Here is a 56,842-nt window from a genome sequence, read left to right on the forward strand (position 1 = left end):
GACACCTTTTACAGAAAGGGTCGTACAGTGTAAGCCAGAGACGGCACACACTGTACGACCCTTTCGCTTTTTATAGACATCTCAACAGCGCTGATTCTCGGAGGCACCTTATGAATGAACGACCCGATCGGAACGACTCCTCGGATCGTGGCCCCCGTAATCAGCGTGGTGAAGGTCGCCGTGATTCCGGTGACCGCCGCCCGCAGCGCGACGGTGATCGTCAGCGTCCGCAGTACGGGAACCGTGACGATCGGGGTTCGCAGCGCCCGCAGCGTGATGGCGATCGGCAGCGGCCTCAATACGGCAATCGTGATGATCGTGCGCCCCGCCGCGATTTCGGTGATCGGGACGATCGTCGCCCGCAGCGCGATGGGGATCGTCAGCGTCCGCAGTACGGGAACCGCGATGATCGTGGTTCGCAGCGGCCGCAGTACGGCAACCGCGATGATCGGGCACCCCGCCGCGACGATCGGGGAGATCGTGCTCCTCGCCGTGACTTCGGTGATCGGGACGATCGCCGCCCGCAGCGCGACGGCGATCGTCAGCGCCCGCAGTACGGAAACCGTGACGATCGTGGTTCGCAGCGTCCGCAGTACGGGAACCGCGATGATCGTGGTTCGCAGCGTCCGCAGTACGGGAACCGCGATGATCGTGGTTCGCAGCGTCCGCAGTACGGGAACCGTGACGATCGTGGTTCGCAGCGGCCTCAGCGTGACGGGGATCGTCAGCGTCCGCAGTACGGCAATCGTGATGATCGTACTCCTCGCCGCGATTTCGGTGATCGGGACGATCGTCGCCCGCAGCGCGATGGGGATCGTCAGCGTCCGCAGTACGGGAACCGCGATGATCGTGGTTCGCAGCGTCCGCAGTACGGCAACCGCGATGATCGGGCACCCCGCCGCGACGATCGGGGGGATCGTGCTCCTCGCCGTGACTTCGGGAATCGCGACGACCGTCGCCCGCAGCGCGATGATCGGGGGGATCGCGCACCGCGCCGCGAGTTCGGTGACCGCGACGACCGTGCGCCCCGCCGTGACTTCGGTGATCGCAACGACCGCGGGGACCGCGGAGATCGTCGTCCGCAGCGCGATGATCGCGCTCCGCGGCGCGATTTCGGAGAACGTGATGCACGCCGCCCTCAGCGGGACGACCGGAGCGATCGCGCTCCGCGGCGCGATTTCGGCGGCCGCGATGAGCGTGCGCAGCGCGATGACGCCCCCGGGTACGGACGCGGCGGAACCCGAGGCGCCGGCCGCAGTGACCGCGGTGGTCGCGAGCGTGTGTTCACCGAGGCCGAGCGCCTGCAGCATGAACTCCGACCGGTCCGGTCCGATCACCGGGACCCGGTGCTTCCCGACGAGGTCGAGCCGAAGGACTTGCACCCGTCGGCGCGCAATGAGCTGAAGACGCTGCAGGCGGACGTGCAGGAGCGTGTGGCCCGTCACCTAGCCATGGTGGCCTTCCTCATCGACGATGACGCGGAACTCGCGCACCAGCACGCTCTCTCGGCGAACCGCCGAGCCGGCCGCATCCCCGTAGCTCGCGAAACCTTGGCGATCACCGCCTACCGAACAGGTGACTATGCGCTCGCACTGCGGGAGCTGCGAACGTATCGGCGGTTGAGCGGCCTGGATGGCCACGTCGCACTGATGGTCGATTGCGAGCGCGGCTTGGGGCGCCCCGATAAGGCGATCGAAACCGGACTCGAAGCGGACACCTCGCGCCTGGACACCGAGCAGCGGGTGCACCTCGCGATCGCGATGTCGGGTGCTCGCCTGGACCTCGGGCAGACGCAGCAGGCGCTGTTCGAGCTCGAGATTCCTGAGCTGAACCCGACGAAGGCGTTCTCGTGGAGCCCCGATCTCTTCGCCGCATACTCCGCGGTGCTCGAGGATCTCGGTCGTTCTGCTGAGGCCGCGAAATGGTTGGAGCGAGCGGAGCAGGCAGCACGAGCACTGCAGGCGCACCATGGATCGCTCGACGAGCTCGAGGTCTTCGAGGTCTATGAGGATGCCATCGAAGAGGAGCGTGACGCCGAGCTCGAGAACGAGGCGGCCGAAGAGATGATCGGCGAGTTCGCAGGCGTGGACGAGGCAGCCGACGAGTCCGACCCTTCGGACGATGCGGATCGCTCCGATGAGACCGATGCCGATATCGAGGCGGATCGCGAGATCGTGGAGTCGGTCGAAGAGGAGCCGGCCGAAGAAGAGCCGGCCGACGAGGAGCCGGCTGGTCAGATCGGAGACGAGCGGACCGAAGCTGAAGCGCCCGAGGCGGCGCTGCCCGAGGCGGAGATGTCGATCGAGGACGAGGTGGACGAATTGCTCGCTGCCGCGGGCATCACCGGCCTCGCTTCCGGCGTCGACACGGCGTCCGAGCCCGACGACGGTTCGGAGCCGCTCGCCGAGTCGGACGACCCGACCGACGTCGGCGACGAAGCCGAAGAGCGGACGGAGCAGCGCGACTGATGGGGCTGTTCGGGAAACGTGCCACTGCGCTCGGCGCAGCCCCGCTCGAGGGCCGCGAACTGTTGCTCGCGGATCTCGACGGGGTGATCTACCGCGGGCCCGACGCGATCCCGCAGGCGGTCGAGCAGCTCAATCGGGCTGCGCGCGCCGTACGCATCGGGTACGTGACGAACAATGCCTCCCGCACCGATGCGTCGGTGGCGGAGCACCTCCGCGAGCTGGGCCTCGACACCGAAGCCGCAGAGATCGTCACGTCCCCGCAAGCGGCCGTCTCGTTGCTCCGACAGACGGTCGCCGCCGGTTCCCGCGTGCTGGTCGTCGGCGGCGACGGGCTGGTCGACGAGCTCGGGAAAGCGGGCTTCGAAGTGACTCGCAGTGCCGAGGACGATCCCGCTGCCGTCGTGCAGGGCTTCGCGCCCGATGTCGGATGGGCGCACCTCGCGGAGGCCGCATTCGCGCTCGCGGAGGAGCCGGGGCGAGATCCGCTCCCGTGGATCGCGACGAACACCGACTGGACGATCCCGGTGGCACGCGGTCTGGCTCCGGGCAATGGAACACTCGTTTCAGCGGTGCATACGGCGGTGCAGCGGCTCCCGGTGTTCGCGGGGAAGCCGGAGACGCCGATCTTCGAGGCGGCGTTCGCGCGCTTCGGCACACGCAATGCGCTGATGATCGGCGACCGACTCGACACCGATATCAAAGGCGCGCTCGCTGCGGGGATCCCCTCACTGCACGTGCTGACCGGTGTCGATCGACCGAAGCAGCTCGTCGCGGCGTCTCAAGACATGCGTCCGGACTACATCGTGGCGACGCTCGCCGAACTCCACGAGCCGTACCCGACGACGGAACGCCTGAAAGACGGCACCGTCCAGGTGGGCACGGCGAAGGTGCGCATGGACGGCCACATCGCGTCGGTCGTCGCCGAAGGCGATTCGGCGATCAACCTGCTGCGGGCGGGATGCGCGGCGATCTGGGCCTCGGGTCTCGCCATCTACGGGCTGAAGGTGCCGGAGATTCTGTACGAGGATCACTGGCACTGAGCCACGGGTACGTGTCCGACGTCCTCGCTAGTCTTGACGTATGAGCGAAACCGAGAATCGCGAGGAGCGGACGAGCCCTGAGGCGGGTGGCTCCTTCGACCTCGGCACGGGCGAGGCCGACGACGGCCTGCTCAGCCGGATCGAACTCATCGAGTCCCAGCCGCTCTCGCACCGTGCGCAGAAATTCGAGCAGGTGCACGACGAACTGCTCGCCGAGTTGCAGCGAGGCGATCATGGCGCCGTCTGAGGGCGGCGAGCCGGAGACGCATCGTGGTGAGACGCGGGATGGCGCGGCGACCGTGAGCGCGGAGCTCCAGGCGACTTGGGGCGGCACCGCCGAGCGCCTCGATCGGGTGGTGCCGCTACTCGGCCTCGCCCGCTCGCGCAGCCGCGCGACAGAACTCATCGGCGCCGGTCAGGTCGTGGTCAACGGGGCCGTGGCCGTCAAGCCGGGTGCGAAAGTCGTCGCGGGCGATCTGGTGACGGTGGACGGGGCCGACCACTACGTGGGCCGTGCAGCGCACAAGCTGCTCGCGGCGCTCGAGGCCTTCGCCATCGATCCTTCGGGGCGCGTCGCCCTGGATCTCGGAGCCTCGACGGGCGGCTTCACGCAAGTCCTCCTCGAGCGCGGCGCGCGCATCGTGCAGGCGATCGATGTCGGCCACGATCAGCTCGCCCAGCAACTGCGGGATGACGATCGCGTGAAGCTCGTCGAGGGGCGCAATGCGCGAGCACTCACGCCGGCCAATCTCGCCGCCGATACCGGGGTCGCCGACGCCCCGACGCTGGTCGTCGCCGATCTGTCGTTCATCTCGCTCCGGCTCGTCTTTCCGGCGATCGCGGCGTGCGCGGCACCTGCAGCTGAGCTCGTGCTGCTCATCAAGCCGCAGTTCGAAGTGGGTCGCGTGAAAGACGGCGTGGTCACCTCGCCCGCGCAGTGGGGCGACGCGGTCCGCACCGTGCTCCAGGCCGCTGCCGAGCACGGGTTCGCACTGCGCGACCTCGCAGCTTCACCGGTGATCGGGGCGCACGGAAACCGGGAGTTCCTCGGGTATTTCGTGCGCGCTGCAGATGCGCTTCCGACAGAATGGGAGGCGCGCATCGCCGAGCTCACAGGGGCTCCCGAAGCGCGGCCGAGCATCGATACAGCACGAGCGGACGAAGGACGATGAGCATGCAGGTCGACGAACCACGGCGGATCCTGATCGTGTCGCACACGCATCGCGATGAGGCGGTCGCCGCGACAGTCGAAGCCGTGACCGCGCTGCTCGCCGCCGACGTGGTTCCCGTGCTCGACGCGCAAGACCGGGACGACTTCTCTCCGCACCTCGAAGTCGAGCGCATCGCACTGCTCGGCGCGGACGTGGCGGTGACGGAGCTCGAAGCCGCCATCGTGCTCGGCGGCGACGGCACGATCCTGCGGGCGGCCGAGCTGCTCCGAGGCTCGGAGTGCCCCATCGTGGGAGTGAATCTCGGCCATGTCGGATTCTTGGCCGAGATGGAGAGCTTCGATCTCACGACGACCATCGATCGGGTGCTGCAGCGCGATTACACGGTCGAGGAACGCCTGACCGTCGATGTTCGCGCGAGCCTGGACGGACGGTTGATCGCAGACACCTGGGCGCTCAACGAGGCCAGCGTCGAGAAGCAGCGGCGCATGCTCGAGGTCGAAATCGGGGTCGACGGTCGGCCGATCTCGACGTTCGCGTGCGACGGCGTCGTGCTCGCGACCCCCACTGGCTCGACCGCCTATGCCTTCTCCGCGGGCGGCCCGATCGTCTGGCCGACGGTGCAGGCGATGCTCATCGTTCCGATCGCCGCTCACGCGTTGTTCAACCGTCCGCTGGTCACCGGCACCGACTCTGAGCTGCGCGTGCGCATTCTCCCCGAGAACATCGGGCCGGGGGTCCTGTGGTGCGACGGGCGCAGACGCACGGAGCTCCCGGCTGGATCCATCGTGACGGTCAGCCGATCCGCGCAGTCGGTGCGGCTCGCTCGGTTGAACGCCGGGGTCTTCTCGGATCGACTGGTGCGTAAATTCCACCTGCCGACCTCAGGATGGCGCGGCAGTCGTCGCGGAGGTGAGGTCGCATGATCGAAGAGCTCAGGATCAGGGATCTCGGGGTCATCGTCGACTCGACCGTGCCGCTCGGCGCGGGGTTCACGGCCATCACCGGCGAGACCGGCGCCGGCAAGACCATGGTCGTCAGCGCGCTCGGGCTCCTCATGGGGGAGCGCAGTGACGCCGGTGCCGTGCGCGCCGGCGCAACTCAGGCGCGCGTGCACGGCATCGTGCGCACCTCCGATCCGATCGTCGCCGACATCGTCGACGAGCTGGGCGGCGAGATCGAAGACGATGAGCTCGTGCTCAGCCGAACCGTGAGCGCGGAAGGACGCAGTCGCGCGGGTGTCGGCGGAGCCAGCGCCCCTGTGGGAAGTCTCGGGAGGCTCGCAGATCGCCTGTTCGCGGTGCACGGGCAGTCGGAGCAGTTGCGCCTGAAATCGACTGCGGCGCAGCGCGAGACGCTCGATCGCTTCGGGGGAGAGGAGCTGTCTCGCACGCTCGCCGAGTATCGGTTCAGCCACCAGGAGCGTCAGCAGCTGAGCGCGCGCGTGCAGGAGTTGACGGAAACACGCGACGAACGAACCGCGGAAGCCGAGCGCCTGCGCGCCGAGTTGGAGGAGATCGCCGCCGTCGACCCGCAGGCGGGCGAGGAGATCGAGCTCGCCGGCCGCATCGAGCTGCTGAGCAACGTCGAGGCACTGCGCGCCGCGACTTCGGCCGCGCACGAGGCGTTGGCGAGCGAATCCGACGAACCGCTCGTGAGAGACGCTGGCGGACTGGTCGACGACGCTGTGCGCGAGCTCGAGCGGGTCGCCGAGTTCGACCCTCGGCTCGCGGCCGTGCTCGAAACGCTGCGGGGCGTCAGCTTCCAGATCGCGGATGCGGCAACCGAGCTCGCCGCCTACGCCGGCGATCTCGACGAGGAAGGCCCCGGCGAGCTCGCGCGCGCGAACGATCGCCTTGCGGCGCTGAACGGGCTCTTCCGGCTCTACGGGGCCGACAGCGCCGCGGTGATCGCCACCGCCGAGACCGCTGCTGAGCGTCTGTCGGAGCTCGACGGCGACGGCGGCCTGGTCGACGAGCTGTCGGAGCGCTTGGAAGCCGAGACGGAGCGCGAGCGCGACCTTGCTGCGCGGTTGACAGAGCAGCGGACAGCGGCGGCCGTGCGGTTGTCAGAGCTCGTCACGGCAGAGCTGCGGCAGCTCGCGCTCCCCGACGCCGAGTTCGTCGTCGAGGTGTCGCCGGCGGCGACGCTCGGCGGATCAGGGGGCGACGACGTGCAGCTGCTGCTGAGTCCGCATCCCGGCGCGGCCCCCCGGCCGGTCGCGAAGACCGCCTCCGGGGGAGAGCTGTCGCGCGTGATGCTCGCGCTCGAGGTCGTCGTCGCCGGGGTCGATCCGGTGCCTACCTTCGTGTTCGACGAGGTCGACGCGGGCGTCGGAGGTGCCGCAGCGATCGAGATCGGTCGGCGTCTCGCGCGCCTCGCGCGCACGTCTCAGGTCATCGTGGTGACGCACCTGGCGCAGGTCGCGGCCTTCGCGTCGAACCATCTGAAGGTCGTCAAAGACTCGGCGGGTGGGTTCACAGAGAGCAGCTGCCGGCGTCTGGACGGAGACGCACGACTCGCCGAGATGGCGCGTCTGCTCTCCGGCCTCAGCGACTCCGGGAGCGCACTCGAGCACGCCGCCGAACTCCTGGCATTGCGCGAATCAATCTGAGTGCGCGCAGCACGCGTCACCGCGCCAGGCTTGAACGCCTTCGCGCACCGCGAGAGCCGCGATGACCAGGGCGGCGATCGAGTCCGCCCACGCCCACCCGAGCGTGCTGTTCAGCACCAAACCGAGCAGGAGCGCTGCCGAAAGGTAGCTGCAGATCAGGGTCTGCCGCGAATCTGCGACGGCGGATGCCGAACCGAGCTCTCTGCCGGTGCGGCGTTCGAACCAGCTCAGCGCCGGCATCACGGCGAGGCTGACCGCTGCGAGCACGATTCCCACGGTCGAGTGCTCGGGCTCGCGGAAACCGGTGAGTGACAGCACCGCATCGACCGACACGTAGGCGGCGAGAGCGAAGAACGAGACGGCGATGATGCGCAGGGCGGCGCGTTCGCGGCGCTCGGGATCGCTCCCCGAGAACTGCCACGCCACCGCCGCAGCCGAGAGCACCTCGACGATCGAGTCGAGGCCGAAGCCGATGAGTGCGGCCGAGGAGGCAATGCCTCCGGCGATGAGCGCGATCACGGCTTCGACGATGTTCCAGGCGATCGTGCACGCCACGACGATGCGGATGCGGCGCCGGAGCACACCGGCCCTGGCCGGGGCTGGCGGTGCCGGTCGCGCTGCGACGGCCACGGGCGCTTCGGAGCCGGTGGTCATGAGCTCGTCTCCGCACCGACGGCGCCGCAGCATCCCGCGACGGTACAGGCGGCGTCGCCGCAGGGTGCGCCGCCGTCGACGGCGAGTGTGACTTGCAGCAGTTCGGCCAGCGCCGCGGTCAGATGGGGATCGGCGATCTCGTAACGGGTGCGTCGCCCTTCCGGTTCTGCGACGACGAGTCCGCACCCCCGCAGACACGCGAGATGGTTCGACACGTTGGTGCGGGAGAGCCCCAACGAGTCTGCGAGCGAGGCGGGATAGTCGGGCGACTCGAGCAGTGCCAGCAGTATTCGCGCCCGCGACGGGTCCGACATCGCGCGCCCCAGTCGCAACATGGCGTCGAGGCGAGAAGTAGTGTTCAGCATGCACTGACTATACATCGGATGCTGACCAATGGGCAGGGTGGCCCGAGCTCGGAAGCCGAGGCCCGCCCGGGCGAGCTCGGCGGGCCTCGCGCGGCGTCCGCGCTCGCGGCGCAGCGATGTCCGCGGTGACTGCTACGCTCCCCACATGGTGAAGTTGTTCGGCCGGTTCGGCGCTCAGGGCCCGAGGAAACCGGATATCAGCGACGATGCGGCGACGAAGGCTGCGTATCTGGATTCGCATCCAGACGTGAAGCACGCCGACATGGAGCAGATGGACTCCGACACGCGTGAGATGTACCGCGACGCCCGTGAGGCCGCGGTCGACGCCCGTGAAGAACGGGCGAAAGCTCACACGCGGGAGTTCGTGATCCGGGGGCCGTTCCAGCTCGGCTTCACCATCACACTCGGCGTGCTCGTGGCACTGGTGTTCGGCGGGATGGTCGAGCAGGTCACGACGATCCTCATGTACGTCGCCTCTGCGCTGTTCGTCGCGCTCAGCCTGGATCCGCTGGTGCGCGCGTTGCACCGGCGCGGAGTGAAGCGTCCCATCGGCATCGGCATCGTATTCAGCGGCTTCGTGCTGATCATCGCGGGGCTGCTCGCCATCATCATCCCGATGATCGCGAACCAGATCACCCTGCTGGTGCGCAGCGCTCCGTGGCTCGTCCGAGACGTGATGCGGCAACCGTGGTTCCTCGATCTCAACGAGCGCTTCGGTCAATTCATCGATTTCGACAAGCTGCTCGGGATCGGTCAGGATTTCGTCAGCAATCCTGAGAACTGGGCGCAGGTCGCCGGCGGTGTGTGGCAAGCCGGCATCGGCATCGCCAACGGGGTGACCGCCGGGCTCATCGTACTGATTCTGTCGCTGTACTTCCTCGCCTCGCTGCAATCGATGAAGCGCGCCTTCTACTCGCTGGTGCCGAGATCGGGCCGCGCGAAGGTGATAGACATCACCGAGCAGGTGACCAAGTCCGTCGGCGGATACGTCAACGGAATGGTCATCCTGGCGTTCATCAATGCGGTGCTCGGATTCGTGATGATGTCCATCGTCGGCGTGCCCTTCCCCGGCCTCGTCGCTGTCGGCGTGTTCCTCCTCGCTCTCATCCCGCTGATCGGATCGGTCGTCGCCACCGTGCTGGTCACGATCGTCGCGCTGTTCGACGAGCCGACGACCGCAATCATCGCTGCGATCTACTACCTGATCTACATGCAGATCGAGTCGTATCTGCTGACGCCGCGCGTCATGAACCGCGTCGTCTCAGCGCCGGGGGCCCTCGTGGTCATCGGTGCGCTCGCCGGCGGCACGCTTCTCGGCCTGCTGGGCGCCCTCATCGCGATCCCCGTCACAGCGGCGGTGCTGATGATCGTCAAGCAGGTCTGGGTGCCGCGGCAAGAGCTGCGCTAGATCCGTCGCCATTTGTCCGAGTTGAACTGATAAGATTGAAGCCCGTGGGAACAGAGCAGAGCGCGGACCAGGCCGGAATCACCAAACACATCTTCGTGACCGGAGGTGTCGTCTCCTCGCTGGGAAAGGGCCTTACGGCTGCGAGTCTCGGAAATCTGTTGACGGCGCGCGGATTGCACGTCGTCATGCAGAAGCTCGATCCATATCTGAATGTGGATCCGGGCACGATGAACCCCTTCCAGCACGGCGAAGTCTTCGTGACTGACGACGGTGCGGAAACGGACCTCGACATCGGTCACTACGAGCGGTTCCTGGGAATCAATCTCTCCCAGGCCGCCAACGTCACGACGGGTCAGATCTACTCGACCGTCATCGCCAAGGAGCGTCGCGGCGAGTACCTGGGCGATACGGTCCAGGTCATCCCGCACATCACCAACGAGATCAAGCGCCGCATGCGGCTGCAGGCCTCCGAGACGCCGCGGCCCGACGTGATCATCACCGAGGTCGGCGGCACGGTCGGCGACATCGAATCGCAGCCGTTCCTCGAAGCCGCGCGCCAGGTGCGGCACGAGCTCGGGCGCAAGAACGTGTTCTTCGTGCACGTCTCGCTCGTGCCGTTCATGGGCGCCTCAGGCGAGCAGAAGACGAAGCCCACGCAGCACTCCGTTGCCGCACTGCGCTCCATCGGAATCCAGCCCGACGCGCTCGTGCTCCGCAGCGACCGCCCGGTCACCGATGACAACCTGCGCAAGATCGCGCTCATGTGCGATGTCGACGAGGAAGCCGTCGTGAACGCCATCGACGTTCCGAGCATCTACGATCTGCCGCAGCTGCTCAACGATCAGAGCCTCGACAGCATCATCGTCGAGAACCTGGGCCTCTCCGATCGGTCGAACGACGTCGACTGGTCGGGCTGGCAGCCGGTGCTCGACGCCGTGCACCACCCCAAGGGCGAAGTCACGCTCGCGCTCGTCGGCAAGTACATCGACCTCCCCGACGCCTACCTCTCGGTCACCGAGGCGCTGCGCGCCGGCGGGTTCGCGCACTCGACCAAGGTCAACATCCGCTGGGTGCCGTCCGACAGCTGCCAGACCCCCGAGGGCGCACTCGAGGCGCTCGGCGACGTCGACGGCATCTGCGTACCCGGAGGCTTCGGCATTCGCGGCATCGAGGGCAAGCTCGGGGCACTGCGCTTCGCCCGCGAGAACCACATTCCGACGCTTGGCCTGTGCCTCGGCCTCCAGTGCATGGTGATCGAGTACGCGCGCAACGTGACCGGACTCGAGGGCGCATCGTCCACGGAGTTCGATCCTGAGACGCCGGTTCCCGTGATCGCGACGATGGCCGAACAGGTCGACATCATCGACGGGGGCGACCTCGGAGGCACGATGCGCCTCGGACTCTACGAGGCCGCGCTCGCCGAGGGCTCCCTCGCGGCGTCGCTCTACGGGGCGCCGACGGCCACGGAGCGTCACCGCCACCGCTACGAGGTGAGCAACCGGTATCGCGACGAGATCGGCGCATCCGGTCTCTCGTTCTCCGGGACGAGCCCGGACGGTGCGCTCGTCGAATACGTCGAGCTGCCGACCGACGTGCACCCGTACTACATCGCCACTCAGGCGCACCCCGAGCTGCGCTCCCGCCCAGGGACGCCCCACCCGCTGTTCGCCGGGCTCGTCGAAGCGGCGATCCATCGCCGGGACGCCGCGCAGCTCTTCGAGGTCGACAACGGTGAGTGACGCCGTCGGCGCGGCCGCGAGCGAAGGGCCTGACGCGTTCGGTCCCCTCGCAGACGAGCGCGCCGACGACGTCCGCGTCGCCGAGAGCACCGTGCTCGCGCACGGAGCGCTGTGGGACATGCGGCGCGATCGCGTCGCGTTCGGGGGAGCCGAACTGGCGCGGGAGTACCTCGACCACACGGGCGCCGTCTCCGTGCTGGCCATGGACGACGAGGATCGCGTGCTCCTCATCAAGCAGTACCGGCACTCGACAGGGCACCGGCTCTGGGAGATTCCAGCCGGACTCATGGACGTCCCCGGCGAATCCGCCCTCACGGGAGCCCGACGCGAGCTGGCCGAGGAGGTGGACCTTCAGGCCGAGATCTGGCATCTGCTGCTCGACCTGTTCCTGGCGCCCGGCAGCTCCACAGAGGCGATGCGCGTCTTCCTCGCACGCGGGCTCTCGCCTGTTGCGCACGACTACGTGCGCTCGGAGGAGGAGGCCGAACTGCGCCCGCAGTGGGTGCCGCTCGACGACGTGGTGGACGCGGTGCTCGACGGTCGCGTGCAGAACACGGTCACCGCGAATGCCGTGCTCGCCGCCGCTGCCGCTCGCGCACGGGGTTGGCGTCCGCTGCGCGACCCCGAGCTCCCCTGGACGGGGCGCGACGCCGTGCGGGGAGAGCGTTCGCGCTGATGCCGCTCAGCGTGGAAGAAGGTGCGGAGCGGTACCTGCGACACGTTGCGCTCGAGCTCGGACTCTCCGCGAACAGTCGCTCGGCGTATCGACGCGACCTCGTCGCGTACGGAGCGTGGCTCGCCGAGCGGGGCGTGCCCGATCTGACGCGCGTGACCCCGGAGACCCTGTCGGAGTACGTGGCCGACCTTGCGAGTCCGCACGGGACACCCGACGGCGAGATCCGGCCGCCACTCGCGGCAGCATCGATCACGCGGCGGCTCTCGACGGTGCGCGGCATGCATCGGTTTCTCTTCGAGGAAGGCCTGCTCGACGCTCACGCGGGCAGCGGCGTGCGCACACCGAAGCGCGCCCAGCGATTGCCGAAGGCGCTGCCCCTCGCAGACATCGAGGCACTGCTGCAGGCCGTGGGCGGCGACGACCCGGTGGGCCTGCGAGATCGTGCCCTGCTCGAACTGCTCTACGCGAGCGGGGCACGGGTGAGCGAGGTCACGGCGCTCGACGTCGACGACCTGCTGGCCGCGCCCGGCACGGCCGACGCGGTGGAGGATCCCGACACCGCTCTGGGGTCCGGCGGGTTCGTGCAGGTGACGGGCAAGGGATCGAAGCAGCGGATCGTGCCCTACGGCAGCTACGCCGGCCGAGCGCTCGCCGCCTACCTCGTGCGCGCACGCCCCGCGATGGCGGCGCGCGGTGCGGGCACGCCGGCGCTGTTCGTCGGGCCCCGGGGAGCGCGGCTCTCGCGGCAGAGCGCGTGGCTCGTGATCAAGGCCGCCGCCGAACGCGCAGAGCTCAGCCAAGAGGTCTCCCCGCACACGCTGCGCCACTCCTTCGCCACGCACCTGCTGGCGGGCGGCGCCGATGTGCGCACGGTGCAGGAGCTGCTCGGGCACGCCTCGGTGACGACGACGCAGATCTACACGCAGGTGACCGCCGATACCCTCCGCGAGCACTACCTGCTGGCGCACCCGCGCGCGAAATAGGAGCGCTCGCGAATGAACGGCAGATGGCCGGACGGGAAAGGTTCGGTGCTCGGCGCCGAAATCTCCGCATTCGGGTAACGCGCCGCGGGTCTCAGGTGACATATTCGAAGCAGACCGTCCGCGCTGCCCGAGCATCGGCACCCTGCGGCCACGATGCGACCAGCGAAAAGATACCGTCTCTTGAATGCCACGCCGAGCGAGCACACACAGGTTCCGCTGACCCGCGCGACCCGCGCCGCACCCGAGCGCACGCTCATCGACATCCTCAGGGCGACCGCCGTGACGCATCCCGACGCGTCCGCGATCGACGCGGGGGCGGGGGTGCTCAGCTACCGCGAGCTCGTCGTCGCGGTCGAGGCTCGCGCCGCGGGGCTGCGCGCATCGGGTGTCGGCCGCGGCGACCGCGTCGGTGTGCGCATCGATTCCGGATCGCAGGAGCTGTACATCGCGATTCTCGCCATCATGATGGCGGGCGCCGCGTACGTTCCCGTCGACGCCGACGACACCGACGAACGAGCGCGCCTCGTGTTCGGAGAGGCTCAGGTCGTCGGGATCGTCGGAAACGATGGGTTCGTGCACCGCGCAGGGCGCGAACCACGAGAACTCGATCCACGAGAACCCGATCCACGAGAACCCGATCCACGAGAACCCGATCCACGAGCGCCGGAGCCGGAGCAGGCCGCCGTCGACCCGACCCCCGATGACGACGCCTGGATCATCTTCACGTCTGGCTCGACGGGGGTGCCGAAGGGCGTCGCCGTGTCCCACCGCTCGGCCGCCGCGTTCGTCGACGCCGAGGCGCGCATGTTCCTGCAGCAGGATCCGCTGGGCCCCGGCGATCGGGTGCTCGCCGGCCTCTCCGTCGCTTTCGACGCCTCGTGCGAGGAGATGTGGCTCGCCTGGAGGCACGGGGCCTGCCTCGTGCCCGCGCCGCGAGCGATCGTGCGAGCCGGAGAGGACCTCGCCCAGTGGTTGGTGCGCCAGAACATCAGCGTGATCTCCACCGTGCCGACGCTCGCCGCGATGTGGCCGCGCGAGTCGATCGAACACGTGCGGCTGCTGATCTTCGGCGGCGAGGCGTGCCCGCCCGAACTCGCGGCCGGGCTCGTCGAGGCCGGGCGCGAGGTGTGGAACACGTACGGTCCGACCGAGGCCACCGTCGTCGCCTGCGGGTGCCCGCTCGACGGCGCCTCGCCGATCAGCATCGGGCTGCCCCTCGACGGCTGGGACCTCGCGGTGGTCGACGCTGCGGGGCGCCGGGTCGCACCGGGGGAGTCCGGAGAGCTCATCATCGGGGGCGTCGGCCTGGCTCGGTACCTCGACCCCGCGAAGGACGCCGAGAAGTACGCGCCGATGCCCGAGCTCGGTTGGGAGCGCGCCTACCGCTCGGGGGATCTCGTGCGCTACGAGCCGACCGGGCTCGTATTCCTGGGACGCGCCGATGACCAGGTCAAGGTCGGCGGCCGCCGCATCGAGCTCGGCGAGGTCGAGAACGCCCTGCAAGAGCTGCCCGGGGTCACCGCAGCTGCTGCCGCGGTGCGTTCGAGCGAAGCGGGCGTTCCGGTACTCGTCGGGTACCTCGTGGTCGAGAGCGACGAACCGCTCGACCGGGCGCTCGCCCGGGAGCATCTGTCGGAGCGGCTCGCCGCCGGGGTGATGCCGCTGCTCGCCGTCGTCGACTCGCTGCCCATGCGCACCTCCGGCAAGGTCGACCGGGCGGCCCTGCCCTGGCCGCTGCCCGGCGTGCACGCTCCGGCGGCGACGGGCCTGACCGAGAGCGAGCAGTGGCTGGCGGCGCAGTGGCAGGCTGTGCTCGGGGTGGCCGTGCCCGGTTCGGATGTCGACTTCTTCGACCTCGGCGGCGGCTCGCTCGCGGCGGCGCAGCTCGTGTCCCGCATCCGGGCCCGCGTGCCGGAATTCACGGTCGCCGACATCTACGATGTGCCGCGGCTCGGGGCGATGGCGAGAGCGATCTCGGCAGTCGCGGAGGCGCACGACGACGGCGGGTTCCACGAGCCGGCGCCCACGCCGCGCCGCACGCAGTGGCTGCAGACCCTCGCAGGGGCGCCGCTCTTCATCGCGAGCGGCCTGCGGTGGCTCGTGATTCTGCTCACGGCCGGAACCGCCCTCAACCTCACGACCGGGTTCGACGTGCTGCCGAGCGCGCCGATCTGGGTGGTACTGCTGGCGATCCTCGTGCTCACGACACCCTTCGGCAAGATGGCGATCGCGGCGGCAGTCGCGCGCGTGCTGCTCGCCCGGGTGCGGCCCGGTGACTACCCGCGCGGCGGAGCGGTGCACCTGCGGTTGTGGCTCGCCGAGCAGTTCGCCCAGCAGATCGATGCGGTGGGTCTCGCGGGTGCGCCGTGGATCACCGTCTACGCGCGCGCCCTGGGCGCGAAGATCGCCGCAGACGTGAGCCTGCACACCCTGCCCCCGATCACCGGCATGCTCGCGGTCGGGGCCCGCGCGGCGATCGAACCGGAGGTCGATCTGACCGGGTACTGGATCGACGGCGATCTGCTGCGCATCGGGGCGGTCAGGATCGGCAGCGACGTGACCGTGGGTGCGCGCAGCACGCTCGCACCGGGCACCCGCATCGATGACGGGGCCGAGATCGCCCCCGGATCCGCCGTCTTCGGCCGGGTGAAGGCGCAGCAGACCTGGGCGGGGTCGCCGGCGGTGCGCATCGGCGCGAGTCGCGCTGATCAGTGGCCGGAGAGCCGCCCACCGCATCGGCCAGCGTGGCGCGCAGCCTACGGGCTCTCGTCGGTGGTGCTCGCGCTGCTGCCGTTCGCCTCGTTCGCCGCTGGCGGGCTCGTCATCGCGGCGGGCTTGCGCGGGGCCGACAGCCTCGGGGTCGCCCTCGTCGCCGCGTTCGCGTGGCTCGTGCCCGCGGCGCTCGTCACGGGGGCGGTGTACGCGGGTGCCGTGCTGGTGTTCGTGCGTCTGCTCGCGATCGGGCTCGTCGAGGGAACCTTCCCGGTGCACAGCCGCGTCGGGTGGCAGAGCTGGAGCACCGAGCGGCTGCTCGACGCGGCCCGCGGTTTCCTGTTCCCGATCTACTCGAGCCTCATCACCCCCGTGTGGCTGCGGCTGCTCGGCGCACGCGTCGGGCGCAACGTCGAGGCGTCGACCGTGCTGCTGATCCCCGCGATGACTCGGATCGATGACGGGGCCTTCCTCGCCGACGACACGATGGTCGCCTCGTACCAACTGCATCGCGGATGGATGCGGATCGGGCCGGTGCGCATCGGCAAACGCGCGTTCCTCGGCAACTCGGGTATGGCGGGTCCGGGTCACCGCGTGCCGAAGGACTCGCTCGTCGCCGTGCTCTCAGTCGCGCCCAGCAAGGCGAAAGCCGGCTCGTCCTGGCTCGGGTCACCGCCGGTGCGACTGCGACGCCTCGCCCAGGGCGGCGACGACAGTCGCACGTACCATCCGGGCGCCGGCCTCCGCGTCGCCCGCGCGCTCTGGGAGCTCGGGCGCATGGCCGCGGTCTTCGTCACGGTCGCCCTCGGCATCGCGGTGCTGTTCGCGTTCGCCTGGCTCTGGGCAGCGGTGGGGCCGGTCTGGACGATCTTGCTCTCGGGGATCGTGATGCTCGCCGCCGGGGCGGTGGCCGCCGGGGTGACGACGCTGGCGAAGTGGACGATCGTCGGGCCGATTCGTGCAGGCGAGGCGCCGCTCTGGTCGAGCTTCGTCTGGCGCACCGAGGTGAGCGACACCTTCACGGAGATGCTCGCCGCCCCCTGGTTCGCGCGCGCCGCGACCGGCACCCCGGCGCTCGCCGTCTGGTTGCGCTCGCTCGGAGCGAAGGTCGGCTCCGGGGTCTGGTGCGAGTCGTATTGGCTGCCCGAGCCCGATCTCGTCACTTTGGGCGACGGATCCACGGTCAACCGGGGCTGCGTCGTGCAGACGCACCTGTTCCATGATCGAATCATGAGCATGGATACCGTCGAACTCGCCGCGGGGGCCACGCTCGGCCCGCACAGCGTCATTCTGCCCGCAGCCGTGATCGGCGCGCACGCCACCGTCGGCCCGGCGTCGCTGGTGATGCGGGGCGAGAGCGTGCCGGTCGGATCCCGCTGGAGCGGCAATCCCATCGGCCCGTGGCGGGCGCTCAAACTGCGCGCCTACCAGTCGACGAAGTGACCGTGCGGTTCCGAACGACGATGAACGACCCCTATACGCCGACGAGCGGCGACCCCGGCTATTCCGTGGCCCACTACGACCTCGCGCTCCAGTACACGCCCCGCACCAACCGGCTCGCCGGCCGCGCACGGCTCGATGTGCGGGTGCTGGTCGAGACGGATCAGCTGCGCGTCGACCTCATCGGGTTGAGCGCCGACAAGGTGCGCGTCGACGGCGCGCTGCAGCGGCACGTCAAGCAGTCGGCGCACGCGATCACGATCCGCCTCGCCGAGCGGGTCGCCGCCGGCTCGCTCCTGCAGCTCGACATCGACTACTCCGGCCGCCCGGGGCCGCGCCGCTCGCGCTGGGGTCAGCTCGGCTGGGAGGAGCTCGAGCACGGCGCCCTCGTCGCCTCCCAGCCCACCGGGGCTCCGACGTGGTTCCCGTGCAACGACCGGGTCGACGATCGGGCCACGTACGCCATCTCGTTCACCACCGACCGAGGCTTCTTCGTGGCCGTGACCGGCGTGCCCGGCAGGGCGACCGCCCGATCCGGCAAGACGACCCGGACCTTCACGAGCTCGGTGCCGACCGCGACCTACCTCGTCGCGGCGCACGTCGGCGAGTACGCCGAGTACCGGCTCGGCCCGCGCGCGCGACTCGTCGCACCGCCCGCCCGCGCCCGCCTCGCCCAGCGCGCCTTCGCGCCGGTGCCCCGCATCATCGAGACGTTCGAGGAGTGGTTCGGCCCGTACCCGCAGGAGGATCTCACCATCGTCGTGACCGAGGAAGAGCTCGAGATCCCCCTCGAAGCGCAGGGCATGGCGACCTTCGGCCGCAACCACGAGGCCCCGAGCGAGCAGCGGCTCATCGCCCACGAACTCGCCCATCAGTGGTTCGGCAACAGCGTGGGAGTCGCCCGATGGCACGACATCTGGCTCAACGAGGGGTTCGCCTGCTATTCCGAGTGGATCTGGTCGGAGGCATCGGACGGCCCGACGATCGCCGCGCTCGCCGCGGAGCACCACGCGCTCCTCTCGGCGCTGCCGCAAGACCTGCTCCTCGCCGATCCCGGCCCCACCGACATGTTCGACGACCGCGTGTACAAGCGCGGGGCCCTGCTGCTCGAGGCGCTGCGGCGCGTCATGGGGGAGGAGCCGTTCCGTGCGCTGCTGCTCGCGTGGGCGAGCACGTATCGACATCGGCTCGTGGCGACGGCCGGCTTCATCGCGCTGGCGCAGTCGCTGAGCCCGGTGCGCGTCGACGCGCTCTTCGAATCATGGATCTACGCGGAGGCCCTGCCCGAGCTGCCGGTGGTCGGGCTGGCCGACTGAGTACTCGGGCGTCGGGGAGCGCAAGCGAGGCTGAGGATCGCAGACGCGCCGTTCGGCGTCGGCGTGATGCGCCGGTCGGCACCGTGGAGCGTGAGAGCCTGTGCCGGATCATCGGCGCCGGCAGGTGACGGGTCTGCGCGCCAGGTGCCGTCGCCGAGCATCGTGAACGACGCGTCTGCGTAGGCGCCGCGGAGCCCCGCGCGACGAGCCTTGGCGACCGCCTCGAGCCGGGTCCAGGCGGCGACGGCGCCCCTCGTCTCGCGGGTTCGGGGCGGGCGGGCGCTCCCGAGCGCCTCAGCGACGCGCGCTCGCGTGCTCGGCGAGTCGAGTTCGACGTCGATGCCGAGTGCGAGGGCGCCGGCGGGGGCGACGCCGACGGCGACGAGGCCCGGCGCATAGCTGATGCTGATGAGCGGGTCGGGCGGGCGGGTGGCGTCGGCGGTGCTGGTGCTGGCAGTGGCGTTCAGCAGCCGCGCGACCGGAGCGCCATGGGCGCTGCTGCCGCAGGCGGGGCACTGGCGGGTGACGCGCACCGAGCCCGGGTCGGCAGGCGCGAGCATCGAGGCGAGCAGCGCGTGGGCGACGTCTCGGCGATCCTCATCCGCCGCGAGTGCCCGCCAGGCCAGGCGAATGCCGAACGGCGCGGGCTCGACGCGCGTCTCGGCGATCCCGCCGGTCATCCGTCCCCGTCGGGATCGCCGTCGCGCAACAGCGCCAGCCGACTGATGGTGCGGAAGAGATCGACCGGCGGATCGGAGATGTCGACGAGCCCGGCGCGATCCGTGCGGGAGAGCACGGTCAGCGGCAGGTCGGCATGCATGAGCACGTCGAGCAGCGAGACGAACCGCTGCCGCGCCTCGCGACTCGTCTGCGACAGCGGCGGCGCGTCGACGAGCACCCACTGATCGAACTCGGCGGCGAGATCGAGGTAGTCCTCGGCGATCGACGGCGACTCCAGCAGATCGGCGAAGTCGAACCAGACAGCCGTCGAAGCCGTGAGCCCGCTGCTCGCCTCGCCGCGGCGCACCGCGAGCGCCCGCAGCGCACGATGCCCGCCCAGCACAGTGGTCGACTCGTGCGGGTGCGGGGGTTCGAGCCCGGAGGATCGTGCTGCGCTCGCCGCGGAGCCGGACGCACCGAACGCGATCCAGCGCCCCGAAGCGAAGCCGTGCTCGGCGGGGGCCGCAGGCGACGCGGAGCGGTAGTCACTGCCGCCGTCGAGCGTGCGCACCGCGAAGTGCTCGCGGATGAGACGCACGCTCGGCTCGACCACGTGGTGGAACACGGGGTTCGCGAGCAGACCCTCCGGTTCGTAGTTGGAGGTGAAGAGCGTCGGGATGCGGCGGGCGACCAGCTCCGCCACGAGACGATTGAGCAGGCTCGCGCCGCCCGGATCGTGCACGTGCAGCTCATCGAAGAAGAAGACCCGTGCGCCGTCGAGCAACTCGGCGACGGTCGCTTCGATCGCGTCTCGGGCCGTCATCTGCGCTCCGAAACGGCGCTGCAGCTCCTGGAAGAAGGTGTGGAAGTGCACGCGGCGCTTCGCGGCCGCCGGCACATCGATCGCGTCGAAGATCTCAGATGCGAGCCAGGTCTTGCCGCGCCCTGCCGGCCCGTGGATGAAGACCCCGCTGGGAGTGCGCGCACCGCCCCACCGGCCGGCCAGCACGGCGATCTCATCGAGCAACTGCTGCTGAGCCCGGTCGAGCAGAATGCCCTTCGCTCCCGCCGAGTGCTCCACTGCGGCGCTGAGCCGCGAAGCGGCGCGGGGTGTCGCTCGCGGATCCGTCACGTTCCCCGATCCTAGCGAGGCGCGCTCCAGGCTAGGATGGAATGTCAGTGAGCGGGAGGAGACCGGGTATGGCGAAACAGGTCGAACTGGGGCCGACCGGGCGACCCGATCGCATCATTCCGGCACCCAAGAAGCTCGACCGCCACGGGCCCGCGCGCATCATCGCCATGTGCAACCAGAAGGGCGGCGTCGGCAAGACGACCAGCACCATCAATCTCGCTGCAGCGCTCGCGCGCTACGGTCGCCGCGTGCTCGCCGTCGACTTCGACCCCCAGGGCGCGCTCTCGGCGGGCCTCGGAGTGCCGGCCCACGACGTCCCCACCATCTACGACCTGATGCTCGGCAAGCTGAAGGATCCGCGCGACGCGATCCAGACCACCGGCACCGCCGGGCTCGACGTGATTCCCGCCAACATCGACCTCTCGGCCGCCGAGGTGCATCTCGTCACTGAGGTCGCGCGCGAGCAGATTCTCGGCAGCGTGCTGCGCAAGGTCGTGGACGACTACGACGTCATCTTGATCGACTGCCAGCCGTCGCTCGGTCTCTTGACTGTGAACGCGCTCACGGCGAGCCACGGCGTGCTGATTCCGCTCGCCTGCGAGTACTTCGCGCTGCGCGGCGTCGCCCTGCTGGTCGAAACCGTCGACAAGGTGCGCGATCGCCTGAACCCGGCGCTCGAACTCGACGGCATTCTCGCGACGATGTACGACGCACGCACGCTGCACGCCCGCGAGGTGCTCGAGCGCGTGGTCGACACGTTTGGCGACAAGGTGTTCGACACCGTGATCGGCCGCACCGTGAAGCTGCCAGACGCGCAGATCGCCGCGAAGCCGATTCTCGACTACGCCCCATCGAACGCCGCCTCAGAGGCGTATCTCAAGCTGGCCCGCGAGCTCGTGCAACGCGGCGCCGTCGCCTAGCGCCATGGTGGTGGACACGGATCCGGGAGCCGCAGCGGCCGGCACGGATTCGGTGCCTGCCGACGATCGCTTCCGCGTCAGCCTCTCGGTCTTCGACGGGCCGTTCGACCTGCTGCTCAACCTGATTGGCAAGCACGAACTCGACATCACCGAGGTCGCCCTGAGCCTGGTCACCGACGAGTTCATCGCCTACCTCGCGTCCATCGAGGGGCAGGGCATCGTCGAGCTCGACCGCGCCTCCGAGTTTCTCGTGGTCGCCGCGACGCTGCTCGACATGAAGATCGCGAGCCTCCTGCCGCAGGGCGAGGTCGTCGACGCCGAAGACATCGCACTGCTCGAAGCCCGCGATCTGCTGTTCGCCCGGCTGCTGCAGTACCGCGCCTTCAAACAGGCCAGTGCCTGGTTTCGGGATCGCCTGGAGGCGGAGAGCGCTCGTCACGCCCGGCAGGTGCCGCTCGAAGCGAAGTACCGCTCGCGTGGGCCGGAACTCGTCTGGACGCTGAGCCCGGGCGACTTCGCCGCGATCGCGACGCTCGCCTTCGCGCCGCGCGAGATTCCGACGGTCGGCCTCGACCACCTGCACGCGCCACTCGTATCGATCCGCGAGCAGGCCGCGATCGTCGTCGCGCTGCTGCGCGGCGGTGTCAGCGCTGACGGCAGCACTGATGGGCGCGGCGGGTCGCGCTCCTTCCGCGAACTGGTCGCCGGGGTCGCGGAACGGGGCGTGGTGGTCGCACGGTTCCTCGCGATCCTCGAGCTGTATCGTCGTGCAGCGGTCACCTTCGAGCAGGCCGAGCCGCTCGGCGAGCTGCAGGTGCAGTGGGTCGGTGAGAGCTGGTCCGACGACGAGCTTGCTACGTTAGGAAACGACTATGACTGACAACGACAGCGCCGCTCCGACCCTCGCCGAGGGAGAGCTGGACGCCGCCCGCAGCGCCCACTCGTTGTCGCAGCAGCTGGAGGCGCTGCTCATCGTCGCCGACGAGCCGCTCAGCGCGGTCGCCCTGGCCACCGCGACCGATCGCCCGGTGCGCGAGGTGCGCGCGGTGCTCGACGCCCTCGTCGCCGAGTTCGACGGCGAGCGCGCCGGCGGCGGTGCAGTGAGCAGCGGTGCCGGATCGCCGCGCGGCTTCGAGCTGCGTGAGGTCGCCGGCGGATACCGCTTCTACGCCCGCGCGAGCCTCGACCCGATCGTGGCCGACTTCGTGCACCAGCAGTCGCCGGCGCGCCTCTCGCAGGCGGCGCTCGAAACGCTCGCCGTCATCGCCTACCGCCAGCCCATCTCCCGCGGAGCGATCGCCTCGATCCGCGCCGTCAACGTCGACTCGGTGGTGCGCACCCTGCTCGGCCGGGGGCTCGTCGCGGAGGTCGGCAACGATCCGGAGACCGGCGCGATTCTCTACGGCACCTCCGACGCCCTGCTCGGCTATCTCGGCATCGGCGACATCTCGGAGCTGCCCCCCATCTCCCCACTGCTCGAAGAACCCACGGAAGGATTCGACGAATGAATCGCTCGGAAGAGAATCTCGGCGGCTCGTACTCCGTCGACGGCGAGAACATCGAGATCGACCTCGCGGAGTTCGGGTGGGACCGTCCGCAGACGGCGCCGGCCGAAGCCGCGCACGACGATGACGGCCGCATCCGCCTGCAGAAGGCGCTCGCGCACGCGGGCGTCGCATCGCGCCGGGCCTGCGAGTCGCTGATCTCCAGCGGACGCGTGACGGTCAACGGCGAGATTCAGCGCGAGCTGGGCTCGCGCATCGACCCCGAGACCGACGACGTGCGCGTCGACGGGGTGGTCGTGCAGCTCGACGTGTCGAAGCGCTACTTCGTGCTGAACAAGCCGCGCGGCGTCGTGTCGACCATGAACGACGAGAACGGCCGCCCCGATCTCCGCGAGTTCGCCGACGAGGTCGAGGATCGGCTGTACAACGTCGGGCGTCTCGATACCGACACGAGCGGTCTGCTCATCCTCACGAACGACGGCGAGCTCGCGCACCGTCTCGCGCACCCGAGCTTCGGCGTGCAGAAGACGTACATCGCGAAGGTGCGCGGGAGGGTGACGGCTGCCGTGATCCAGCAGCTCAAAGACGGGGTGGAGCTCGCCGACGGGCCGATCCACGCCGATCGCGCGAAGCTGCTGCCAGGCGGGTCGGGCGACGCCCACTCGCTCGTCGAAGTCACGCTGCACTCCGGCCGCAACCGCATCGTGCGCCGCATGCTCGCCGAGGTCGGGCACCCGGTGGTCGAACTCGTGCGCCGCCAGTTCGGCCCGCTCCACCTCGGCACGCTGCGCGTCGGCGAGCTGCGCGAACTGTCGTCGGGGGAGCGCGGGGCGCTGCTCTCCGCGGTCGAAGACGAGGGATCTGGCGACGGGTCCGGATCCGGAGGCGCGCAGCAGGCCGGGCGCCGGGGCGAGATCACCGCCGGCCGGCCCGGCGACGGCAAGGGCGCCCGCGGGATGCGCGGCATGGCGGCGCGCGGAAACCCGCACGGACGCGGCGGACGGAAGCAGGGCGGTCGATGAGCGCCCCTGAAGCTGCGCCGACCGGCGAGCATCTGCGCGCGGCCGGGGAGCGCCCGGCGCTGGTCGCTCGCACCCGTGGGCCGGTGCACGTCATCGGCGCGGGCCTGCTCGGGGCGAGCGTCGGTCTCGGCCTGCGCGAGCGCGGCGTCGACGTGACGCTCGAAGACCTGTCGCCGACGTCCGTCGCGCTCGCCGCCGATTACGGCGCGGGGCGGGTGCGCACCGCCGAGGACGAGTCCCCGGTGCTCGTCGTCATCGCGACGCCGCCCGACGTGACGGCTGATGTGGTCGAGCGCGCGCTCCGCACCTACCCCGACGCCGTGGTGACGGACGTCGCGAGCGTCAAGCTCGCACCGTTCGCCGAGCTCAAGCGCCGCGGCATCGACCTGGCGAAGTACGTGGGCTCGCATCCGATGGCGGGGCGGGAGCGCGGGGGAGCGATCATGGCGCGCGCCGACCTGTTCGTGGGCAGGCCCTGGGTGATCTGCCGCGACGGCGAGACCCCGGCCGACGCGCTCGCACTCGTCGAAGCCGTGGCGCTCGACCTCGGCGGCGTGCTGATGGAGATGACGCCCGAAGAGCACGACCGGTCGGTCGGGCTGGTCTCCCACCTGCCGCAGGTCGTGTCGAGCCTGCTCGCCGCGCGACTCGTACCGGCGTCCGAGCAGGCGATCGGCCTCGCGGGCGGCGGTCTGCGCGACACCACGCGCGTCGCCTCCAGCGATCCGGAGCTCTGGGTGCAGATCCTCGGCGCGAACAGCGCGCCCGTCGTGGAGCTGCTCGACGCGTTCTCGGCAGATGTCGCCGCGTTCGCCGATGCGCTGCGCGATCCGGCACGCACCGGTGCGCGTCGCCGCATCGCTGACCTGCTGTCGGCGGGCAACAACGGAGTGTCGCGCATTCCCGGCAAGCACGGTTCGTCCGAGCGATTCACCCAGATCACGGTGCTCATCGACGACTCTCCCGGGCAGTTGGCGAAGTTGCTCACCGAACTCGGAGAACTGGGCATTAATATGGAAGACTTGCGCCTCGAGCACTCGCCGGGCGCCCAGATCGGTTTCGCGGAGATCGCGGTACTGCCGGAGGTCGCCGAACGCGCGGTCGCCGATCTCGTCGAACGCGGATGGAGGACGCTGTGACTGATGCTGCATCAGCTGCCGCTGCGCTGACCGTGATGACGGGCGCGGCGCAGGCGGAGCGCGCCCAGCAGACCGAGGCGCCGAACGCGGCCCCCCTGCTCGTCGCGATCGACGGGCCGGCGGGCAGCGGCAAGTCGAGCGTCTCGCGTGCCGCCGCAGAGCGCCTCGGATTCGGGATCCTCGACACCGGCGCGGCCTACCGGTCGCTCGCGTGGGCGGCCGTCGAGACCTCCGCCGACCTGGACGACTCGGCCGCGGTCGGCGCGATCCTCGACGTGTGGACGTACGCGATCACCCTGCGCGGTCAGCAACGAGTCACGGTCGAACTCGGCGACGGCGTCGTCCACGATGTGACGGCGGCGATCCGCGCCCACGACGTGAGCGGGCTCGTCAGTCGAGTCTCGAAGCACCCAGAGGTGCGCGAGCGCTTGAACGAGATGTTCCGGCGGATCGTCGCGGAGTCGGGGCTGCCCGGCGTCGTGATCGAGGGTCGCGACATCACGACCGTGGTGGCGCCCGACGCGCCGGTGCGCGTGCTGATGACCGCCTCGCCCGAGGTGCGCGCGCAGCGTCGCGCCGGCGAGCTCGACGGGCTCACCCACGCACAGGTGCTCGCCGACATCGAGGCGCGTGACGCCAAGGACGCGCAGGTCGTCGACTTCTTCACCCCAGCCCCCGGGGTGACGCTCGTCGACACGAGCAACTTGAACTTTGCACAGTCCGTGGAGGCTGTGGTTGAAATCGTACGAGCGGCGCAGGGCGTCGCGGAAGAGAGCGAATGATGAGCGAGCAGAATCCCGGAACGGGCGCCGAGCACGAAGGCGCGGCGCGGCCGGAGTCCGAGTTTGACGGAGCCGAGTTCGACGGCCCCGAGGTCATGCAGGTGAACCCCGACGGCAGCCAGGTCGCCGCGGCCCCCGAGTACGACGAGGCCGAGACCTACGCCGCGACGGTGAACGATGCCCCCGTGCACGCCGCCGGCGACGGTGAGGTCGTCTTCGGCGAAGGCTTCGACGCGAGCGTCACCGACGAGGAGCGCCTGCGCGCCATGCGCTCGAACCTCGAAGGCTTCGACCTCGAAGACGACGACGTCGCGATCATCAGCGATGACGGCGAGTTCCTCGGCTTCCGCGAGCCCGTCTCCGAAGCGCTGCCGGTCGTCGCGATCGTCGGCCGCCCCAACGTCGGCAAGTCGGCGCTCGTGAACCGCATCCTCGGCCGCCGCGAGGCCGTCGTCGAGGACGTGCCGGGCGTCACCCGCGACCGCGTCACCTACCAGGCCGAGTGGGGCGGCACCCGCTTCAGTCTCGTCGACACCGGCGGCTGGGAGCCCGACGCGAAGGGCATCGACGCGTCGGTCGCGCTCCAGGCCGAGGTCGCGATCGAGCTCTGCGACGTCGTCATGTTCGTCGTCGACTCCCGCGTCGGACCGACGGCCACCGACGAGCGCGTCGTGCAGCTGCTGCGCCGCACGCACAAGCCCGTCTTCCTCGTCGCCAACAAGGTCGACGACGCCGTGCTCGAGGCCGAGGCCGCCCAGCTGTGGTCGCTCGGACTGGGTGAGCCCAACGCCGTCTCGGCACTGCACGGCCGCGGCGTCGCCGACCTGCTCGACGCGGTCGTCGAAGCACTGCCCGAAGAGTCGGCCGTCGCACAGCCGAAGATGCTCGGGCCGCGCCGCGTCGCACTGCTCGGTCGCCCCAACGTCGGCAAGTCGAGCCTGCTCAACAAGGCGGCCGGCGAGGAGCGCGCAGTCGTCAGCGACATCGCGGGCACCACGCGCGACCCGGTCGACGAGCAGGTCGAGATCGCCGGACGGGTGTGGACGTTCGTCGATACCGCAGGCATCCGCCGCCGCGTGCACCTGCAGAAGGGCGCCGACTTCTACGCATCGCTCCGCACCGCCGCAGCGCTCGAGAAGGCCGAGGTCGCGGTCGTGCTCATCGACGTGACGCAGGAGATCTCCGACCAGGATCTGCGCATCGTCGACCTCGTGCTCGAGTCGGGGCGCGCACTCGTGCTCGCCTTCAACAAGTGGGACATGCTCGACGACGACCGTCGCCGGTACCTCGAACGCGAGATCGAGCAGGATCTCGCGCACGTCGACTGGGCGCCGCGCGTCAACATCTCGGCCCGCACCGGGCGTCACCTCGAGAAGCTCGTGCCGGCGCTCGAGACGGCGCTCGAGTCGTGGGACACGCGCATTCCGACGGGCAAGTTCAACGCCTTCGTCGCCGAGCTCGTGCAGGAGCACCCGCACCCGCTCCGCAGCGGCAAGCAGCCGCGCATCCTGTTCGGCACGCAGGTGCAGAATCGCCCGCCGACATTCGTGCTGTTCACCTCGGGCTTCCTCGACCCGCAGTACCGCCGCTTCATCCAGCGACGCCTGCGCGAGCGCTACGGCTTCGACGGCAGCCCCATCGTGATCAACATGCGCATCCGCGAAAGGCGCCCGCGCCCGTAGGGGTGGGCGCCGCAGCGCCTTCGGCTGGTGGTGATGGTGCCAGCGTGAGAAATACGGTTTCCGTGAGATCGCCTCGCCGGGTGTGCGTCTCACGGAAGCCGCATCTCGCGCCGAAGCGAAGCGACGTCTCGCACCGGAGTGAAGCGGCGCGCGGGGCAGCGTTCAGCCACGGGGCGGTAGCCTCTGAGCATGTCGGCACCAGGGCGCTTCGGAGAGGATTTCGGCGACGCTTCACCGTCGCGTCAGCTCACCGGGCTCGAGCGGACGATCGACCGCGCGGCGCACCGCCTCCTCGCAGGCAAGCCCGCGACGGGCGCCCGGGCGGTGCTCATCGAGGCCGCAGTGTTCCTGCTCAAGCAGGCGTGGGCGTGCATCTTCGGCGCGCTGATGCTCGTGGTGATCGTCGCCGCGCGCCTCTGGTACCCCGACGACGCCGGCCTCGCCCGGAATGACGCGATGACGATCGCGGCCGTGGCGATCCAGATCGGCATGCTGGTGTTCCGCCTCGAGAGCGGCCGTGAACTCTGGGTGATCGTGCTGTCCCACATCACGGGAACGGTGATGGAGCTGTTCAAGACCGATGTCGGATCATGGGCGTACGCCGCCGACGGAGTGCTGAGGATCGGCGCCGTGCCGCTGTTCAGCGGCTTCATGTACGCGGCCGTCGGCTCGTACATGGTGCGCGTGTACCGGCTGCACGACCTGCGCTTCACGCGGTATCCGCCGATCTGGGCGACCACCGTCGTCGCGGTCGCGATCTACGCGAACTTCTTCACGCACCACTACATCTTCGACGCCCGATGGATCCTGCTCGCCAGCGTCGTACTGCTCTGGGCCCCGACCGTGATGCACTTCCGCATCTGGCGAGCGACGCTCAAGGTGCCGCTCCTGCTGATCTTCGTCGGGGTCGCGCTCTTCATCTGGATCGCCGAGAACATCGCCACCCTCTCGGGTGCCTGGCTGTACCCGAGTCAGACCGACGGGTGGGAGCTCGTCTCCGGCCAGAAGATCGTCTCCTGGTTCCTGCTGATGATCATCTCGGTGGTCATGGTCACCTGGGTGTACCGCCCGAAGCGGCCTGAGGTCTCGTAGCCGGCGTCACCCGGTAAGTCTCTCGCGAACGGCTTCTGGCGAACGCTTCTGGCGGCCGGTCTCTCGCGACCGCGCCTCGCAGCCGGTCGCTTACGCCGCGAAGACGAGCGCGAGTGCACCGAATCCGAAGACCGCGACCGCGACGATGCCGGCGAGCACCCAGAGTGCGAGCATGACCGCGTTCAGCCAGACGCCCCAGAGGGCGAGGGCGCGATCCTGCGTGCCGCGGCGCAGTGCGAGTATGCCGAAGACGAGGCCGGTGATGGGGGCGAAGAACGTCCATCCGCTGACCACCGAGGCGATGCCGAGCACGAAGCTCGTGATCGAGAAGGCGCGGGAGTGCTCGTTGATGTTCACCGGGCCGCTCGGGAACGGCTCGGATCCGTTCGACGCCGCGCTGCTCGCCGCGAGGGGCGTCGTGTCGGTGACGAGCGGGTACGTCGGTGCCGTGCCGGACTCGGAGGCGACGGTGGTCTCGGGGGTGATGGTGGCGCTCATGGCGGCTCCTCTCGTGGGCGGCGAACCGGGTGTTCGTCCGTGATACCTCAACGGTAGGTCGGAGCGGGGTGCCGCCACATCCGCCCGGAGTATCGCGCGCGTAAGACCCCGGTACCGTGTCGAGCGGCACCGGGGTCAGGGTTGGATCGGGGTCGGGTCAGGGTCGGGTCAGGGATCGCACAGGGTTTCTCCCCGGGTTGCACTCCGGGGGAGCGCTCAGGGATCGAACTCAGTGCGAAGCCTGCGACACGTCCGTGCCCTCGGGAGTCATCACGAACACGGCCAGCGCGACGGCGAACATGATGATGCCCCCGGCGATCCCCGTCGCCTGCATCGAGTGGGTGAACGCGACGCCGGCCTGCTGCGCAAGCTCGGGGAGGCGCAGCTCGTCGGCGATGGAGACCGCGGCACCGAGCGATTCCTCGGCCTGCCCCGCGAGGGTGCGCTCGACGCCCTGCAGCGCCCCCGAGGCGATGAACTCGGCCCGGTAGAGCAGCGCCGAGACGCTGCCGAGGATCGCCACGCCCAGCACGGCGCCGAGCTCGTACGAGGTCTCCTCGATCGCGCCCGCGTTGCCGGCCTTCTCTTCGGGGGAGCCGTGCATGATCATGGCCGATGCGATCGCGAGCGAGCCGGTGCCAGCGCCGATGAAGCAGAGCGCGATGATGACGGTGAGGGTGGTGAGCGTGCCCGGCTGCAGGCCGATGATGAGCATGCCGACTCCCGCGAAGCCGAGGCCGCCCGCGAGCACGGCGCGTGCCCCGATGCGGCGCGCGAGCGCGGGGGCCGAGAGCGAGGCGAGGGCGCCGGTGATCGCGATCGGGAAGAGGCGCACGCCGGCCTCGACGGGGGAGGCGCCGTCGACGAGCTGCAGCCACTGGGCGATGAGCAGCAGGGCGGCGATCATCGCGAACGTCGATCCGAGCGCTGCGATGGCGCCGGCCGAGAAGACGCGGTTGCGGAAGAGGCTGAGGTCGAGCAGCGGTGACGCGCTACGCAGGCAGCGCATCACGAACCAGGCGAGCAGGGCGGCACCGGCGGCGAACGCGATGAGCGCCTCGGGTACGAGCAGGCTCGCCTCCTTGCCGAACGTCTTGATCGCCCAGACGAGCAGCGTCATGCCGACGAGGGAGAGCGCTGCGGCGAGGAAGTCCCAGCGGCCCGTGTGCGTGACGCGCGACTCGGGGAGGATCGCGATGCCCGCGATCACGCCGACGAGCATGAGCGGCACGTTCACGAGGAACGCCGCGTGCCACGAGAAGTACTCGAGCAGCAGCCCGCCGAGCAGCGGGCCGACTGCGGCGCCGAGGCCGGAGACCGCGGCCCAGATGGCGAGCGCGGTGGCGCGCTCCCGGGGGTCGGTGAAGATGACGCGGATGAGCGAGAGGGTGATCGGCATGATCATCGCGCCGCCGATGCCGAGGATCGCGCGGATCGCGATGACCGACTCGGCGTTGGTGGCGAACAGCACGAGCAGCGACGCCGCCCCGAAGATCGAGTAACCGAGCAGCAGCATGCGCTTGCGGCCCCAGCGGTCGGCGATGGCCGCGAACGAGACGAGCAGGCCTGCGAGGACGAGCGAGTAGACGTCGATGATCCAGAGCTGCTGGTCGGAGGTCGGGTGCAGCTCGGCCGCCATCTCGGGCAGCGCGATGTTGAGGATCGTCATATCCATCGTGATGACGAGCAGGCTCGCGGTGAGCACGCTCAGCGCGGCCCAGCGGCGGGCCTTGCTGAGCGGGGCGAACTTCGGTGCGGTGCGCTGGTCGGACATGGTGGTCACGGTCTTTCCTCGGGTCTGTGTTCGGTGTTCGGTGCCGCGTACGGTGCGGGGGAGTGGAGAGCGGAGCTGAGCTACGAGTTCGCTGAGCCCGGCACCGGCATCGTCATGAGCGCCCGCATGATGCGCGTGATCTCATCGCGGCCGAGCGGGGTGCCGGTGAGCCCGGCGTGCATGGTCGCCCCGTCCATGAGCACGGCGATGGCGACAGCGCGCTCCTCGCCGATGCGGGTCGAGAGCAGTTCGACGAGGCGCTCGGGCCAGCGCAGCGCGAGCGCGCGCAGCCGGGCGTCGGTCATACCGCTCGTCATGAGCGCGATGTCGGCGTGCACCGTGCGCGGGTCTTCGAGGTAGGCGAGCATCTCGTCGATGATCGGGTCGGGGTGCTCGACCATCGTCGCGACGAACGGTTCGAGCCGCGCGATCGATTCGTCGATCTCTTCGGCGAGCTGCTGCAGGGCGCACTCGCGCAGGTCGTCGATGGAGCTGAAGTACTGGGTGGTCGAACCGAGCGGCACCGAGGCGCGCTTCGCGACGGCGCGGTGCGTGAGGGCTGCGTGGCCCTGTTCCACGATGATCTCGGTCGCCGCGGTGAGGATCGCGAGGCGTCGCCCCTCCGGGTCCCGACGGCGGGGAGCGGGCGGGCCAGCGGGTTCGACTGCAGGTTCGTGCGAGGGCGACATGGCGGCTCCTTTCGTGGACGCGGGGAACGGCGGGTACCGGTTGTGGACGCCGCAGAATCTTACTGTACATGTGTACATGTACTTTTGTACAATAGTGATTTCGGGGATGGATTGCGAACCATTGCCAACCCCCTGCCAATGTCGCAGGTTGCAGGTAACGTGAATGATGCAGGTCGGCACGCTGTCGACCGGCCCGGAGACGGGCACGAGGGGAGTAACGAGATGGCGCAGATCAGTACGGCCGACCTCTACGACGAACGCGGCAGCGAGCTGCGATCGGTGTCGCTGCAGTTTCAGAACATCGGCGGCATGACCGGCTTCACCGGGCCGGTGCGCACCGTGCAGTGCTTCCGAGACAACTCGCTCATCAGACAGACGCTCTCGAGCGACGGGCACGGCGCAGTGCTCGTCATCGACGGGGCGGGGTCGCTCGAGACCGCACTCGTCGGCGACCAGATCGCCGAGCTGGCCTGCGACAACGGGTGGGCGGGGCTCATCGTGAACGGCGCCATCCGAGATCGCGTGGCGATCGGGACGCTGCCGTTCGGCGTGAAGGCACTGGGGTCGAATCCGGCGAAGTCGACCAAGACCGGGGCCGGCGAGGTCGACGTGCCGGTCGAGATCGCTGGCGTGACGTTCCGCCCCGGCGCCACGGTGTGGTGCGACGACGACGGGATTCTGGTCGAGCCCTGACCGAACCCCGACCGTGCCTGACCGGTCGCTGCCCCGCGTGCTCACACCTGTCGGGCGGCGAACCCGGTTGAGCAATAGGATGCGAGTATGACCGAGCGCTTCCGAGCACTGCTCCCGTTCGTGCCGTACCTTGCGGTGTCGCTCGCGCACGTCATCGCCTGCTTCGGGCAGTACGCGTTCGAGGGATGGACGAAGCTGCTGCTCATGCCCGCGCTCGCCGCCGGGGTGATCGCATCGGCCGTGCTCGTGCCCGAGCTGCGCCTGCGCCTGCGCCCCGTCCCCGTCGGCGCGCTCGCGCTGCTGCTCGCAGCGATCACGTTCTCGTGGCTCGGCGACGGCGCGGCGACGTTCTTCCCGATGTTCGCGAGCGAGATCCCGATGATGCTCGCGTGCTTCGGTGTCGCGCACATCGCGTACATCGTGCTGCTGTGGCGCACGCGCGGCATCGCCAAGCGGCGCCTTCCCGCGTGGAGCCTCGTCTACGTGCTCGCGTACCTCGTGCTGCTCGCGCTGCTGCTGCCGCACACGAAGTCGCTGTCGATTCCGGTGATGGCCTATGGCCTTGTGCTCGTCGCCACGGCGGCCCTCGCGACCCGATGCGGCGCGGTCATCGCGTGGGGCGGCGCGTCCTTCCTGCTCTCCGACGCGATCCTCGCCTTCCGGCTCTTCGTGCCCGGCAGCACCACCTGGACGAGCGGCGTCGTCATGCTCACCTACACCCTCGGCCAGGGGCTCCTCGCCTACGGCATCGTCGCCGCACTGCGCAGACGCGTGGATCGGGGCGAGGCGGGACCCGCTACTCCTCGGGCAGGATCTTCAGCAGCTTCTTGACGCCGCGAATCGTCGTCGCGCCCGCGGCGCCCACGCGCACGCGCAGCTCGGCGTCGCTGGTGACGACGGTGGTGATCGATCCGCTCGCGCTCAGCGCTTCGACCGCGCTCACGATCGTGTCGTCGCCGGTCTCGGGAGCGCTCAGCACGCGGATTCGGTCGGTGCTGTCGATGCCGCGCGCGTTGCCCTCGACCACGACGATCCAGTCGGGGTAGACGCGGTCGAGGCCCGGCACGCGGGGCTCGGCGAGATCGAGGAAGCCGGCGCGCACCCCGTTCGATGTTTCGAGGTAGGCGTACAGTCGGTCGCGGAGGCGCTCTGCGGCGCCGCGGCGATCCTTCCACCACCCATTGGGCACGCTGCCGATGACGTTCGCAGCGTCGACGATGACGGTCGGAGGCGGCCCGAGCAGCGGGCGCAGCAGCGGCCAGCTCGCGGCGAAGGCGGGGTGCAGGGGGAGCGCTTCGACGTGGTCGAGCGGCACCCAGGCGAGGGCGTGGCTTTCGGGGTCCGTGATCTCGGGCTCGAACTGGGTGATGACGTCGGCGACGAGCGTCGTGTACGTCCAGCCGCCGCGGTCGAGCACGTGGGTGTAGCGCGGGCGCACCGAGTGGTCGGGCACGCCCGCCTCCTCCTGCGCCTCGCGGATTGCTCCGTCGTTCGCCGACTCGCCCTCGTGGCGGGCGCCACCCGGGATGCCCCAGGTGTCGCCGTGGTCGCTCCAGGTGACGCGGTGCTGCAGCAGGATCGCGTCGCGGGCGTGGTCGAAGGCGAGCAGCCCGGCGGCGCCGAAGCGGCCCCAGTAGCGCCCGCCATCGCCCGCCTCGATCCAGGCGTCTCCGGTGTCTCGCAGGTCGCTCATGGTCTCAGCGTATCTGCCGCGGGGCTCCGTGTGCGCGTTTGTGAAGCCTCCTGGCGCGGGAATGCGGGGGTGGTGTATCGATGTTGTGCTGGGTGTCGGGCGGTTTCCTGCCGCGCCGTGATGCGTGTGCTTGTGCGCGCGCTGTTGCTGTTGTTCTGCGTTTCCGAGGAGGATTCATGTCGACCGATGTCGAGCCCTACGCCGCTGCTGCTGCCGATGCTGCCTCTCGAGAGCTCGCTGTTTCGTTCATCGCGCGCACCCCGGGGCAGCGGCCCGCACCCGTCGAGGGCGTCGAGCTCGTGAAGACGATCGTGGTGCAGGCGAAGGATCGCTTCGTGCTCGTGCTCACCCCCGTCGACGCGCAGTTCTCGTGGGCGAAGCTGCGGGCGCACCTCGGCGTCAACAAGCTGTCGCTGCCCGACGCCGACGGCGCGTTCGCGGCGACGGGGTACGTGCGGGGCACCATTACTCCTTTGGGTGCCGCGGGATCGTGGCCTGTTGTCGTCGATGCGCGATTGGCCGGGCGGCGGATCGCGATCGGGTCTGGGAGTGCTGAGTTCGGGGCGCTGGTTTCGGCTGATGAACTGGTGTCGGCGTACTCGGCTGCCGTGGTGGAGCTCGCCGCTGAGTAAAGGTCTGGTTTCGCTTCTCGGCTCGTTCGGGCTTGGTGGCGCGCCCGGGTTTCTGCGGCACCGCCGCGATTTCCGACCGTTGGTTCGATCCACCCTCCGAGTGTGGGTAATATAGAGGGGTTGCCTCGGCAGCGCAGGCCAGATTCTGGCCGGCGAAGCTGGAGAACAACGGGCTGTGGCGCAGCTTGGTAGCGCACTTGACTGGGGGTCAAGGGGTCGCAGGTTCAAATCCTGTCAGCCCGACCAAAAAATCGCGGAAACTCAAGGGTTTCCGCGATTTTTTCGTTGGTGAGATTTGATCCGGTCATCACAAACCCATCTTTTTGACACGCCGAGGGGGCACTCGGGCGATTGTCGCCCGGCAGGGCCCCGACCGCCCCGGTTGTGTACGGTCAGCTGCGATGCGCGTCGTGCACCTGTTCGTCATGGACACCGAAGCACAACCCACCCCGTGGGGCCTGGAGCCCCTGATCGATGTCGGCGAGCTGGCCACGTATTTGGGCATCCCCGTCTCGACGATCTACGACTGGCGTACCCGCGGCCTCGGCCCGCCCGCGTACCGCTTCGGCAAACACCTGAAGTTCGCCGTCTCCGACGTACGCATCTGGGTCGAGCAGCAACGCGACGGCGCCCAGGCTTCCCCGTTCGACGGGAGGTGACGCGATGAGTCGCCCGCGCCTACCCATCGGCACGTTCGGCACGATCGGGTTTCAGACCGCGTCGAACGGTCGCGTGACTGCCCGCGCGAGGTATCGCGACTGGGATGGAAAGTCGAGGCTCGTGCAAGCCACCGGCGATACGAAGCGCGCCGCCGAACAACGGTTGAAAGCGAAGCTTGCCGAGCGCACGCTCTACCAGCCCGCAGGCATCGGGCTGACTGCCGACAGTCCGTTCCCTGACCTGGTGACGTACTGGCTTGAAGATCTCGATCTTGAAGACCGGCTCTCGACCACCACCCGTCAGCTGTACGAACGCAACATGCGCACGCTCGTGATGCCCGCGTTCAAAGACCTCACGCTGCGTGAGATCGGCGTGGCCCGCTGCGACCACTTCTTGAAGCAGCTTGCGAAGCAAAGCTACAACCGTGCCAAGCAGGCCCGGGTGGCATTGCGGCTTGCGCTCGGGCTCGCGGTGCGGCACGAGGTGCTGCCGCGCAACCCGATGGATCACGTCTCACGGCTCCGGAAACCCCCGACGACACCGAACGCGCTCACCCCCGCCGAGGTGAACGCCATCCGCACCGCGATTGCGTTCTGGGAGACCGGGCTCTCACCCACCGGGCCGAAACCGGACGGGCAGCTCGGCGCGATCGTCGAGGTGATGCTCGGCACGTCGGCCCGCATCGGCGAGGTGCTCGCGATCCGGCGCCGCGATATCGACATCGTGAGCGCCCCGCCGTCGATTCGCATTAGCGGCACCATTGTCGCGCATCGAGGCGAACCGACCCAGCGGCAGGATCATCCCAAGACTGCGAAGTCTAGACGCACCGTCGCACTCCCCGCGTTCGCTGCCGAGGCGGTGCGACTCAGGCTTGCTCGCCGTGATGATGCCTCGCTTGATGCACTGTTGTTCTGTAATCGTGACGGTGGCCCGCTGACGACGAACAACGTGCGCAGGCAGCTTCGGCACGTGCTCGACCTCGCGGGCATCGAGGGCGTCACGCCGCACATGTTTCGTCGCACGGTTGCCACCGCAATCAGCAATGAGGCTGGTGTCGACCTGGCCGCCGAGCTACTCGGACACACGGACCCGGCGATCACGGTGCAGCACTACATCCGCCGCAACGAGATGGTGAACCCGGCGACCGCCGAGATGCTCGACCGCGTCTTCGGGAAGGAAGCGTGAAGTCGGCCCTGCACAAACCCATTCGTGCATGTCAGAATACTTCTCAAGTAGGAAGTTATCTGACATTGACTGATTTAACCGCGTCTCAGCTCTCCGAGCGGCTTGGCGTCACCCGACGTCGAGCGCTCGAACTATTGCGCTCCGAAACCATCACTGGCCGTCAGCTGGCCAACGGCACATGGCTAGCCGACCCCAAGGCTGTTGCCAGGTATGAGATCTCCGCTCGTCGAGGTTCGGGCCGCACGCTCGATGCGTCAACTGCGTGGGGCCTGTTGTGGGAGTTGTCTGGGCTTGATGCCGATTGGCTGAGCGACAGCACACGGGCGCGTGCGCGTCGTCGCATTCGCAATTCCGATGCAACCTCGATTGCAGCCGTGGTTGCATCTCGTACGCGCGCGCATCGCTACACCTCAGCGAACACCGAACGAGCAGCAGCGGGCTTGATCCGCACAGGCCGTTCCGCAGCAAGCTTGCTCGGCACTGATCTGATCGAAGACACAAGGAACGTCGCCGGGTACGTCCGCTCGGGCTCGGTGGATGATTACGCAAGTGCCCACTTCTTGGTGGAACACGTGAATGGCAAAGACGTGCTGTACGAGAACACCCTGCCGATCTCGTATGGCGCAGACGCCATGCCGCCTGCGGTCATTGCCGCCGACCTCTCGGCGAGCACGGATACCCGCGAACGCAGCGCGGCCCTCAGCACAATCGAAGATCTGAGGTTGCGATGGCTGGCGGAACACTGAACACTTCCGGTGCGATTTCATGCACTCAGGTACCGGAATCGATTTCTCCAGTTTCGAAGTCGATGTTGGCGTAGAACGCGTCTTCAGCTGCCTCGCGGGCCTGTACCTGTTCGAGTACGAACTCGATGAAGTCGGCTTCGCGATCGTGGATGATCTGTTCTACGACCTCCTGAGTGTGTTCTTCGCCTGGCCAGGGTGTCTGCCTGGTGGGTCGATCGCGGTCTCGTCGAGTGCCGCTGGCGGCAACCCAGTCACGAAGTCGGTTGCGAGCATCTGCGAAGTCTCGATGCCAGCCAAACGGGGCTGAGCCGTCTTGTTCCGCATCGTAAGCGCTGAGCCAGTGTAGGTGCAGCGCCGACAATTCCCAGAGAAGCTCTGGGTGGCGGTGCCACAGCGGCGGCACTTCTGACGCCGGAAGCCCATATTCCAACCTGAGCCAGTTCACCCACCGGTTGAGTGCCAGCAGCTCCTGCTCAAGATCGTGGGAGGTGAGCAGATTCCAGTTGACCGGGCGCGGCGGCGCGGTCTCGTCTTCAGGCCTGAAACTTGATTCGGGCGAATCATCGAATACTTCGTCAGTGCGACTATTGTCAGTCATCGTTGCGCTCCTGCCGCTTCAGCGACCGAGTGTCGGAGCGTCAGTGCTCGGCCGCTTCTGAGGGGATTCGAACGCACGGCTCTGACCGCGTACCGGTGCATCGTGATCTGTGACGCGTTGGCTTCGTTCCACGCTGTACTGGGTGCGAGCGGTGTCGTGACCGATTTTCTTGGCGACAAACTCCAGGCCGTCTGCGGCTTGACCGTCGCGCTCGTAGCTGTATTCGTGCAAGTAGCCTTCGGCTACGAAGCTGTCGCCTTTCGAGAAGCGCTCGTACGCGCGCTCTGCGGTGGCACGATACATCACTAGGTTGTGGAACGTTGTTTCGAGCTTCGTAAACGTGCCATCGTCTTCGCGGCGAAAGTTCTCTTGACCGAAGCGGGCGTAGAACCGTGCGTCGCCGCGGTCCGTCTGAGTGAGTTGAGGGTCGCTGGCGATGAAACCTGAGATCGACTGCTGTGTGCGGATGGTCATGGGACCGTCCTCCTGCCTGATTGGGAGCGGCCACGTCAGCCGCTCATATCAGGAAGGTGCGTAGGCGCAACCAGCTCGGTAGCTCGTCACTCGCTGATAGGTCGGTTCTCGAGCAGTGTTTCGATCTCACTGCGTTCGCGTTTGAGAGAGGCTGCGTCAGAGCGCTTCGGCCAGGGCAGTAGGTCGACGATGATCGGTGGAGCTGAGCGCAGCAGTAGGACTCCTGTGCCGAATGGCATGGTGCGGATGCGGTCGGGCGGCATGATCGGCACCCGGCGCACTGATCGCTGACTGCTTCGTGAACCGTAGTCACCGAGCGTGACAGAATCGGTGAACTCGTCGCGTTCACCGATCAAGGTCGAGAGGTCTTGCAAGTCGCGCGAGTTCGATGCGCCACCGAGAATGATCTTCGCGATGCTCGAATCCCATATTGCTGCGGCTTGATCCTCGCTCCATTTGTCTCGGGCCTGAGCGAGTGATTGCAGCACAGGCATCGTCGTGATTCCCGTACCGCCGCCCTCCGCCATGAGCGTGGGAAGCGATGGCAGAGGTGCAAGGTTTCCGATCTCATCGAGCGCGAGCAGCAACGGCGGATCAAGTCGCGCCCCGGGCGATCGTGCTGCTATTCGGCGGGCGGTTTCAACGAGGTCCTCAACGAACGCGGCTACGAGCGCGGCACTGTTCCCTGCGCCTGCACCGGTTGCGAGTAGATAGAGGGTTCCCTTCTCTCGGATGAACGCTTCAGGGTCGAAGGCTTCGTCTGGACCGGGACTCACCGCATCGAGTACGCGAGGGTCGGCGAGAGCGGCGAGAGCCAGTGAGACGCCCTGCCAGATCGAGTCTCTGGTGCGTGGATCGGTCTCGATCATCGCTTCAAGGCCCTCGGACCAACCAGTTGCTGCCCGCGGCGAAGCATTCAAGATCGCGACAGCGTCGGCAGCGGCTGATGGGTCGAGTGTCCACCGGAACAGTTCGGCGGGTGTGCGGTTATCGAGTGCCGCGGCATGCAGCATCGCTTGCAGTGCGACGCGTGTCTTGCCTTCCCAGAATCCACCACCGTCGACCCCGCCGTCGGCGAGCCCGGTGGCAGCAGCAAGCCCGGCTGCGCGAATCATTGCCGTGAGCGGATCCTCACACCCTCGAATCGGAGACCATCGCAACCCTGCAGGCACGCCTTCCGCCAGATGTTGCGGGTCAAACACCATCACGGGGCCCGATCGCATTCGTGCCCGAAGCGTCGCAGTCAGATTGTCGGGACGGGTGGAGGTCGTCACGACCGCGCCTGGTGCGTCGAGTATCGCCGGAATCACAATGTGCAGGCCCTTGCCTGAGCGAGGCGGGCCGATGAGCAGAATCGAATCTTCGACGCTCGCCCAGACGCCCCTCCCACGGGACTGCCCGAGACGGTATCCAACATCAGAAGGCTCCGGCTGCTCAAGCGATGGCCGGAGGGTAGCTGCTCTGCGCAGGAGCGCACGGGACGATGCGGCGGCCTGCACCTCGTATGTGGTGGCTGTCCCAGGGAACCTGCGTGGATCCATATCGACCTTGCGCGAGTGCCGTCTCCAACGAGTCCAGGCCCACATGAGTACCACGACGAGAATGGCGAGGATCATGCCCACAACCATCCAGTACACGAATGGACTCAACTCGTCGCTGCCGAGCGCTCGACCCGGGTGCGTCGGATTAAACAGGACCCCGACCCCGCCCGTAATACCCTCACTGGGTTGACTCACTCCTGTGAGAAATGCTGCGACTGAACCGGCGGCGCGGAGCACGAGAGCGAGCCCGAAGGCCCCAATGAGCGCCGCGATCAGAATGTTGGTCATCTCGTCTCCGAATGAGCCGGACTGTCGCCCTTGGATGCTCATGGGAGACGCTCAGTCACGATGCGACCTGACACATACCCAATGAGTGCCACTTCGCGCATTTGGCTTGTGAGCTGGTCTAGGTCGATCACTGCTCGTGCGGCTCCAGAATCGTCACCTTCTGCGGTGCTCACTGGGACCGCGACAAGAACGTCCTCTCCCTGAATGAATCCGCCACCGGTGATTTCGATGAGTCGTGGAGGGCGGCCGCGTCGTGCCCGCCGAGAATCTGGTTCTGGTGCAGGCGGTGTCGCCACGTCAGCTGTCTCGGGGTTGCCGCGCCTCGCGTGAATGATCTCAGTGAAAACGCTCCCGTCGCTTTCCCGTACCTCGAGACGTATCGTGCGACTGCACTGTTGAGTGAGTGCGTCCAGTAGCTCGCCGAACTGTGCTCGACTCCAGTGCTCCGCATGAATCGGAGGCGGGACCTCGATGCCGTCAAACACTGCGCTAACCACGCCTATTTCGCCGACTGTAACGACAGCTAGTGGTAGATCAATAAGGGGCAATTCGGGCTGCAGGTCGATGCTCTGAGTACTCATGTCTCAGAGGTGTACGTCCGCAACCGAAAGCGTTGAATCGCACTGCGATTTCAGACGCAATTGGCTGTTTGGCAGTAGTGGAGAAAGGCCAACCAGCTCAGTCAGTACACACTCAGGTGTCGACCGTGTCGGTGTTCGATTCAGTGCCGTCCCGAGTTTCTAACAACATCCTCCCACCTACGAAGACAACCCCTGCGAGTACGGATAAGCCGACCACAGTCCCGACGTTCTTGAGCCAAGAGCCAAGGCTACGTTGGGTCCCTACATGGGTCTCGTTGTCCTTCTCGCCAGTTTCCATCAATAGGCCGTATATGTGTTGCTTTTGTTCCCAGGTCAAGTTTTCATCTTTGAGTTCGCCAGCCAGGATTAACCTAATGTCTTGATATGCCTTGTGAACGTTTTCTTGGCTGTCACGGTTTGCACTGATAGTTGCGCTATGAGCTTTCTCCATTGCGCCGACTGAGTCAGCAGCGAACAACCGGAACTCCGGGAACTGTTCGATGATCTTGAGCGCAACTTCCTTGTCCATGTCAGGCATCATTGCTGCAAACTTGACAATCTTGTCTTTAGAGAGGTTGCGCCAAGAATCTATATCGAGCGCTCGCATAATTGAGGCTTCGTCACCATACTTCATGGAGCAGATCCGTTCTCGAGAAGGTCGCGTTGAAGCCAGCTTAGACGGCCACGCCAGAAACTTGCGAGTGTCTGGCTCACTACCGGACCTGCTGGTAACTGTGTGCTGATCGGGTCATGCGGCCGGTCGTGTCGAAGAGCTCTAGCTCGGCTGGGTGCAGCTGGTGCTGGCACACGAAAGATCGATCCTTGATCCGCCAGAGCCCCTGCCCCACGCCGAGGCCAGGCAAGAGTTTCTGCTCGGTGCCCGTGAGACCGAGCGATGCGGCAGTGACACCGAGCTGGTCGGACTCTTGCCGGTAAATGATTCTCGTCTCAGCGTTCGCAAGCAGGCTGTTTGCGAGGGCGCGCATGGCTGATCCTTGATCGCCGACGTTTTCAAGATCGGTGAGCTTGTGGAAGATGAGCATGTTGGCGATGCCGTAGTGGCGTGCAAGTCGCCAGTGTGCGTCCATCCGCTTGAGCAGCGCAGGGTGAGACATGAGTCGCCACGCCTCGTCGTAGATGCACCACCGCTGCCCACCGTTTGGGTCGAGCAGTGCAGACTCCATCCACGCTGACGAACAGGTCATGAGCACTGAGATGAGGGTCGAGTTTTCTGCGACGCGTGAAAGGTCGAGTGAGATCATCGGCAGGGTCGGGTCAAACTGCACGGTGGATGGTCCGTCGAAGAGCCCGGCGAGGTCACCTGCGACCAGTCGTCGGAGTGCGTGACCCACAAGACGGCCGTCTTCTGCCAGGCGGCCGTCAGGGTCGGCAGTGCCGCTCGGTGAGAGAATTTGGTCTACGACCATAGGCAGGATCGGCACTGAGTTTGCTCGGACCGTCTCGGTCAGGGCAGTGTCAATCGCAGTGTGTTCCAGCGGAGTCAATGGACGTGTGAGCACCGTTTCAGCGAGTGCACCGATGAGGTCGCGCCGACGAGCGGCGACTGTCGATGCCCATGTCTCATCGCTCATTCCGAGGGGGCGGTAGCCTTCATCGAGCGGGTTGAGGCGTGTAGTGAGTCCGTGTCCGAGCACGATCGCGCGCCCGCCAACTGCTTCAGCTACTGCGGTGTGCTCGCCTTTGGGGTCGCCGGGTACGTAGACGCGTCGCCCAAACGGGAGTGATCGCGTATAGAGGCTCTTGGCGAGTGATGACTTGCCGGAGCCGACGATGCCCGCGAGCACAAGGTTTGGTGCGGTGATGAGGCCGCGTGCGTAGAGCACCCAGGGGTCGTACACGAATGAGCCGCCCGAGTAGAGATCTTGCCCGATGAACACGCCGTCGGATCCGAGCCCACCTTCGGCAAGAAACGGGTATGCGCCTGCAAGGGTGGCGGAGGTGTCCTGATGCCGCGGAAGCTTGAACTTGCCGGGTGAACGTAGCTGGGCAGGGCCGGGTGCGCCTGCGCTCGGCAGGTAGATGGTGGACCGGCGCTCGGCTTGTTCGGACTCATACTTCTTACGTAATGCACGCTTCTCGGCTTCACGCTGTTCGAGTTGAAGTTTCTTGGCTGCCGCGCTCCGCTGTTTACGCAGGCGACGTTTCTCGGCTGTCGGAGCGACGAGCACAGAGGTATGTAGGTGTTCGGTCTCGTCTTTGTTCACAGCCCCAGACCTCTCGCTCGCTTGACCGCTGCGATGCCAGGATGTTCAAACCACGACGACGGTGTTGTGGCGGACTGCAGGTCGTTTGCGAGTGATCCTGCTCGAATGGGATGGTCGTCCGTGATGGCGTCGGTGGGGTTGATCACGTGGAGACGGTAGAGGCCGACATGGCCGAAAGAGTGGCTGAAGGTCATGTCGTAGTTTCCGCTACGGATCTCTTGCTCTAGGGGGCCGGTGGGCGGGAGGTCGTAAACGTAGCCGTTCTCAAGTGCAGCTTGGGTTGTTTCGTCGCCGTAGTCCCAGTTCTTTAAGTAAGCCAGCGCTGCATCGGCACCTTCATCATCGATCATCTGCAGCAGCTCATCGGCGTCGTCGCCTTGCAGAAAGCAGACGCTTATCCAGCGTTGGACTGACACCGGGCTGTTGGATGGTTCGGAGAGCCACGCGATTCGGCCAGCTGCTGACATCGCCGCGTTCAGTCGCTCTTCCGCCTGGTCGATGAACGTTGCGGCCCGGTGAAGCTCGTCTGCTGCTGCCAGTGCGTCTTTGGATCCTGCCGAATGGTCGCCGCTGTCGTCGATGGCCAGTGGCCTGTTGGAGGCGTGAGCAGTGGCGAGTTGGTCGAGCACCTGTCTCAGCGATCGCACCCCGCCAAGCAGATCCCCCACAACGCCGTACATGTCCTTCGGATGCTCGAACCGGCGGCTCGCATGCGCCAGACCACGTAGCGCTTCATATGCTTCACCGGCGTCGGCGCCGGGGTCGTAGAACGTTGGCATGAGATTTACCTCCAAGATGATGCTTTATCCCGAAGGTGTGCAGTCTCATGTCATAAGAAGACAGTGATTCGAAATAACTGCTTCAAGAGTTAAGTGGAGGCGCTGAGCCCATTGAGAAATCGGATCCAAGTGATCAATGTAAGCGCAGCAGACATGACAAAAACTGACATCGTGAAAGCAGCCGCGGTCGAGGCCGGAGACTTGTTACTGCCGATGAAAGTTCCGTCGTTAACAAACTTGGGCACCTGCCAAACTACACGCACGAAATCAATGAGAGAGATTATTAGGAGAATTGTCGAGAGGAGCATCGAAGTGAAATCAAAATTCACTGAGATATCCAGCAGAACCATGATCAACAAAGCGATGAATGAGAGAACCACGGCGAGCAGCAAATAGGCTCCGAGAATCTTCACACTAGACAATACGAACTTCGCCCGCGTACTCATATTCCGAATTCTATTCTGAGGTTCCACCGCACTGTCCGGTTCAGGTCGCGACCACTTTGCTTCAGATGTTGACTGCTCACCGCAAGATATCAGACCAACCGACACAAAGGCAGCGCTGCTGCGGTGAACGACTGGGCTTGCTGGCCAACTAGCAAGCGGGTCTCGCATGACGCCTGTATTGCGGCTTGTTCGATCGCAGCAATCGATGCGTCGAGTTCTTCGGCGCTCGCCGCCGAGACGCTGATAAGACCGGTGTAGCGAAGCACGCCATGACCGGCAGTCAGGTCGGCTTCTTGCTGAAGCACATCGTGGAACTCGGCGGTCTGCGATGCGTCCTCTATCTGTCCGATCCGCTGCCGCTGATGGGCGTCAGAAATGTACTCGGTTTTCTTCTTGCGGATGTCTCGGGCCGCCTGGTCGGAACGCATTGGGATGCACAGTAGCGAGAACGAGCGTTGGATGCCGCTCGACAGCAGCACTGGTGCAAGGAACCCAGGGAACACCATTGACCTCGGCCATTCGCTGATCCACAGCACTGCGTGATGGGCGGAATCGGTGCGGAGTCCTGACCATGATTCATTGACCGCGACCGGCCCAGCAGTTGCCAGCGACTGACCGAGTTCGCCGTGACGTTCGAGCGTTGCAGCGATAGCCGGGTCATAAGCGGAGCGCAGAATCACTGCGATCTGCCCGCAATTGAGCCACGCGGATGGTGAGAGATCCGCAGATCGCAGGGCCGCGACTAGCGTGGACATTTCTTGCCGTAAGACGGCGGCACCTCCGCGGACTCCGCCGCCCGCTGTGCGAATCTGGCGCGATGCTGCGCGCATGTCGAGCGAAAGCGACAGTGTCGTCGCATGACGTTCCCCAGTGGGGCCCGCCCGATCGATGAGTTCCGCGTATGTCGTTGACGCCCAGGTATCGTCCTGTGTTCCGTGCGCCGCCCACCACTCGGCAAGTCCGGTACCGGAATCAGGCAGGGTGCGCTCCAGTATTTGCAGCATGGAGATTCGCCCGGAGCGGCAGACCGTCGCAAGCACTCGACCCCACGAGGCCACACGGCGTTCCTGCTCTCCCGGGTCGAGGAGCACGAACGCGGGATGGGCTACTTGGAGTACGGCAGTCAGAGTTCCTGCTGCAGGATCATGGACCATTCCCGCTCCAGTGACGGGATCTTCGTATTCACGAAGCCGAGCCATATCCCCGGGCAGAGCGAGCGTTCCTGCGGGTCGGGGCGTCACCACCCTGCGACGGTACAGTAACTGCCCTCCGGTTGACTTCCACATCCACCAGAACGCGACTGGGATCCACTCGACGAACGCACGCCCCGCAACCGGTACCCACGTCAGCGCAGCAGCAAGCACCCAAACAGGTGCGGTGAAAGCGATGAGCATGCCTCCTCCCGCGTAGAACGCCCACACCAGAGTCCCGACGGCGACTCCAAGAGCTATGAGCTGCGATACGGAGAAGCCGAGCAGAATGCCACGGCGGGTCAGCCTGGAGAACTTCACGGGCGTGAGTTCTCCAGCACTGTGGTTCGGTGCGTTCTTCGAAGACATGGCGGGTCACTCCTTCGGAAGTCTCGGTGCAGGTGGCGCGGGTCTCGGCGGTGCAGGATCAGTCGACGGTGGCCTCGGTTGTGGCGAGGCAGGTCGAGCTGCCTGAGATGTTGCGGTTGGCGCCGCGGTCTGGCCAGCGGAACCAGCCGCTGTCTCTGCGGTGCTTCCGACGACGCCGCCGAGTTTCGGTCCTGCCGTAGCCGCAGCTTTCGCGACTTCTGCACCTATGACGACTGCGGCGGCAGGGCCTGCCGCTGCCGCACCTGCTCCGGCACCGCCCGCTGCTGCACCGCCAGAGCCGCCAGCTGTACTCGCTGCTGCGCCACCACCGGCACCGGAAGCGGCAGATTTCGCACCGGTGGCGCCTGCAGCGGATCCACCGTTACCGCCACCATCGAGAATCTTCTTGACTCCGTCACCCTGTGCTTTGGCGGGCACGGGAACAGGACGGTTGATGGCGCTCTTGGCCTCTTGTTCGCTACCCATGGCGTGGTACAGATCGAAGCCGAGGAACGAAATGAACCGGTACACCATGTACGGGGCAAACGCCGCGATGAAGAGCAGCACGATCCCACTCACAGGTTCGGTCACCGCCGCGAGATCAACAGCGATCGGGGTGGAGATCTGAGTGATCGCGATGAGGAAGACGACCACAAGCACCAGCTTTGAAACGATCAACGCGATCACGAACGCGGCCCATTTCCCGACCCATCCACGGGTGACATCCCATGCGGCGCCAGCGAACGCGATCGGAGCGAGCACAATCGCAACCAGCAGCAATGCTTTGCGGATCAGGAGTGAGAACCACACGATTGCGACCGCACAGATCATGAGTCCGGCGAGGAATATCGTCACGATCGCCCCGACGCCTGGGGCCGCGACGTTGATTGTCGAAAGCCCAGCTGTCAGGAGCATGATTTTGTCTCCCATGGTGCCGGTGGTTTCTCCGGCAGCTTGCACGATGCCGATGCAGAGCTGATCAACGACCTCAAGCGCGGTCGCGGTCAATGTGATGACAACGAATGAGCCGAGGACCGCTTTCGCAGCCCCCAGCGCTGCACGTGAAAGTGCGGCAGGCTCGCGGCGGATCAGGCCAAGCACCAGCTGGAAGGTGAAGAACAGGAGGACGACGAAAACGCCGATCCCAAATAGAAGATTGTAGACGCCGAGATAGCCGTCGCTCGTGACATCAACGAGGGTCGTCGAGTCGAACACTTGCCACATTGTTTCGAGTAACCACCCGGCGGCTTGCCCCATGGTCGAGGCAAGCCAGTCGAACGGTGCTGAAACAAGAGTCGCCGCCGCTTCACCGGCGGTTTCGCAGACTGCTGAGATGACCGGGATGTCGCACACACTCATCAGAGGCCCCCTTTTTGGGTTAGTGACGAGTGCGGATCAAACCTGCTGGCCTACGGCCCAGAAGAAGTTGATGAGGGTGACGGCTGCGCCGCAGAGTACAGCAGCGCCGCATGAGACGAGCACGCCCACCTTGCCGCGCGATGCCAGATGCGGGTTCGATGAGTTTGACCCGAAGCCCCACACGATCGCCGACACAATGAGCGCGAGCACACTCAGGATTAGGCCGACAGTCATGACCGCGCCAACGATGGTGCGAAGCTGCGAGATGCCAGGAAGCCCCGAGTCATTTGGAGTGATGTCGATATTCATCGGCACCTGGGTGGTCAGCAGAGCGGATGCTTCCGCAAGCGGTGTGGTGAGTTCGAACACGGCGTGCTCCTTGCAGCAAAACCGCCAGAGCGGCGGTAGACGAAACAGGGTCGCCTACAAGGTGCCCCGGCACGCCCTGCGGGGAGTCAGTCCTTCACGGAAGTTCCTTAGGCTGAGATAAGAACCATGCGGCTGTTGGTATGTGAATGTCTGAGGCTGACGATAGGCTCTGAAATATCGCTGATTGGAGGATGGAAGATGGCCAAATATCGAGGAGGTAGTTACCGTGGCAGCACCGCTCGTGGTTATGGTGGCTCTGGCCGCTACATTTCTTCATCTCGCGGAACTTTAGGATCAACGCGCTCAGGTACCTCCAGCAGAGGTAACGGCCGAACCTATTCAGCGAACACACGTTCATTTGTGGCTGGGAAGATTTCTGGGCAGTACCAAGCCAAGGGATACTCCAAGGCTCACGCGCAGTACATCGGCAACAAGGTCGTCAGCAAAGCTGGCTCGACATTTAGACCTGGCACTGGCTCTAGACAAAGTTGGACAGCAGGAGTTGTGACAGGGCGCAATCAGGGACTACACGGGTATGGACAAAGACGCTCGACCTATATCGGTAATGCCGTGGCTCGGAAACAATCCTTGAGACGTACCGAATCAGTTCGGCAATCCGCGACCCACGTTCAGGCTCGCACTTCCAAATTGGTGAATGATCTTACAAGGTCGAAAAGTTCACTACGACCAACCTCAAAGCCTCACCGTTTACGTCCTGTCTCAAGGGTGAGATTCCAAACATCGCTGAGAGCCACTTCTAACATTGGGGAGCCCGCAGCGATCCACCCCAGATCTAAGATTCTCGGGTTTGATAGCAGTCAGCCCCAAACTTTTCGCCCAGATACTACCGCGAAGCCGGAGAGTGCCCTTCCCCAAAGCAAGATCGTTGGTTGGGGCGAAGTCGGCGCGAACGCGCAGCAGGTGTCTAGCAAAATCGTCAGGTTCGACGGAGCGAGTATCGGTATCAACTCGGATGAAGTAACCGAGGCGATCACAGGCGGTGAATCCAGTGAGCCGCACTAGGACGCTCGTTTTCTTTGACACTTCAAGCCTCCTCGTCTCCTGCTGGAATGGTGATGAAAGGAAGGGTGAAGAGATCGTTCACGATCATGCCAAGGAATCCACATTCTGGACTAACGAGATTCCGAGGCTTGCGGAGACCGGGCGGCTGGTGCTTGCAACCCGAAACCATGACGAGCTGGTTAAACACTCACGCTCAAGCCAGAAGAAGGACCTTGCAAAGAGAGCAAGTTACACACTTGCAAAGCTCTCGTCCCTCGTCTCCGCCGGCACGATCGAAATCGCCGGGGATTCCAACGATCCGTTCGCAGATGCAGTGCTTCTCTCAGTAGCACTCAAGTTCCGAACGCAGGCAAACCTGCATTTCATTACTCAGGACCGCGCGCTTGCGAAAGACCTGCAACGGATAATCGAGTTTGAGTCGGTAAGACCGCGTGGCGGCCAATCTATGTCTGTTTCCCGGATTGCCCGCGACGGTCGGGTTCGAGCTTTCTCTGACCTTATTCGAGATCCGCGGCAACGCAAGACCCCCACTGTTGAAAGTGCAGCCGCCGGGACCACGCCAGTGCCTATGCCCGCTTCAAAGCCGTGGTGGGAGAAGGTTGGACTCGGTAAAGCATGATTAACCCTGTTTCTGAATCTCAACGCTTCGCAACAGTCACCTCACTAGCTCCTGCAGGCACCCAGATACAAGTCAGAGGCGAGCTGGCAGGCGAAGGCAGCAATCGCGGGGACACGGTTTCGGCAACCCTCATTGCAGACGACGGCCAAGTCCGGAAACAAATTGCACTCAACACTAAGCTTGCTGAAGGCGGTGAGGGCGCGGTTTTCTCGACAAATGTAAAGGGATACGTCGCGAAGGTCTACCACCGGGAAAAGATCACGACTGATCGTCTCGCGAAACTGCAAACGATGATCTCCAAGCCGGTCCGACATCCCGGAATTTGTTTCCCCGAGGCAATCCTCTTTAACTCTTCCGAGGAGTTTGTTGGGTACCTGATGCCTCAAGCCAAAGGCGTGGAGCTCAGCAAGTCGGTATTTATCCCAATGCTTTTGCCGCAGAAGTTCCCTCGATGGACTCGAAAAGACACCATTCAACTTTGCTTGACGATTCTGGAAATGATTCGTTTCCTAAACGACCGTCGAGTCATCCTCGGCGACATCAACGCTGCAAATATCTTGGTGGTGTCACCTCGCGAGGTCTATTTCGTCGACTGCGATAGTTACCAAATCGAGGGATACCCATGCACGGTTGGTACCGCAAATTTCACACCTCCAGAGGTGTCCGGGAAGGATTTTAAGACATTCTTGAGGACGCAGGAGATGGAGAACTTTGCCATAGCAACTCTCCTTTTCATGATTATGCTGCCAGGAAAACCTCCCTACTCAGCGGTCGGAGGGAGTTCGCCGGCCGAGAATATTAAGGCAGGCTTGTTTCCCTATGAGGGGAAAGATGATTCTGTGCCTCCCGGCAAGTGGGGTTTCATCTGGAACCACATGGCATACCGTGTACGCGAAGCATTCGCGGACACCTTTAAGAAGGGCGGCGCCCATTTCTCACCGGCTAGACGGTACACAACTGCTGCATGGACGGACTTGTTCACCGGCTATCTGAGCAGTGCGGACAAAATGCTCAAGAATGATCCTATGGCGATGGACATCTTCCCAACCCGCCGCAAGATGAAACGGTGCAAACAGGAGGGGTGCACGAACAGGTTCGTGCCGACGGAGGAGAATTTCTATATCTTCTGCGATGAACACCTTCGTCGTCCACGCAGGTCAACCACCGTCAGTAATCGACAGTACGCGCGAACCGATGTTAGCCGCTCCTCCGCCACCCGCACCTCAACCAAACTGCAATGCAAGAATCCGACGTGTGGAAAAATGTTCACTCCCACCCGTGGGCCCCGTGCCGAATACTGTGACGACTGCTGGCGAAATGTTGGTTGTAAACAGTGTGGATACATTGCCGCAAAGTGGATGCACGATGAGCGTGGAGGTTACTGCCGTCGCCATGCACACCTGGCTAAGTCACCCCCCGCCGCTCGACAGACCTCCGCGTCCGGAGGCATCAATACGCAGCCCACGAAGTCCGCGCCTTCTTGGGGAGCAATGATCGGCTGGGGTGTAGCGATCGTCGCCGCAATCATAATCATCTCCGCCCTTGCATCCGCAGGTGGATAGTCCGGACCATAACTCAGAAAGCAGCATCCATGTCAAGCTTGATCTCACTCGACGACCTCGTTGATAACCCGACTTCACGCGTCGCCATCAGTCTTTGTCTCGACGCCTCGGTCTCTATGTCCGGGGCTCCGATGCAGGAGTTGAATTCCGGTGTTGCGTCGTTCTATGAGGCGATAAACCATGATGAAATCGCTAAGTTCAGCGCCGAAATTAGTATCGTCACGTTTGGGCCAGTTCAGAAGGAAACAGATTTCCAGACGGTAGCGAGCCAACCCCATCCGCCCGTACTCGCAGCAAATGGCAACACTCCGCTTGGCGAAGCGGTCAAGCTTTCGCTAGATCTCCTTGATGAGCGCAAGCAGGCTTACAAAGACAATGGAATTGACTATTACCAGCCGTGGCTAGTGCTCATGACTGATGGTCAACCGAACGGCTCAGCGGCTGTTCTCGATGCGCAGATTGCGCGAGTCGCAAAGCTAGCTGCCGACCGGAAGCTCGTGGTGTTCCCTATCGGTATTGGTGATGAAGCCGACATGTCTACCCTCAACAGATTCAGCGCTCCTCGTCCGGCTTTTAAACTGCAAGGCCTGAATTTCCAATCATTCTTCTCTTGGCTGAGTGCCTCTGTGTCACGCGTTTCGCAGTCAACTCCGGGTGATGGCGTTCCAATCGATGTGGACGGAGTCACATCGTGGGCGGACTTCAAGTTTTGACAGATCCGCAACAATCTTGTCGCGTTGGTTTGGAACCACAGGATGGATCTGCTGCAGAGTGGCGTACGGCGGGCGCGGCTCAACAGGGGCGCTCACATCTGGAAACTTCGACACCCTGCCAGGACCACGTAGCTACTCGAACTTTTCCAGATGGGACTGTGACAGGTGCGCTGTCAGATGGTGCAGGTTCATCTAGGTTTTCTCATTATGGTGCTCAGCTCCTAGTTGCTCGCGCGCAAGCGCTGCTTCAGGCGCAGTTTGAGCCATTATTCAGGGCAACGAACAATCTTGGATCTCTTCGCACGCGTCTTGTTGAGGATCTTCGGGGAGAACTCCGTGAGCTTGCATCTGCAGGGATCAACTTCTCCGAGGAGGAACGCAAGAAATTTGGTCTGCCGCCCAGAACCGAACAAGCTCAAGTCCAGTGTGACCTGCAGGACCTCGCGGCGACTCTCCTCGTTGTCGCCATAAATGGCGGGCGATTTGTTGCACTGCATATCGGGGATGGGGTTATCGGCATCGAACATCTCCTGAAGTCTGGCCCCAGAACGAAACCTCTCAGCGTGCCAGATAATGGTGAATTCATAAACGAAACGAGGTTCATAACTTCCCAGGACGCTGAAGAATACATTCGTGTATTTCGCGGGCACCTAGATACCCGCACCAGGAACATCATTGGTTTCGTACTCATGTCTGATGGGCCTGAAGTTTCACTCTATAAACGCACTACGAATGAAATGGCGCAGGCGTGTTCAAAATTGTTAAATGCAGGTCGAGAGCTTCCTGAAGAGGTGATGAACGAACAACTCGCTGTGACACTCAAAGAGGTTATTGCGCCACGGACACACGACGACTGTTCGATAGTACTGATTGCAAGAAGTGCAGCGCCTACACCCGTAGGGTCCGGTATGACTTGTTGATGATTGCTCGGGACAGAGCGGTCGCAAGAAGAGTCACAGTTGCTCTCCAAGGTTGACCAGCCAGTTGATCCAGGTGACGCCGCCTCCTGCGAGGGCTGCTGCTCCAATAGCGACGAAAACTCCGGTTCGGCCTTTGGATGCGAGACCGGGGTTACCAGCCGACGAAGCAACAGCCCAAAGGATCGCGCTGACAATGACCATGAGCACCGCGACGACCAGAATGATCGTGAGCATGGCGCCAATGACGACCTTGAGGTCGCCGATCCCTCCGAGGCCGCCAAAGTCAGGAAAGACGTCCATTATGCACCCCAGTTCGTGCAGCCAGAAGGCCCAGTAGTCGCCTCGGGGAGATCTGCAGCGTTGTGAGCGTTGAGCCACGCTGCAGGGTCGATCGCCGTACCGTTGGTGCCGCCCGGTCTCACTTCGAAATGCAAGTGCGCTCCGGTCGAATAGCCTGACGAGCCGACGTCTCCAATGTGTTGGCCCGCGATGACGCGTTCGCCTGCGATCACGTGAATGCCGTGCTGCCACATGTGTGCGTACGCGGTCGCGACTGTTTCGCCACCGACCTGGTGCTCGATGATGATCAGCCCGCCGTAGCTGCTGGTGAACTCGGCAACGGTGACGACTCCGTCGACAGCAGCCAGGATCGGGGTGCCGTCTGCAGCACCGAGGTCGAGCCCGTAGTGGGTGCTCTGTTTTCCGGAGATCGGATCAATCCGGGGACCGAAGCCATCTGTGACTGCCCAGGTGCCTTCAGGCAGCGGAAACACCACCTTCGAGGACACCGTCGGCTTCGTGGCAGGCACGGTACGCACGGCAGAGTCTGCTGATGAAGCGCTGGCCGTGGCGCTTCCGGTGGTGAGGGTGACGAGGATCTTCTCGGCTACAGGCGCATAGTTGTCGTATCGGTCTGGGAACGCCGAGACTTCCACGGCTTGGGCGACTTCACCGAGTCCCATTGATTGCCATCCGGGGATATCGAGCAAGCCCCTCGGCGAAGGGTAGTTCGGTCCAGTCGGCCCTCCAAAGAATGCCGCTGCTTGGTACTTCGGGTCCATCAGTTCGGCTACCGTGCCCCATCCAGATTGGGGGCGCATCTGGAACAGACCGAGCGAGTCGTGATCCGAGCCGTTACCGTCGTTCGGGTAGTCGCCTGATTCTGGGTAGGTGCCGGTGTTCGCGAGCATCCGCAGCGTCGACTCGGTAAGTGCCGCCATGAGTGAGATCTTCAACGCGTCACGGGTGACACCCTCAATCTCGGAACCGACAGTGATGACCGTGGCCGCGTGAGTGAGCTGCTGCTTGTTCAATTCGAACGTGTGCCCACTCGCAGTCGTCACAGTTAGCGAGTCGGGCACATTACGTACAAAGAGACCATCAACAGTGCAAGTCGACGTTGTGGCGGGATTCATGATGAGCCCGATGCCGACGAGGCCGAGCGTCGGCGCCACAAAGGCTAAGGCAAGGGCTCCGATGGCGAGCTTCTTCAACATTGAGTGCTCCTATCGAAGTGGGTTATCGAGCTGCGACAGTCGTAGTAGGTAGCAGGGATCGCCGTCGAGAGGGCAGGCCATGAACAGCGTGAATGCGACCGGCACTGAGAGTGTTTCTGCGGTGTCGTTCCAGACACCGTCGCGGTGACGAATGCCATCGACCGTGTACGCGATCGCACCGGGCGGGAGCTGCCCAGGTTTCGCTTGCGCGGCCGCATCTGCCCAGGCGTCGGGCACAACGACGGTGTCGATCTCGATCGACTGAGTTGTCGCGTACTCGCGCAGCTTCACCCATGCGTCACGCGTGGGCATGTAGCTTGCCATGTCTGCGGCGAGCCCCGCTTGCTCGTGGCCGGACGGATCGCCAACGTCGAGGATCGCCGATGTGTAGTCGAGCGGCACCAGCCCGGCCCCTGTGTCCCAAGTGAACAATGCAGCTGAAACACGACGAGCGAACAGCTCGGGATCACTTGTGGGAGCGATCCGTGGTGCGACTGGCCGCGAGGTATCCGATGGAGATGGCGTGGCAGGGGCCACCGGGGACGATGCTGGGGGCTCTGGTGGTGGTGCGTCGCGGGGTCCGGTAAGAAGTCCGTACCCACCAACTGCGACCAGGGCGACGAGGATTGCGCCGCTGAGTGTCAGAGCGATGAGCTTTCGGCGTGTGCGCGAGTCGGGTGAAGTCTTCATGCCCACTAGGTGCACGCCGCTGACTATGAAGTCTTGTCGAAATCCTTACGTGACCCAGCACAGAATCCGACTGACCGAGGAATGTCGGTGGCTGGGCTCATACTCGAAACCACAAGAAGTCGCACGTCATTCAAGACGCGCAGAGATAGTTGAGTGAGCAAGTGAGTATTGGGAAGAACGTAAGCGTGTTGCCGATCACCGAGAACGACCTTGAATGGTGGCAAAACAAGATTGCGAAGCTGGACTGGGGCTTCGCAGTGACCTACGCGGAGGGCGCACCACACGAATACATCGCTGAGCGAACTGAAGGAATGACAAAGGCTGATTTTGCCAGGGCGGCTCGGGTCATTCACACGTTCGGTGCGCCGCAGAAGTTTTTCAAATCAACGCGCATCTATCTTGTTCACGACGGCTGGAAGTACTGGACCATGGATCGAGAGCACGACGACGTGACGCTGATCAACAGAGGTCGTGCCGACCACGTCTACGGTGTCCAGAACATGCCACGCACGAAGAGCGAGTTCCACTCCGACTACGACGCAATCGCAACCTACTGGGATCGCGACTTCACCGCGTCTGACGAAGAACAACGAGGGTTCACGCGACTCGTAGACGAAGTCACCCGCGGTTACCGCAAGTGCCGCACACTCGACATCGGCGCAGGCACCGGGCTCACTCTCGACCTGGGGCTGACAGAAGCCCCCCGCCTAACAGCGATAGACCCTTCGCAGGCGATGCTCAATGAATTGGTGCGGAAGCACCCGCTCGTGGCGCGGGTTGAGCCAAGAACGTTTGCGGACACGCTCGCGCGCCGCAACCTGGCAGGGACACAGTTTGATCTCGTGCTCGCGCTCGGCGGCTCAGCGTCATATCTTTCACACGATGACTGGGAATCGATCATGCGTCATGCCCGTGGCCGACTGGTGTTGTCGGCGTATGCAGAAGATGAAGCGCCGGTCACTGCGGACCTCACCTCGCAACAACTTGCTAACGCTAATTCGCGGCTACGAGAATTTGCAGATCGACACGAAGGCCGGATCGAGCGTGTCGGCCGGTTCAACACTGTGGCGATCAGACGGAATCATTCCTGAGCTGCATGGTTCATCTGTACAAGCGGGACCACAGTTTGAACGAGTCGATCATCCGCTGGCTCAAATCCGGTGAGTACATCTTCCAAGCTGATATCCGTTTGGTGCAGGCTCTCAACGTCAGAAGACCGCACCAGGATAAAGACCTTGCCGAAGTCTGGGTGCTGGACTGGATCTGGAATCTCGTCATTGTAAGTAGCTGCAGTCGGGCCAAACAGAAGCCCCGCAACCATGTCGCCGTTGGCGCTGAGGAGTCGCACGTACCATTCCCACTTGCCAACAAAATTCGCTCGAACTGAGGCGACAGCTTCTTTGCCAAGTGCACTGTTGACCTGGGGCATAAGCTGTCGTTGGGCGTATTGGCGGAGGTACCTCTTGACATCGCCAAGGGTTTTTCGACCGTCTTCAAACTGTTGCTTCGCGTGCTGAGCGAGTATTTCGGCGAACTGTTCTGCGGCTGCATCCTGGGGACGTTGTCCGTATCGAGCAGATTCTCCCGTCTCACACATTGTCTTGATGAAAGCTATCCGATCGGCTGTATTCACGGGGCTTGGTCCTTCCACGAAGTTTTCGACCAGTTCGTTGATGAAGAAGTTCTGCTGAGGGTGGTCTCGACGCCACTTCTTGTCTGCTTTGACGTGCGCGTACAGATCGCTGAGGAGATCCGCATAGGTGAGAACGACCGCTTGTTCCCATCCATCGGTCTGAAGTTCGCTCTCTCGTCGTATGCACAGCAGCACGACGACGCTACGTCTTCCGCCCTGAGCACCGTGGGCAAGATAGCCATAATAATCATGGCCGTGCCCGTCGGAGGTGCCGAAGTTCTCAACGACGACGCTCTCTTGAGCTGTCATGAGCACAATGTCGGCAATGTCCTTGCCTGTCGCGGCATCGCCGGAGGTGTCTACTTCTTGGCTGACCCGATACCCGAATGTGGGAAACTCGGCGCCTTCAGGAAGCGTGTTGTTGATCCTGGCCATGAAGATCTGTTGGAAGGTGTCACCCAGCTCGTGGGTTCCATCGGCCCGTAGGAGCCAGGCAAAGACGTTCGAGAGTTGTTTTTCGTGAGTGCCGTGATGCATGACCCGAAAGATATTGAACTGCTCGGCGAGGCTTCGAGAAAGCGAAGGCACCAGCGAAGTGACCAGACGGCTTTCGGTTTCTTGTTGGCGAGGCATGACCCAAGCCTATTCAAGACGCGTCTGCCCTCAGACCGCGCGCAGGTTGGGCTTTGCCTCATCGTCGTCATCGAGCTGCTCGAGTGCCTCTCGGAGTCGGTCTGCGAACTCGACCCAGTTGTCGATAACGGTGAAGAACATTTCGGTTTCGGCCTGCGTCAGTTTTGCGGCGATGAGGACTGGGTCAGTGACCGGGTACAGGTTGCCGAGTTCGGTCCATGTGATCACGAATGCCCGTACAGGCAT

At 65.5% G+C, this 56,842-nt stretch carries 54 protein-coding genes, 1 tRNA gene and 1 pseudogene (1 of these 56 cut by a window edge); 32 read left to right on the forward strand and 24 right to left on the reverse strand.

Annotated features, from left to right (window positions below; all coding sequences use genetic code 11):
• Positions 1-8: 8 nt before the first annotated feature.
• Positions 9-1,445 (reverse strand): proline dehydrogenase family protein, encoded by a 1,437-nt coding sequence (locus ABFX18_RS00005; protein ID WP_346056810.1) that lies wholly within the window; start codon positions 1,443-1,445, stop codon positions 9-11.
• On the opposite strand from ABFX18_RS00005, the gene ABFX18_RS00010 reads away from it, so the two are divergent.
• Genes ABFX18_RS00010 through recN form a run of 6 tightly spaced genes read left to right on the forward strand, consistent with a single transcriptional unit; the run spans position 1,434 to position 7,291 of the window.
• Entirely contained in the window at positions 1,434-2,468 is a 1,035-nt protein-coding gene (locus ABFX18_RS00010) for a tetratricopeptide repeat protein (protein WP_346056812.1), read from the forward strand. The two genes, ABFX18_RS00005 and ABFX18_RS00010, sit on opposite strands and share 12 nt — an antisense overlap.
• Positions 2,468-3,508, forward strand: coding sequence for an HAD-IIA family hydrolase (locus ABFX18_RS00015; RefSeq protein ID WP_346056813.1), 1,041 nt, complete (start codon positions 2,468-2,470; stop codon positions 3,506-3,508). The genes ABFX18_RS00010 and ABFX18_RS00015 overlap by 1 nt, the downstream gene beginning before the upstream one ends.
• 40 nt (positions 3,509-3,548) lie before the next feature.
• Positions 3,549-3,755: a hypothetical protein gene (locus ABFX18_RS00020; protein ID WP_346056814.1), complete on the forward strand. Its 207-nt coding sequence runs from the start codon at positions 3,549-3,551 to the stop codon at positions 3,753-3,755.
• Complete coding sequence (locus tag ABFX18_RS00025; protein WP_336662376.1) at positions 3,742-4,680, forward strand: TlyA family RNA methyltransferase; 939 nt, start codon at positions 3,742-3,744, stop codon at positions 4,678-4,680. Before ABFX18_RS00020 ends, ABFX18_RS00025 begins: the two co-directional genes overlap by 14 nt.
• Positions 4,677-5,603 carry an NAD kinase gene (locus tag ABFX18_RS00030; protein WP_090151307.1) on the forward strand — a complete coding sequence of 309 codons (927 nt, stop codon included), beginning with the start codon at positions 4,677-4,679 and terminating at the stop codon, positions 5,601-5,603. Before ABFX18_RS00025 ends, ABFX18_RS00030 begins: the two co-directional genes overlap by 4 nt.
• Positions 5,600-7,291, forward strand: a complete 1,692-nt coding sequence (gene recN / locus ABFX18_RS00035; RefSeq protein ID WP_346056816.1) for a DNA repair protein RecN — start codon at positions 5,600-5,602, stop codon at positions 7,289-7,291. The genes ABFX18_RS00030 and recN overlap by 4 nt, the downstream gene beginning before the upstream one ends.
• On the opposite strand, the gene ABFX18_RS00040 is transcribed toward recN, so the two are convergent.
• Complete coding sequence (locus ABFX18_RS00040; RefSeq protein WP_346056818.1) at positions 7,283-7,945, reverse strand: cation efflux transmembrane domain-containing protein; 663 nt, start codon at positions 7,943-7,945, stop codon at positions 7,283-7,285. The genes recN and ABFX18_RS00040 overlap by 9 nt on opposite strands.
• The gene (cmtR, locus tag ABFX18_RS00045; protein WP_346056820.1) at positions 7,942-8,310 is read right to left on the reverse strand and encodes a Cd(II)/Pb(II)-sensing metalloregulatory transcriptional regulator CmtR; all 369 of its coding nucleotides are present in this window, start codon (positions 8,308-8,310) and stop codon (positions 7,942-7,944) included. The genes ABFX18_RS00040 and cmtR overlap by 4 nt, the downstream gene beginning before the upstream one ends.
• A gap of 145 nt (positions 8,311-8,455) precedes the next feature.
• Between cmtR and ABFX18_RS00050 the strand changes: the two genes are divergently transcribed.
• The 6 genes from ABFX18_RS00050 (at position 8,456) to ABFX18_RS00075 (ending at position 18,584) form a co-directional block, all read left to right on the forward strand.
• Positions 8,456-9,718, forward strand: a complete 1,263-nt coding sequence (locus ABFX18_RS00050) for an AI-2E family transporter (protein WP_346056822.1) — start codon at positions 8,456-8,458, stop codon at positions 9,716-9,718.
• A 44-nt stretch (positions 9,719-9,762) separates the two neighbouring features.
• Positions 9,763-11,457, forward strand: coding sequence for a CTP synthase (gene pyrG, locus ABFX18_RS00055; protein WP_090151293.1), 1,695 nt, complete (start codon positions 9,763-9,765; stop codon positions 11,455-11,457).
• On the forward strand, positions 11,450-12,133 hold the full coding sequence (locus ABFX18_RS00060; protein ID WP_346056824.1) for an NUDIX domain-containing protein: 684 nt from the start codon (positions 11,450-11,452) through the stop codon (positions 12,131-12,133). Before pyrG ends, ABFX18_RS00060 begins: the two co-directional genes overlap by 8 nt.
• Positions 12,133-13,116, forward strand: a complete 984-nt coding sequence (locus ABFX18_RS00065) for a site-specific tyrosine recombinase XerD (RefSeq protein ID WP_346056826.1) — start codon at positions 12,133-12,135, stop codon at positions 13,114-13,116. Before ABFX18_RS00060 ends, ABFX18_RS00065 begins: the two co-directional genes overlap by 1 nt.
• 153 nt (positions 13,117-13,269) lie before the next feature.
• Positions 13,270-17,271: a Pls/PosA family non-ribosomal peptide synthetase gene (locus ABFX18_RS00070; protein ID WP_428833606.1), complete on the forward strand. Its 4,002-nt coding sequence runs from the start codon at positions 13,270-13,272 to the stop codon at positions 17,269-17,271.
• Positions 17,272-17,291: 20 nt separating this feature from the next.
• Complete coding sequence (locus tag ABFX18_RS00075; protein WP_346056830.1) at positions 17,292-18,584, forward strand: M1 family metallopeptidase; 1,293 nt, start codon at positions 17,292-17,294, stop codon at positions 18,582-18,584.
• On the opposite strand, the gene ABFX18_RS00080 is transcribed toward ABFX18_RS00075, so the two are convergent.
• The gene (locus tag ABFX18_RS00080) at positions 18,536-19,264 is read right to left on the reverse strand and encodes a 4'-phosphopantetheinyl transferase family protein (RefSeq protein WP_346056831.1); all 729 of its coding nucleotides are present in this window, start codon (positions 19,262-19,264) and stop codon (positions 18,536-18,538) included. The two genes, ABFX18_RS00075 and ABFX18_RS00080, sit on opposite strands and share 49 nt — an antisense overlap.
• Entirely contained in the window at positions 19,261-20,376 is a 1,116-nt protein-coding gene (zapE, locus tag ABFX18_RS00085; protein ID WP_346056833.1) for a cell division protein ZapE, read from the reverse strand. Before zapE ends, ABFX18_RS00080 begins: the two co-directional genes overlap by 4 nt.
• Positions 20,377-20,444: 68 nt before the next feature.
• On the opposite strand from zapE, the gene ABFX18_RS00090 reads away from it, so the two are divergent.
• From ABFX18_RS00090 to ABFX18_RS00125, 8 genes are all read left to right on the forward strand, one after another.
• A complete protein-coding gene (locus tag ABFX18_RS00090) occupies positions 20,445-21,296 on the forward strand; it encodes a ParA family protein (RefSeq protein WP_346056835.1) in 852 nt (283 codons plus the stop codon).
• Between the two features lie 4 nt (positions 21,297-21,300).
• Positions 21,301-22,176 (forward strand): segregation and condensation protein A, encoded by an 876-nt coding sequence (locus ABFX18_RS00095; protein WP_346056836.1) that lies wholly within the window; start codon positions 21,301-21,303, stop codon positions 22,174-22,176.
• Positions 22,169-22,804, forward strand: a complete 636-nt coding sequence (scpB, locus tag ABFX18_RS00100) for an SMC-Scp complex subunit ScpB (RefSeq protein ID WP_346056838.1) — start codon at positions 22,169-22,171, stop codon at positions 22,802-22,804. The genes ABFX18_RS00095 and scpB overlap by 8 nt, the downstream gene beginning before the upstream one ends.
• Positions 22,801-23,823 carry a pseudouridine synthase gene (locus tag ABFX18_RS00105; protein WP_090151249.1) on the forward strand — a complete coding sequence of 341 codons (1,023 nt, stop codon included), beginning with the start codon at positions 22,801-22,803 and terminating at the stop codon, positions 23,821-23,823. The genes scpB and ABFX18_RS00105 overlap by 4 nt, the downstream gene beginning before the upstream one ends.
• Positions 23,820-24,962: a prephenate dehydrogenase gene (locus ABFX18_RS00110; RefSeq protein ID WP_346056839.1), complete on the forward strand. Its 1,143-nt coding sequence runs from the start codon at positions 23,820-23,822 to the stop codon at positions 24,960-24,962. The genes ABFX18_RS00105 and ABFX18_RS00110 overlap by 4 nt, the downstream gene beginning before the upstream one ends.
• Positions 24,959-25,744, forward strand: a complete 786-nt coding sequence (cmk, locus tag ABFX18_RS00115) for a (d)CMP kinase (protein WP_346056840.1) — start codon at positions 24,959-24,961, stop codon at positions 25,742-25,744. Before ABFX18_RS00110 ends, cmk begins: the two co-directional genes overlap by 4 nt.
• Complete coding sequence (der, locus tag ABFX18_RS00120) at positions 25,744-27,426, forward strand: ribosome biogenesis GTPase Der (RefSeq protein WP_346056842.1); 1,683 nt, start codon at positions 25,744-25,746, stop codon at positions 27,424-27,426. Before cmk ends, der begins: the two co-directional genes overlap by 1 nt.
• A 189-nt stretch (positions 27,427-27,615) precedes the next feature.
• On the forward strand, positions 27,616-28,518 hold the full coding sequence (locus ABFX18_RS00125; RefSeq protein WP_346056844.1) for a DUF817 domain-containing protein: 903 nt from the start codon (positions 27,616-27,618) through the stop codon (positions 28,516-28,518).
• A 90-nt stretch (positions 28,519-28,608) separates the two neighbouring features.
• Here the strand turns inward: ABFX18_RS00125 and ABFX18_RS00130 are convergent, their stop codons facing one another.
• From ABFX18_RS00130 to ABFX18_RS00140, 3 genes are all read right to left on the reverse strand, one after another.
• Entirely contained in the window at positions 28,609-29,016 is a 408-nt protein-coding gene (locus tag ABFX18_RS00130) for a DUF4190 domain-containing protein (protein WP_249290770.1), read from the reverse strand.
• A gap of 229 nt (positions 29,017-29,245) precedes the next feature.
• Entirely contained in the window at positions 29,246-30,790 is a 1,545-nt protein-coding gene (locus ABFX18_RS00135; RefSeq protein ID WP_346057150.1) for an MFS transporter, read from the reverse strand.
• An 80-nt stretch (positions 30,791-30,870) separates the two neighbouring features.
• Positions 30,871-31,479: a TetR/AcrR family transcriptional regulator gene (locus ABFX18_RS00140; RefSeq protein WP_346056846.1), complete on the reverse strand. Its 609-nt coding sequence runs from the start codon at positions 31,477-31,479 to the stop codon at positions 30,871-30,873.
• A 222-nt stretch (positions 31,480-31,701) separates the two neighbouring features.
• Between ABFX18_RS00140 and rraA the strand changes: the two genes are divergently transcribed.
• Entirely contained in the window at positions 31,702-32,172 is a 471-nt protein-coding gene (rraA, locus tag ABFX18_RS00145) for a ribonuclease E activity regulator RraA (RefSeq protein ID WP_346056848.1), read from the forward strand.
• Between the two features lie 87 nt (positions 32,173-32,259).
• Complete coding sequence (locus ABFX18_RS00150; protein WP_346056850.1) at positions 32,260-33,003, forward strand: lysoplasmalogenase family protein; 744 nt, start codon at positions 32,260-32,262, stop codon at positions 33,001-33,003.
• Here the strand turns inward: ABFX18_RS00150 and ABFX18_RS00155 are convergent.
• Positions 32,969-33,865, reverse strand: a complete 897-nt coding sequence (locus ABFX18_RS00155; RefSeq protein ID WP_346056852.1) for an NUDIX domain-containing protein — start codon at positions 33,863-33,865, stop codon at positions 32,969-32,971. The two genes, ABFX18_RS00150 and ABFX18_RS00155, sit on opposite strands and share 35 nt — an antisense overlap.
• Positions 33,866-34,041: 176 nt before the next feature.
• Between ABFX18_RS00155 and ABFX18_RS00160 the strand changes: the two genes are divergently transcribed.
• The 5 genes from ABFX18_RS00160 to ABFX18_RS00180 all read left to right on the forward strand — a co-directional run bounded on the left by ABFX18_RS00160 (position 34,042) and on the right by ABFX18_RS00180 (position 37,088).
• Entirely contained in the window at positions 34,042-34,497 is a 456-nt protein-coding gene (locus ABFX18_RS00160; protein WP_346056854.1) for an aminoacyl-tRNA deacylase, read from the forward strand.
• Between the two features lie 169 nt (positions 34,498-34,666).
• A tRNA-Pro gene (locus tag ABFX18_RS00165) sits at positions 34,667-34,743 on the forward strand.
• A gap of 155 nt (positions 34,744-34,898) precedes the next feature.
• Positions 34,899-35,156, forward strand: a complete 258-nt coding sequence (locus ABFX18_RS00170) for a helix-turn-helix domain-containing protein (protein ID WP_346056856.1) — start codon at positions 34,899-34,901, stop codon at positions 35,154-35,156.
• Between the two features lie 4 nt (positions 35,157-35,160).
• Entirely contained in the window at positions 35,161-36,342 is a 1,182-nt protein-coding gene (locus ABFX18_RS00175; protein ID WP_346056858.1) for a tyrosine-type recombinase/integrase, read from the forward strand.
• Positions 36,339-37,088, forward strand: coding sequence for a hypothetical protein (locus ABFX18_RS00180; RefSeq protein WP_346056860.1), 750 nt, complete (start codon positions 36,339-36,341; stop codon positions 37,086-37,088). The genes ABFX18_RS00175 and ABFX18_RS00180 overlap by 4 nt, the downstream gene beginning before the upstream one ends.
• Before the next feature lie 25 nt (positions 37,089-37,113).
• Here ABFX18_RS00180 and ABFX18_RS00185 read toward each other — a convergent pair whose 3' ends face one another.
• From ABFX18_RS00185 to ABFX18_RS00230, 10 genes are all read right to left on the reverse strand, one after another.
• A complete protein-coding gene (locus tag ABFX18_RS00185; protein WP_346056862.1) occupies positions 37,114-37,686 on the reverse strand; it encodes a hypothetical protein in 573 nt (190 codons plus the stop codon).
• 18 nt (positions 37,687-37,704) lie between these two features.
• Entirely contained in the window at positions 37,705-38,160 is a 456-nt protein-coding gene (locus ABFX18_RS00190; protein ID WP_346056864.1) for a single-stranded DNA-binding protein, read from the reverse strand.
• Positions 38,161-38,246: 86 nt separating this feature from the next.
• Complete coding sequence (locus ABFX18_RS00195; protein ID WP_346056866.1) at positions 38,247-40,031, reverse strand: TraM recognition domain-containing protein; 1,785 nt, start codon at positions 40,029-40,031, stop codon at positions 38,247-38,249.
• 651 nt (positions 40,032-40,682) lie between these two features.
• A complete protein-coding gene (locus ABFX18_RS00200) occupies positions 40,683-41,204 on the reverse strand; it encodes a hypothetical protein (protein WP_346056868.1) in 522 nt (173 codons plus the stop codon).
• Between the two features lie 79 nt (positions 41,205-41,283).
• Positions 41,284-42,795, reverse strand: coding sequence for an ATP-binding protein (locus tag ABFX18_RS00205; protein WP_346056870.1), 1,512 nt, complete (start codon positions 42,793-42,795; stop codon positions 41,284-41,286).
• The gene (locus ABFX18_RS00210) at positions 42,792-43,574 is read right to left on the reverse strand and encodes a hypothetical protein (RefSeq protein ID WP_346056872.1); all 783 of its coding nucleotides are present in this window, start codon (positions 43,572-43,574) and stop codon (positions 42,792-42,794) included. Before ABFX18_RS00210 ends, ABFX18_RS00205 begins: the two co-directional genes overlap by 4 nt.
• Before the next feature lie 89 nt (positions 43,575-43,663).
• Positions 43,664-44,020, reverse strand: coding sequence for a hypothetical protein (locus tag ABFX18_RS00215; RefSeq protein ID WP_346056874.1), 357 nt, complete (start codon positions 44,018-44,020; stop codon positions 43,664-43,666).
• 89 nt (positions 44,021-44,109) lie between these two features.
• Positions 44,110-45,579, reverse strand: coding sequence for an SCO6880 family protein (locus ABFX18_RS00220; protein ID WP_346056876.1), 1,470 nt, complete (start codon positions 45,577-45,579; stop codon positions 44,110-44,112).
• Positions 45,580-45,585: 6 nt separating this feature from the next.
• Positions 45,586-46,938, reverse strand: coding sequence for a conjugal transfer protein TrbL (locus ABFX18_RS00225; RefSeq protein ID WP_346056878.1), 1,353 nt, complete (start codon positions 46,936-46,938; stop codon positions 45,586-45,588).
• A gap of 36 nt (positions 46,939-46,974) precedes the next feature.
• Positions 46,975-47,247 carry a DUF6112 family protein gene (locus ABFX18_RS00230; protein ID WP_217133237.1) on the reverse strand — a complete coding sequence of 91 codons (273 nt, stop codon included), beginning with the start codon at positions 47,245-47,247 and terminating at the stop codon, positions 46,975-46,977.
• 1,060 nt (positions 47,248-48,307) lie between these two features.
• Between ABFX18_RS00230 and ABFX18_RS00235 the strand changes: the two genes are divergently transcribed.
• Genes ABFX18_RS00235 through ABFX18_RS00250 form a run of 4 tightly spaced genes read left to right on the forward strand, consistent with a single transcriptional unit; the run spans position 48,308 to position 52,144 of the window.
• Positions 48,308-48,949: a PIN domain-containing protein gene (locus ABFX18_RS00235; RefSeq protein ID WP_346056880.1), complete on the forward strand. Its 642-nt coding sequence runs from the start codon at positions 48,308-48,310 to the stop codon at positions 48,947-48,949.
• Positions 48,946-50,511: a hypothetical protein gene (locus ABFX18_RS00240; protein WP_346056882.1), complete on the forward strand. Its 1,566-nt coding sequence runs from the start codon at positions 48,946-48,948 to the stop codon at positions 50,509-50,511. Before ABFX18_RS00235 ends, ABFX18_RS00240 begins: the two co-directional genes overlap by 4 nt.
• 29 nt (positions 50,512-50,540) lie before the next feature.
• Positions 50,541-51,224 (forward strand): vWA domain-containing protein, encoded by a 684-nt coding sequence (locus tag ABFX18_RS00245; RefSeq protein ID WP_346056884.1) that lies wholly within the window; start codon positions 50,541-50,543, stop codon positions 51,222-51,224.
• Positions 51,203-52,144 carry a PP2C family serine/threonine-protein phosphatase gene (locus tag ABFX18_RS00250; RefSeq protein WP_346056886.1) on the forward strand — a complete coding sequence of 314 codons (942 nt, stop codon included), beginning with the start codon at positions 51,203-51,205 and terminating at the stop codon, positions 52,142-52,144. The genes ABFX18_RS00245 and ABFX18_RS00250 overlap by 22 nt, the downstream gene beginning before the upstream one ends.
• A gap of 33 nt (positions 52,145-52,177) precedes the next feature.
• On the opposite strand, the gene ABFX18_RS00255 is transcribed toward ABFX18_RS00250, so the two are convergent.
• From ABFX18_RS00255 to ABFX18_RS00265, 3 genes and pseudogenes are all read right to left on the reverse strand, one after another.
• Positions 52,178-52,444, reverse strand: a complete 267-nt coding sequence (locus tag ABFX18_RS00255; RefSeq protein WP_346056888.1) for a DUF6112 family protein — start codon at positions 52,442-52,444, stop codon at positions 52,178-52,180.
• A gap of 17 nt (positions 52,445-52,461) precedes the next feature.
• Positions 52,462-53,640: pseudogene (locus ABFX18_RS00260) on the reverse strand (M23 family metallopeptidase); the annotation flags it as partial.
• A 9-nt stretch (positions 53,641-53,649) separates the two neighbouring features.
• A complete protein-coding gene (locus ABFX18_RS00265; RefSeq protein WP_346056890.1) occupies positions 53,650-54,177 on the reverse strand; it encodes a hypothetical protein in 528 nt (175 codons plus the stop codon).
• A gap of 338 nt (positions 54,178-54,515) precedes the next feature.
• On the opposite strand from ABFX18_RS00265, the gene ABFX18_RS00270 reads away from it, so the two are divergent.
• Positions 54,516-55,421, forward strand: a complete 906-nt coding sequence (locus ABFX18_RS00270) for a methyltransferase (protein ID WP_346056892.1) — start codon at positions 54,516-54,518, stop codon at positions 55,419-55,421.
• On the opposite strand, the gene ABFX18_RS00275 is transcribed toward ABFX18_RS00270, so the two are convergent.
• Complete coding sequence (locus tag ABFX18_RS00275) at positions 55,412-56,596, reverse strand: PD-(D/E)XK nuclease family protein (RefSeq protein WP_346056894.1); 1,185 nt, start codon at positions 56,594-56,596, stop codon at positions 55,412-55,414. The genes ABFX18_RS00270 and ABFX18_RS00275 overlap by 10 nt on opposite strands.
• Before the next feature lie 30 nt (positions 56,597-56,626).
• Positions 56,627-56,842 carry the end of a ParB N-terminal domain-containing protein gene (locus ABFX18_RS00280; protein ID WP_346056896.1) on the reverse strand. The gene runs 783 nt beyond the window's last position, so 216 of the gene's 999 nt are visible here — the last part of the coding sequence; its start codon lies off the right edge, out of view; the stop codon is at positions 56,627-56,629.

This window comes from Leucobacter alluvii (assembly GCF_039530485.1).
Lineage (GTDB): Bacteria > Actinomycetota > Actinomycetes > Actinomycetales > Microbacteriaceae > Leucobacter > Leucobacter alluvii.

Coding starts and splice junctions, on each gene's coding strand:
- ABFX18_RS00015 (WP_346056813.1), top strand. CDS start 2,468: ATGGGGCTGTTCGGGAAACGTGCCACTGCGCTCGGCGCAGCCCCGCTC.
- ABFX18_RS00020 (WP_346056814.1), top strand. CDS start 3,549: ATGAGCGAAACCGAGAATCGCGAGGAGCGGACGAGCCCTGAGGCGGGT.
- ABFX18_RS00025 (WP_336662376.1), top strand. CDS start 3,742: ATGGCGCCGTCTGAGGGCGGCGAGCCGGAGACGCATCGTGGTGAGACG.
- ABFX18_RS00030 (WP_090151307.1), top strand. CDS start 4,677: ATGAGCATGCAGGTCGACGAACCACGGCGGATCCTGATCGTGTCGCAC.
- recN (WP_346056816.1), top strand. CDS start 5,600: ATGATCGAAGAGCTCAGGATCAGGGATCTCGGGGTCATCGTCGACTCG.
- ABFX18_RS00040 (WP_346056818.1), bottom strand. CDS start 7,945: ATGACCACCGGCTCCGAAGCGCCCGTGGCCGTCGCAGCGCGACCGGCA.
- cmtR (WP_346056820.1), bottom strand. CDS start 8,310: ATGCTGAACACTACTTCTCGCCTCGACGCCATGTTGCGACTGGGGCGC.
- ABFX18_RS00050 (WP_346056822.1), top strand. CDS start 8,456: ATGGTGAAGTTGTTCGGCCGGTTCGGCGCTCAGGGCCCGAGGAAACCG.
- ABFX18_RS00065 (WP_346056826.1), top strand. CDS start 12,133: ATGCCGCTCAGCGTGGAAGAAGGTGCGGAGCGGTACCTGCGACACGTT.
- ABFX18_RS00070 (WP_428833606.1), top strand. CDS start 13,270: ATGCGACCAGCGAAAAGATACCGTCTCTTGAATGCCACGCCGAGCGAG.
- ABFX18_RS00075 (WP_346056830.1), top strand. CDS start 17,292: ATGAACGACCCCTATACGCCGACGAGCGGCGACCCCGGCTATTCCGTG.
- ABFX18_RS00080 (WP_346056831.1), bottom strand. CDS start 19,264: ATGACCGGCGGGATCGCCGAGACGCGCGTCGAGCCCGCGCCGTTCGGC.
- ABFX18_RS00090 (WP_346056835.1), top strand. CDS start 20,445: ATGGCGAAACAGGTCGAACTGGGGCCGACCGGGCGACCCGATCGCATC.
- ABFX18_RS00095 (WP_346056836.1), top strand. CDS start 21,301: ATGGTGGTGGACACGGATCCGGGAGCCGCAGCGGCCGGCACGGATTCG.
- scpB (WP_346056838.1), top strand. CDS start 22,169: ATGACTGACAACGACAGCGCCGCTCCGACCCTCGCCGAGGGAGAGCTG.
- ABFX18_RS00105 (WP_090151249.1), top strand. CDS start 22,801: ATGAATCGCTCGGAAGAGAATCTCGGCGGCTCGTACTCCGTCGACGGC.
- ABFX18_RS00110 (WP_346056839.1), top strand. CDS start 23,820: ATGAGCGCCCCTGAAGCTGCGCCGACCGGCGAGCATCTGCGCGCGGCC.
- der (WP_346056842.1), top strand. CDS start 25,744: ATGAGCGAGCAGAATCCCGGAACGGGCGCCGAGCACGAAGGCGCGGCG.
- ABFX18_RS00125 (WP_346056844.1), top strand. CDS start 27,616: ATGTCGGCACCAGGGCGCTTCGGAGAGGATTTCGGCGACGCTTCACCG.
- ABFX18_RS00130 (WP_249290770.1), bottom strand. CDS start 29,016: ATGAGCGCCACCATCACCCCCGAGACCACCGTCGCCTCCGAGTCCGGC.
- ABFX18_RS00135 (WP_346057150.1), bottom strand. CDS start 30,790: ATGTCCGACCAGCGCACCGCACCGAAGTTCGCCCCGCTCAGCAAGGCC.
- ABFX18_RS00140 (WP_346056846.1), bottom strand. CDS start 31,479: ATGTCGCCCTCGCACGAACCTGCAGTCGAACCCGCTGGCCCGCCCGCT.
- rraA (WP_346056848.1), top strand. CDS start 31,702: ATGGCGCAGATCAGTACGGCCGACCTCTACGACGAACGCGGCAGCGAG.
- ABFX18_RS00150 (WP_346056850.1), top strand. CDS start 32,260: ATGACCGAGCGCTTCCGAGCACTGCTCCCGTTCGTGCCGTACCTTGCG.
- ABFX18_RS00155 (WP_346056852.1), bottom strand. CDS start 33,865: ATGAGCGACCTGCGAGACACCGGAGACGCCTGGATCGAGGCGGGCGAT.
- ABFX18_RS00160 (WP_346056854.1), top strand. CDS start 34,042: ATGTCGACCGATGTCGAGCCCTACGCCGCTGCTGCTGCCGATGCTGCC.
- ABFX18_RS00170 (WP_346056856.1), top strand. CDS start 34,899: ATGCGCGTCGTGCACCTGTTCGTCATGGACACCGAAGCACAACCCACC.
- ABFX18_RS00175 (WP_346056858.1), top strand. CDS start 35,161: ATGAGTCGCCCGCGCCTACCCATCGGCACGTTCGGCACGATCGGGTTT.
- ABFX18_RS00185 (WP_346056862.1), bottom strand. CDS start 37,686: ATGACTGACAATAGTCGCACTGACGAAGTATTCGATGATTCGCCCGAA.
- ABFX18_RS00190 (WP_346056864.1), bottom strand. CDS start 38,160: ATGACCATCCGCACACAGCAGTCGATCTCAGGTTTCATCGCCAGCGAC.
- ABFX18_RS00195 (WP_346056866.1), bottom strand. CDS start 40,031: ATGAGCATCCAAGGGCGACAGTCCGGCTCATTCGGAGACGAGATGACC.
- ABFX18_RS00200 (WP_346056868.1), bottom strand. CDS start 41,204: ATGAAGTATGGTGACGAAGCCTCAATTATGCGAGCGCTCGATATAGAT.
- ABFX18_RS00210 (WP_346056872.1), bottom strand. CDS start 43,574: ATGCCAACGTTCTACGACCCCGGCGCCGACGCCGGTGAAGCATATGAA.
- ABFX18_RS00215 (WP_346056874.1), bottom strand. CDS start 44,020: ATGAGTACGCGGGCGAAGTTCGTATTGTCTAGTGTGAAGATTCTCGGA.
- ABFX18_RS00220 (WP_346056876.1), bottom strand. CDS start 45,579: ATGTCTTCGAAGAACGCACCGAACCACAGTGCTGGAGAACTCACGCCC.
- ABFX18_RS00225 (WP_346056878.1), bottom strand. CDS start 46,938: ATGAGTGTGTGCGACATCCCGGTCATCTCAGCAGTCTGCGAAACCGCC.
- ABFX18_RS00230 (WP_217133237.1), bottom strand. CDS start 47,247: ATGAATATCGACATCACTCCAAATGACTCGGGGCTTCCTGGCATCTCG.
- ABFX18_RS00240 (WP_346056882.1), top strand. CDS start 48,946: ATGATTAACCCTGTTTCTGAATCTCAACGCTTCGCAACAGTCACCTCA.
- ABFX18_RS00245 (WP_346056884.1), top strand. CDS start 50,541: ATGTCAAGCTTGATCTCACTCGACGACCTCGTTGATAACCCGACTTCA.
- ABFX18_RS00255 (WP_346056888.1), bottom strand. CDS start 52,444: ATGGACGTCTTTCCTGACTTTGGCGGCCTCGGAGGGATCGGCGACCTC.
- ABFX18_RS00275 (WP_346056894.1), bottom strand. CDS start 56,596: ATGCCTCGCCAACAAGAAACCGAAAGCCGTCTGGTCACTTCGCTGGTG.